The following is a 57,671-nucleotide window of genomic DNA, read 5'->3' as shown; positions in this document are numbered from 1 at the left end:
GTTTTAATGGTAACTCAGGTCTCAAAGGTGACATTTCAACCAATGGACAGAAACTAACGGACGAAATTTCGTTTCTTAGCCTTATAAAACAAGAGTTTTTACCCGTCAGAGAAGCGGAGAAAAACTTTATGTTCGAACCGACAGAGGCCAACAAAGCCGACTTTCTCGCTAAATTTGCTAAATTCGAAGCCCGCGTCGACAATTTTGGCTTAAAAGAACGATTTAACGATCAAATTCAAGCATACATCAATTCCGTCAACACTTTTGATCAGGCCAATAATAAACTCAAAAAACTCCAAGCAGGTTATGAAAAAAGCAGCACATTGCTTAATGATTCAAGACTGAATGCCGCAAAATTCCTTCAAAATGCGGTTTCTGACGCTCGCGATAAAGCCGACGCCAGCTCACAACAAGCTGTCGTACTGTTAATTATTGTCAGTATTGGTGTGGCCGTTTCATCGGGATTACTTCTACTTGGCATTGGTCGCAGTGTGAACAAAACGCTGAATCAAATCATTAGAGATCTAGCCAAAGTCAAAAGCGGGGACCTTACCGCTCAATTACCCATCAATACAAAACGCAATGACGAATTTGATTCACTTTGTGGCTCAGTGAATGAAATGACGGATGGCCTTGGCTCCGTTATTGGCGACGTTGTCGGTACTTCCGCAGAAGTAGCGACCATGATAACCGAGCTCAATGAATCCATTCAAAACATTGCAGGCAGCAACCGCTCCGTCAGTGAACAAACCAATTCCTTGGCCGCAGCAACGGAAGAAATCTCTACCACAATCCACAGTATTTCCAATACCACTGAGGAACTCAGTGCTCAATCTAAAAATACTTACGACTCTGCTAAGATAGGGGCCAATACAATCAAATCGACTATATCGAATTTGGCCAACACCATTTCGATTGTCAATGACACGAGTGCCCAGCTGAACGAACTTGGAAAGCTCTCCAAAGACATCGACAATGTCATTGGCATGATCAATGACTTGGCTAACCAAACGAACTTACTTGCTCTGAATGCCGCTATTGAAGCCGCACGAGCAGGCGAAGCAGGACGAGGCTTCTCGGTGGTAGCAGATGAAGTACGCTCCTTGGCAGAAAAAACAGTTGAAGCAACGTCCAGCATTACAGATATCGTTAGCACCATCCAAAGCTCCACACAATCGGCCATTGCCACTATGGAAAGTGGTCAAGAAAGCCTACATGCTATTGAAGAGCTAAGTGGAAAAGCCGAAGTCGCTATCCAAGAGATTGAAAAAAATGCTCAAACCAGCTCCCATTCTTCTGTTGATATGGCGCAATCCATTCAAGAAGTGGCAAAAACAGCCGTACACATGAGTGAGGAAATGGATCGTATTGCCCAACAATTACAACGCGACAACAGTTACATCGTTAATATTGAAGGTAACACACGAGAAATTCATGATCATGTTGCTAGCTTAGACAGTAAAACTCGCGTTTTCACGACAAAGAAAAGCGGTTGAATATGTCCCAATCCAATAGCAGAACCGTCAAACGCCTAAAAAATACATACCTAAAACAGTAGTGCACACATAAAAAAGCCGATCATCAGATCGGCTTTTTGCTATCTAAACCTCTACAACGCTAGCATCAAGGATTCAATCACAAAGCGGCGTATTCTTTTTCCCAACGCTTTGCTTCTTTTTTAGAGGGGCCACCCAGCACATTGACCGCAGTCCGCATACGAGCTCGAGAAATATCTGAGCCAAGAATATCCATAGAATCAAACACTGAAACCGACGCCGTCGTGCCTGAAATAGCCACAAATATGGGCGCAAAGAAATCCTTCGGTTTAATATCCATGGCTTGAGCGAGTACTTTCAGTTCATTAAAAATGGCATCTTTATTCCAAGTCTTTAATGCTTCTAGTTTCCACAAAGCAAACTGCATCGCTTTACGTAATGTCTCTTCTTCCATTTTGACCGACACAAAGTCTTCTTTCGTAATGGGCAGCATACCTTTCAAAAAGAAGCCAGCAACATCGGCCACATCAGAGAAAGTTTCCACTCGAGGGATAATCAAGGGTAAGATCTTCATTAAATACTCAGGATTTAATGCCCATTCAACGTACTTTTGAGCAAAAGTCTCTGGCGTAAGGTCTTCACGAATCCATACGCCATTTAGCCAGCTCAATTTTTCAACGTCAAAAACGGGGCCACCTAGAGAGACACGCTGAATATCAAAGTGTTCAATCATATCGTCTAGAGAGAATTTTTCGCGTTCATCCGGCATAGACCACCCCATACGACCAAGGTAGTTAATGACCGCTTCCGCCATATAGCCCATGCGTTGATAATACAAAATACTGGTTGGGTTTTTACGCTTTGATAATTTCGACTTATCAGGGTTACGCAACAATGGCATATGACAAAGTGTCGGCATTTCCCAACCAAAGTATTGATATAACAAAATATGCTTAGGTGCAGAGTTAATCCACTCTTCCCCACGAATCACATGGGTGATCTTCATTAAGTGATCATCTACAACGTTCGCTAAGTGGTAAGTCGGCATTCCGTCTGCTTTTAACAGCACTTGCATATCAACTTGAGCCCAATCAATCTCTATTGAGCCACGCAACATGTCTTGTACAACGCAGGTTCCCTCTTCTGGGATCTTCATGCGAACAACATAAGGCACACCAGCCGCTAACTTTTCCTGAACCTCTTCTTCACTCAACAATAGCGCACGGCCATCGTATTTTTGCATTAAACCTTGTTCTTTTTGTTCGGCGCGCATTTGCTCCAGCTCCTCTGCTGTTTCAAATGCATAAAAAGCATGGCCCTTTTTAACTAACTCATGGGCGTATTGACCGTAAATATCACCACGTTCACTCTGGCGATAAGGACCATATGGACCGCCTATATCAGGCCCTTCCGACCAATCAAGGCCTAACCAACGTAATGCGTCTAAGATCATCTTCTCAGATTCAGGCGTACTACGTACTTGGTCAGTATCTTCAATACGTAAAATAAACTTACCACCCATTTTTTTGGCAAAGGCCATATTAAACAAAGCAATATAAGCCGTACCTACATGAGGGTCACCAGTTGGTGAAGGCGCAATACGTGTTCTTACCTCAGACATAATGATCTCTTTTATCCGGTTCGTGAAAAATGCGACCATTATAATCCCCTTAAGTCCAAGGAGTAAGGGTGATTTAATATCTTTTATGATCAGAGGTTTGATAGCGGCAAAACATCCCTTCTATCTGCATAATCTACTGTCTGCTGTACACATAAAAGAGAGCGACCAAACTTCACGTCGGAGAACCCAAATCAAGGCAAATAGGCTAACTGAGAAAGGCGAACACCGATATTAACATCCACTCTTAATGCCACAAGCTGACGTGACAGTAGGCATTGCTCATACCCTCCAGAAAGAAGGCTTTGAGTACGTGCAGGGTAATCCACTAAGTTGTTGTAGATTTCTTCAATAGTTCTATGCTTTTCCATTACAGAGAGAGCCGTTTTTGGACCAATACCTTTTACTCCCGGTACCCGATTGGTCGTATCTCCAACCAATGCCCAATAATCCGTCAACATAGATGGCTCGACACCATATTTACCAGGTACCCAAACCTTGTCATAACCCAACTTAGCGAAGTAATCGTATTGCAAAATAAACTCGTTATCTAATAACTGTGTAAAGCCTTTATCCGTCGAAACAATATAGGATTTCACCTCTTGCTTAGCAGACTTAAATGCAAGAGTCGCAATGACATCGTCCGCTTCCCAACCTGCCAAACGAAGACAATGGATGCCGTTATATCGAAACACCTTAGCGAACCCATTGAGAGAATCGAGTAAGGCATCATCCATTGGTACACGCCCCAACTTATACTCTGGATAAAGTTTGTGACGCCATGTTTTTCCGCTGGAGTCAAACACAACAACGGCATGAGTTGGAGCAAACTGCTGCATCAACTTCATCAAAGCATCAATACTAATACTTTGCGTTCTCTCTATACGCCTAACCATATCTTGCTCAGACTCAAGTGCAGCATACAGGCGTCGAATTAGGTTTAAACCATCGACAATCAATAATCGCTTTTCCACGCCAAACCCTTTATCTTATTCACAAATTCGTTACTATTTACGAGGGCAAGATTAGCACGCTCTGCATTTGAGCACGACCTCTTACCTAATACGCCCATGAACCATATAAGCAATCAAGAAGGAACTTATGAAGAAGCAAGTCATTGTTTTAGGTATCACTTCACTATTGACGCTAGGAACAACCAACGCCATTTCGGAGCCTCTAAGAGCGGTCATTGGTCTTAATAACAGCCAAGTGACAGAAAACACACGAACCTCATCGGACCTATCCCTTAACCCAATTTCGGGATCATTGCTCCCTTTGGATAAGAACTTTCACCCTCTTATTCAATCCATTCAATCAAACTTTCCAAATTGGTCTAAAGCACTTGGTCAAACCGTACAGGTAGACAGCAAACAACGTGACTTGTCTTACTCTGGTAAGCTGACGAAGATAAATGCCAGCCACCTAACCTTTACGTTAGACATAGACGGTCACAAAACCCAACTGCCTATTAATGATTTTTACCTCATTCCACAACAGAAAAACCCTAGCGACTCAAGCACCCCAGGCGCTAAGAAGGACAGTTACCGAGGTAAAATAAGCTATCAGTCTAATCAACTAAGCTGGTCACCAAAGCGAGTTTTGATCATCAATAAAGATCACATTTCCATTATTAATATGGCAAACATTGAAAACCGCTCAACCAATACGATCACCCTTAAAAACAGCCTGCTGCATTACGCCCATTCAAAAACGCCTTTATTTAAAACTGAGCGCAATACCACCTTAATGATGAATGCCAGCACTGATAGACACGTGGATTATTCAGACAGCGAAGTCACTTATCCGATTAAGGAGATAACTCTACCGCCTAACACTCATTTACTTACACAAATTAGCAAAGAAACCGTTAGTATCGATAAAAGCATCAGTGAAGCAACTGTTTATAGCGCTTCAGTAGCAGACACAACAGAGCTACAATTTCAAAACAGCTTGACGTTTACACTTAAGCAAGCAAGCTTACCTGGTAGCTACCAAACCTATTGGCAACGAGACGGCCTTTTGATTCCAAGTGATAGTGTCTCTATTCCGTTAGCACGAGCTAAACAAACACTTCACATCACCACCAACAACAATCTTGATATGACGGGCCAGCTGACGCTGGTTCACGCCTCGTCAAGAAAACTACCAGCCACCCAAAAGTGGAAGCTCACCCTTAAAAATCATTCCAATGAGCCTAGGTCATTTTTATTAACACAGCACACACGAGGAGTTATTAACAGCGTGGAAGATGAAAGCCCATCAGCCGGAGAGATTAAAAAACACAGTGCTAACAGTGTTCAATTGACCGGAACCTTAACAGCAAATGAATCCAAAACGATTTTTTATACTGTTAAGATAAACGAATGAAAACCTAAACTGAAACGAACAGAAGTCTATATACCCACAAAGCCCACACAATATCGCATATTGACCGATTAATTGTGGTATCACTTAGTGATATGGTAATGGGTAATAATAGATATACTATTTCGCCCACTGCCATCTTATGGTTGCTTAGGGTAATATAACTGTATTTCATACTACGAGCCTACTAAAATCCATGAAAAAGCATATTATTACATCTCTGATTACCGTTGCCACTTTGAGCAGTACCGCTTCTCATGCAGAAGGTCTGTATGACGTGTACAAACTTGCTCTTAATCACGATCCAGGCCTTCGCGCCGCTGAAGCCACCTACCGAGCAGATAAAGAACAAGTTACTGTCACTAAAGGTAACCTCTATCCCAATATCAAGGCGACAGGCAGCCTTGGGTACGCTAAAACCCACCCACCTGCTGGCAGTACAGTTGACACTCGGTCAAACAGCGTCGGATTAGACTTAAGCTACCCAATCTACTCACCAGCCCTTAGCTATGGCGTTAAAAACACTGAACTTGGTTACCAAAGCGCCGGCGTGAGTTATGACAACACCAAGGAAAACTTGGTATTAACAACAATGACAGAGTTTTTCAATCTATTGATCGCGCAGGCCACTCTTGAAACAACCGAAGCGCAAGTAAAAAGTACCAAAAGCCAGCTTGATCAAACCCAAAAGCAATATGATGTAGGCTTAAAATCCATTACCGATCTGCAAGACGCTAAAGCAAGCTACGATGCGGTTCAAGTACAAGAACTGACAGCCAGATCAGATGTCGCTTATGCACAAAAAGCCTTACTACAACGTACAGGCAAAGTTATTACCGATATTCCTGAGCTATCTAAGGACTACCCAATCAAACTGGACCCTAACGTCACAGTTGACCAACTGATCCAAAAGGCGATTAAAAACAACAAAGAGCTCCACATCTTAGATATTGCTGTTGAAAAAGCACAAAACAATATTGACCTGAAAAAAGCCAGTGGTCGTACGCCCGTAGTGAGTCTAGTCGGCTCCATTTCACGTAGCGACGCAAACAACGACCCAGAAATGGCTCAATCACCGAATGGTGCCACTAATAAGTCTTCTGTAGGCTTACAAGTCAGTATCCCTCTTTACTCAGGTGGTGCCATCAATGCCTCTGTACGCCAAGCGTCAGAACAGGCCAATGCCGCCATCGAAAATCGAGCTAGCCAACTACAGGGTATTGAACTGAATATCCGCAATACCTTCTTAAAACTACAGACCTCAGTGGCCCAAGTAAAAGCACAACAACAGCTTATTAAATCTCGTCGCAGTGCTTTAGAGGCCAGCAGAGCGGGCTATGAAGTAGGGACTCGTAACCTTGTTGAACTACTACAAGCACAATCCAACTTATACACCGCGATCAGTGATTATCAAAAATACCGTTACAACTTCGTAATCCAAAAATTGAAGTTAGATGAAGCTGTGGGTGATCTGAACGAAAGCAAAATTGTTTCGCTTGATAAATGGTTAGTAGAAGACCCCTCTAGTCTCAAATAGACATCAGCAAACGTTTACTAAATAAACAAAAAAAACGCCGCAAAATTATTTCTGCGGCGTTTTTTATACATTATGGCTTAGTGGGTCAAATCGCTTATTTAGCAATCAACTCTTTACGACCAGTAAAGCGAGCCAATACTTTATATAATCCATAAGCATCATGACTGCCCGCTAATTCACGAATCGAATGCATACCGAACGTAGGTAATCCGATGTCTAAGGTTGGCACACCGATTTCTCCCGACGTAATAGGTCCAATGGTACTCCCACAGGCCATATCACTACGAACAACAAAACTTTGTACCTCAAAGCCCTCTTCAGCAGCAATATCGCGATAAATACTAGCGGTTTCACTATTTGTCGCATAACGCTGATTACTATTCACCTTGATAACAGCACCATGATTAATGCTTGGGGCATGATTGCCATCATGCTTGCTAGCATAATTAGGATGCAATGCATGGGCATTGTCCGCCGAAATCATCATAGAACGTTGAATAGACTGCACAAAATGCTCTGAGGTTGGTGACAAACGGCGCAGCACATCTTCTAAGAAGGGGCCATTTGCACCACAAGCCGATAGGCTACCCACCTCCTCATGATCCGTACAAACAAGCAAACTCGGACAAGCCTCTTGAGAATCCAACAAGGCTTTCATGCCGACAAAACAGCTCAATAAATTATCCAAGCGTGCGGAACAGATAAACTCTTTATGCAATCCCACCAAAGCTGGTGGCTGCGTATCGTATAAACTCAGTTCAAAGTCTAAAATTGACGCAACATCAGACTTCGGGTGCTGCTGCTCAATCTGCTGGGCCAACAAAATGTGAAAATCCAACTCTTGATCAACACCACTTAAAATTGGCAAAAGCTCTTCTTGAGGATTCACTTTAAACCCTTCATTGGCTTGACGATTAAGGTGAATGGCCAAATTAGGCACCACAGCAATTGGCTCTTTGAAATCAATCAGACGGCTGACAATATCGCCACCGTTGGTTTTAAAAGTAACGCGGCCAGCAAGCGATAAATCTCGATCTAACCAGGTATGCAACAAAGCACCGCCGTACACTTCTACACCTAACTGATGATAACCATGACGTTTAACATGGGCATTGGGTTTCAACTTCAAACATGGACTGTCTGTATGGGCCCCTATCATACGCCAACCAGTTCGGTTAACATTCTGATGTGGCATAGTAAACGCGATCAGAGAAGATTCGTTACGAGTAACGAAGTATTTTCCACCCACATCGATAGACCAATCGTCTTGCTCAAACAGTTCAATAAAACCATTTTCAAGCAACACTTGCCTCATACTATCAGTAGCATGAAAAGGAGTGGGAGAGGAGTGAAGGAAAGATAACAGTGACTGATTAAAACTAGAATGTTGCATAATTTCTCTAAAGGACAATACCTTAAAAAAAGTGACTTTATTAGCGGATAGGCTAGCCTTACTGCTCCGTGTCTAATATGATTTTAATCAATGACGTAAAACAGACTAAGAGAACCCACACCGGATGAATTATAAACGCCTTTTGTCTTGCCTATTAACAGCTTTTCTCTTTGTGTCGGTGCAAGCTTCTGCTAATACAGAACTGAAGCCTTTACCAGTATACAACGAAGTAGCAAAGCAACTGTTTAACAAACTTGAAACCGAGCACTATAGTAAACCGATAATCGACAATCGAATCTCGGAAATGGCCTTCAAGTATTATATTGATGATTTGGATCCATCAAAAAGCTTTTTCCTAGAAAGCGACATCAAGACGCTATCTCGCTATAAAGACAGCTTTGATGACGCGCTACGCGAAGGCAACACACAAGTCGCTTACACGATTTACAACCTATACCAAAAACGTGTCGATAGCCGTCTTAACTATCTAGAAAAACACATTCCAGACATGGTTAAGCACTTTAACTATACCAAAAACGACACTCTCCCAAACGACCCTGATAAACGTAAATGGGCAAAAACCGAAAAAGAATTGGATACTTATTGGTACAAACGTATCAAGAATAGCGCCTTGACACTAAAAATGAATGGTGATGATAACAATAAAATCATCAAAACCTTAACTCGCCGTTATAAAAATCAAATCCACCACCTTGATCAGACAGACTCAACAGACGTCTTTCAAATTTTCGCTAACGCGATTACCGCCACTCTTGACCCACACACAAGCTATTTTGCACCACGTGCTTCTGAGACCTTCAACATCAATATGAGCCTGTCCTTAGACGGTATTGGTGCGGTTCTTCAAGCCGATGATGACAACACCAAAATTGTTCGTCTGATTCCTGGTGGCCCAGCGGCTAAACAAACCAAACTGGCGCCGAACGATAAGATCATTGCCGTTGGCCAAGAAGGTAAACCCATGGTTGACGTGGTTGGTATGCGCCTTGACGATGTAGTAGACATGATCCGAGGCCCTAAAGGCACTAAAGTAAGATTGGAAATCATCCCAAGCAAAGGCAGCCAGACCAGCAAAATCGTTACCATTGTCCGTGAGAAAGTCAAGCTGGAAGACCAGTCTGCCAAAAAAGATATCATTGATGTCAAACGCAACGGAAAAACCTATAAAATAGGTATTATTCACCTTCCAACCTTCTATTCAGATTTTGCAGCCATCCAAGCCGGTGACAAAAACTATAAGAGCTCAACCCGTGACACGAAAAAGCTTATTGAAGAATTGAAGAAAGAAGGCATTGTCGGGTTAATTTTGGATCTACGTAACAATGGTGGCGGTTCTCTACAAGAAGCCGTTGGCATCGCAGGACTATTCATTCCAGCAGGCCCTATTGTTCAGATCCGTGACAAAAACGGCCACGTCACCGCACTGGGAGATACCGATGGTAAAATCGCTTACGGTGGTCCAATGGCTGTTTTGACAAACCGCATGAGCGCATCAGCATCCGAAATTGTAACGGGCGCACTAAAAGATTATGGACGAGCCCTCATTATTGGTAGCCGCACTTTTGGTAAAGGTACCGTCCAAGTCCTACAAGACATGGATAAAGGCCAACTAAAAGTGACACAGGCTAAATTCTACCGTGTGTCTGGCGAGAGTACGCAACACCGAGGAGTGATTCCTGATATCGCCTTCCCTTCGTTGATTGACACCAAAAAAATTGGTGAAAGTGCGCTGAAAAACCCACTACCTTGGGATAAAATTCACGCTACTCGATACCCAACTTACTGGGATATGGCGGCCTATGACCCACTTCTAGAAAAACGTCATGAAGAGCGAATCAAGCATGATCCAGACTTTATTGCTCTTGAGGATCAGATCAAAGCGTATAAAGAACAGGAAAAACGCTACAAAGTCATTTCTTTGAATGAGAAAACACGTAAGGCAGAAGAAGCCGCGATTAAAAAACAGGATCTAAACATCGAAAACACACGTCGTAAAGCCTTGGGCTTAAAGCCTGTGAAATCCCTCGACGATATCGATCCCAAAAAAGACAAACGCGACCCTTATGCGCAAGAAGCGTCTAATATCTTGCTGGACTTTATTGCCATCAATCAACAAGCGGCAAAAGAAGCTAAGGCAAAGCAAGCGAGCAGTAACTAACATTACTCGCAAATTCAACGTTTAAACTTAGTAAGAAATGGCTCATTAAAGGCAGTCTGGTTATCTAGGCTGCCTTTTTAGTAGTAACATACTTCGTATACTTCATGAGCAACACGCTCGCATCTCCTAGCAAGCACTTTTGCCTTAAATGACAAATTAAAAGATAATAGCAACCCAATGTTTAAGTCCGGTGTTTTCGTCTTTGCGTCAACCGCTAAGCAATCATATACACTGCAATAACCCAAGAATGAATGAAGTAGAACCATGGCAAAAGCGTCATCTGATCGTAATACCATTGATTTATTCGGTTCTTCACGGGGACGCCCGAGAAAGCAACCTCTAAACCGAAAAGATCAATTAAAAATAAATAAGCGTATTCAAAGAGAAAAGGAGAAAGCACTAGGGTTCAAACGCTTGGAGCTGGTCATTGATCAAGACACCATCGACAAACTGGATCAATTGTGTGAATTAAATGATGTAAAGCGCGCAGAATGGCTTACGATGCAGATTGCTTTATCTTTTTCTAAAGCAAAACTCAGTAAAGCCAAAAATAATAAAGAAAAAAAGAGCAAAACCAATAAAACAGCGACACCCAACGAACAAGTTATACAGCAAACCGCTGAATAACTTTTACGTTACTTTTTTATGCATAGCAGCGGATTCAGCCTCACTGTTTGCTATACTCCATCGCCCACTAAACAAGACGAAAACAACTGACGATCCATGGCCAAGCTGTATTTTTACTATTCTGCGATGAACGCAGGCAAATCAACCATTCTCTTGCAATCTGCGCACAACTACCAAGAGCGAGGAATGCAAGTCATGTTATTAACCGCCGCCATCGATGACCGCTACGAACAAGGTCAAATTGCGTCGCGCATCGGTATTCAAGCCGACGCAGCAGTGTTCAATCAAAAGTCTGATTTATGGTCTCAGATCCAACAGACTCACCAAGAGCGGCCATTGAGTTGCGTATTAATCGACGAGGCTCAGTTTCTCAGTAAGCAACAGGTTCAGGCACTCAGCGATGTGGTCGATGAACTCAATATTCCTGTACTCGCATTTGGAATTCGCACTGATTTTAAAGGTGAACTGTTCGAAGGCAGCCAAGCCCTCCTCGCTTGGTCAGATAAACTGATTGAATTAAAAACTGTTTGCCATTGCGGCAGCAAAGCCACCATGGTGATTCGTCTTGATGCACAAGGCATCCCAGTAAAAGAAGGCGCCCAAGTAGAAATTGGCGGCAATGACCGCTATCTTTCTGTGTGCCGTAAACATTTTAAAGAAGCCGTGAGAGACTAAACTATGTGGTTCAAAAACGCCCAAATATTTCAGCTAAAAGACACAGAATCACTGGATACCAATGAGCTTATCGACAAAATCCCTGAATTTCCGTTAAAAGAATGCGGATCACAAGAAGAGTTCTCCTTCGGTTGGTTACCGTTGATTCGCAACAGTGAGCAATGGAGCCTAATCAGTGATCGTTGCGTATTGTTCCGTGCCGGTAAGGAAGAGAAAGTCCTACCCTCTGCGGTGGTGCGTGAAGAGCTGGAAGCCAAAGTCGCTGAGATTGAATTAATTGAAGGTCGTAAAGTCGGTCGTAAAGAAAAGTCCGATATGAAAGACGAACTGGTTTTTACCCTTCGTCCCAAGGCCTTTTCTAAACGCACAGACATTTGGGCTTACATTGATTTACAAGCTAAAATTCTAGTTCTCAACAGCACTAACGCCAGCATGACCGAGCAGCTTTTTAAACACTTGCAAACCACCTTGGGCAGTTTCCCAATGACACCACTGCAAGCACAAGTATCGCCAGCCTCCTTAATGACAGATTGGCTGACAAAAAATGAGGTTCCAGCCAGTCTGGAAACAGGCGATGAGTGCGAGATTCAAGACGGTTCAGAAGACAAAGCCACTATTCGTTTTAAAGCCTTAGAACCCCTTTCTGAAGATGTGACTCGCCATCTTGAGAGTGGCATGGCCGTTAAAAGCCTCGCTCTGCGCTGGTCAGATAAATTAAGTTTTGTGCTTCATGAAGACTTAACACTGCGTAAGATAAAATTCGACGACGCCTTGAAAGAAGCCGCATTCAATGACTCCCAAGGCGGCGGATTATCAGACATGGATGCAAACTTTTCACTTATGTCATTGACCATGAGAGAGTTTTTTGATTCATTTTGCTTATGGTTTGAAATTCCGCGAGACTAGACGATTATTGACCTGCCCAACCTTTTCCACAGATTTCGTGGATAAGGTTGGGGAGAACATTCGCCAAGCTAGACATCATGGCTATTTGCAAAAAAAATGCATCAAATCGCCATACTGTTCACCATGGAGTGGTACTCACTAGACCTATTTTTCAACCGACTTACATGGATAATCTATGTCAGAATTATTGCAAGAACAGAGCATTGCTAAGCGAGTCACTCTCATCGGTGCCATCTGGGATTGCCTGCTTGGCATCGCCAAAATCATCGCTGGATACTTCTCACAATCACAAGCCTTAATCGCCGATGGCATTCACTCTTTATCCGACTTAGTCACTGATGTGTTTGTCTATTTTGCTTCATCTAATGCACGCCAAGGTCCAGACGAAAATCATCCATACGGCCATCTACGCTTTGAAACCGTTACCACTGTCTTTCTTGGCATCGTACTGATCGTCGTGGCGTTTGGCATTGGCTACGAATCCATCAGCTCGCACACTCAAGCCGAATTTACTTGGTATGGATTAGCGGCGCTGCTTGCCACAATCATCATTAAAGAGGTCATCTTTCACTACACCAAAAGCGCAGGTGAAAAGATTCAAAGCAAATTGCTGATTGCTAATGCGTGGCACAGTCGCAGTGATGCCCTATCATCCGTAGCGGTATTAATCGGTTTAATTGGCGTATATTTCGGCTATGCTTGGGCCGACATGGTGGCTTCCATCGTTGTGGCGTTACTGATCGGTAAAATGGCCGTAGAAATGATTTGGGAAAACCTCGCGGAATTAGTGGACACGGCCCCAGACCCTAAACTCATTGCGCAAATAAAAGACACAGCAAATAGCTTAAAAAACGTCATGGCACCGCACGATGTGCGAGCTCGCTCCATGGCAGGTAAAATTTATTTGGACATGCACATTCATGTACCAAGCTACGCCAGTGTCAGTGAAGGCCATTACCTTGGGGATTTAGTTGCTTACACCATCCAAAAGGCCCACCCTCAAGTAGCGGATGTTATGGTGCATATCGATACAGACGATAAAGTTCAAACAGACAGTTTTCAAAATACCGACAATAAAAAACCACCTCACTTAAATTTGCCTGCTCGTCACCAAATTATGGCAGACTTAGGTTTTTTACTGCGCCAACATACAGACTATTTAGATATCGAGCATACTAAGCTGCATTATCTGTCCGACGGTCTAGACATTGAACTGATTGGCTTACTTGATAAGGTTCCAGAAGGACGTCAACTCCATCACCTTAGCCAAGCTATTTATCTAGACATGAAATCAGCACCTTATGGCAACAAAGTGACGGTATTATGGCAATCACCTGAAATGGACAAGGTTTAGAATAAAACCAGCAAAACCCACCTTGCTCGTGCCGCCACGAGCAAGTTCTACTCAACCCTATTTGTCCCTTTCAACTTCAGATTCATCAGTCAAACTATTATGGTACTCTGCTTGCTCAGTAGCGCCACCCTCTATAGATGACAATCCCTCTTCATCACCATAGACATCCCCATCGTGCTCTTCTACGGACAAAACACCTCCTTTATTAAGATGTCCTTCTGGCAAAGATTTGGTTGTTTTCGCCCCCATCTGTTTTAACTTCTCTGCACGAGCTAACAAATTACCACGTCCCAGTGTGAGTTTCTTCAACGCCGAATCATGGCTGCGATTTAGCGCATCAATTTTACCGCCGATATCGTCCATATCCTGAACAAAACCGACAAACTTGTCATACATTGCCCCCGCTTGACGAGCAATTTCAATGGCATTTTGACTTTGTTTTTCGTTGCGCCAAATATTTTGAATAGTACGAAGTGTGGCCAACAAGTTGGATGGTCCGACGATAATAATATTATGCTCAAACGCCTCACTGAATAGGCCGTTATCACCTTGTAACGCTAGACCAAAAGCCGCCTCAATTGGAATAAACAACAAGACGAAATCCAGTGAGGTGATACCTGGCAGCTCGTGATACGCCTTGGCACTCAACTCCTTCATATGGCGACGTACGGCATCCATATGCTGTTTCAAGGCTCGATTACGCTCCTCCTCGGTTTCTGCTTCCATATAGGCCAAATAACTGACCAATACCATCTTCGAATCCACGACAATTTGCTTACCTTCAGGCAAATAAATCACCACATCAGGCTGTAAACGTCGCCCTGCCTCCGACTGAAGGGAGACTTGGATCTCATATTCTCGGCCTTTCTCAAGACCAGACTTTTCTAAGATACGCTCAAGAATCACCTCTCCCCAGCCACCTTGCAACTTGTTCTGCCCTTTTAAGGCAGACGTCAAACTGACCGCATCATCGCTAATTTTCTGATTCAGTTGTTGCAAGCTTTTTATTTCTTTCACCAATGAAAAACGCTCCCGCGCCTCTTCTTGATAACTCTTATCCACACTCTCTTGAAACTTTTGAATCTGCGAGCCCAAAGGCTGCAATAACGACCCTAGTTGACGCTCATTTTCCTTCGCTAAATGTTGTCCCTGCTGCATCATGATCTCGTGCGCCAACTGCTTAAACTCCGTCTCATTTTGACGCTTTTGCTCACGATAGAAGGACTCTTTTTCCTGCCATACCGTCTGCGCTGCGGCAAACTGCTGCTCTAAAGTCAGAGATTCTTTCTCTAAATAATGAATATGATCCTTAGATTGTTCTAAAAGTCGCACTAATTCATCATTTTGTTGCTGCATTTTTGCTTGAGTGAGGTGCCACTGACGACGCATAGCCTGTACAATGTAGCCAGCAACACAAGAAACCAACAGGGCACCAACGCAAAAGCCCGATAACACCAAAACGGATTGCCAAAGCCAATCTGACATAGAAAATTAAACCCACTATTTTTATAGAGAAAACAAGAATTAAGCCAGTTTACATGGATTACTACTTAAGCCCAACACACACACAACGCTTTGATCTTGAAATTAAAAATAGCCAGTTTATTACCACGGTCAGCCGAACCAAAGGTCGTGAAGCGGCGAAAACCTTTCTTGATGAAATACGCCAGCGCTACCCAGATGCCAACCATCACTGTTGGGCATTTGTTGCAGGAGCTCCAAACAACGTACACCTGTGGGATCAAAGCGACGATGGCGAGCCTAAAGGCACAGCGGGCAAACCCATGTTAAACGTCTTACAACACTCCAGTTTTGGTGAAACCACCGTTGTCGTCACCCGCTATTTTGGCGGTATCAAGTTGGGCGCGGGTGGCCTTGTGAGAGCGTATAGCCAAGCCGTACAAGAAGCGCTCACCCAAACAGAACACGAACACATTTATCCGCGATCCGCTGTACAATTAGTTATCTCCTACCCTTTACTGGGCAAGGTTGAATACTGGTTAGAACAAAGTGATATTGAGATAAACAATAAAATATTTAGTGACAATATTGTCATGGACCTCGCCGTTATTGAACGAACTTGGCCTGAACAAAAGCAAACGCTGACGGATTTATGCCAAGGCAGCCTAACATTAATCGAATCGGACAAAGAGTAACTATGTATCAAATTGGACAACGATGGAGTAGCCGTAACGAACCTGATCTAGGCGTCGGCATGATCATAGAAAGACAAAGCAAATCCTTTGTATTGCATTTTCCCGATGCGGAAACAGATCGCCAATACTCAAATGACCAAACCAGCCTTGTGCGCCGCACCTTAACTCCAGGGGACCAACTTTCTTATCAGGATGAAACATTCACGATATTGGAAGTAGAAGAGATCGACGGACTGGTGGAGTATCGTATCAGCGACGACGATGACTGGTTAGAAGAATCCGTTATCCAATTCCCACGTAACGACAAAAACGAGCTGGATTACATCCTGTCTCTATCACCAGCTCGCCGCATGTGGTTCGACCTACGCCGCCATACGCTGGAGCACCAAGCCGACAACGCCGCCTCTCCTGTACGTGGTTTAATGGGCTTAAAAGCCGAGTTGCTACCACACCAGATCTACCTAGCACACGATATTGCCAATCGTCCAAAAGCACGCGCTTTGTTGTGTGATGAAGTGGGTATGGGGAAAACCCTAGAGGCCGGGTTAATTTTACATCAACGCTTATTAAATGGCCTTTGCAAACGCGCCTTAATTTTGACCCCCACCAACTTACAACACCAATGGTTGGTCGAAATGCTGCGCCGTTTTCATCAGCCTTTTAGTTTGATCAGTGAAGCCGTCTATGAAGACTTTATGGAAGGCGATGACAATCCATTTGAGCAGCAACCCTTTGTTATCGCCCCAATTGATTGGGCTAGCCAGCATCCACATGCGACACAACACATGCTGGAAGCAGAATGGGATATGGTGATTGTCGACGAAGCTCACCACTTGGCTTGGCACCCAGAAACACCCAGTATTAGCTACCAAGTGGTTGCTCGTCTCGCGGCAAAAACGGAGTCCCTACTACTACTAAGCGCTACGCCTGAGCAAACTGGTGAGCGTGAACACTTTTCTCGTTTGCAGTTATTGGACGCAGATCGCTACCATAATTTTGAGCAGTACCAAGCTCAGCAAAAAGAGTTTAAACAAGCAGCCGAGCTGGCTGAGATGTTGTTACCTCTAACGGAAGAAGAAAACAGTGACCTGTCGATAGACTGGGACAACGCCTTCGCCCCCTATTTAGATCAGGTTAAATCGAAAGAGTGGTTTGCTAATCTAGATCAAAGTAGTGAAGCCCGTATGAACGGAGCACAAGAAGCCATTAGCTGGCTGATTGACCGTCATGGTACTGGCCGCGAAATGTTCCGCAACACAAGGGCAGCTGTGGGCGGCTTTCCAAACCGTTACCTGCACACTTATCCGCTCGAAAACAACGACCACTTTGCTTCTGCCAACCACCATGTTCAGCCCGAAACGGATGTGCAAGACGGACTCTGGGAACTCGACCCACGCTGGGTTTGGCTAAAAGAATTCCTAGAATGTCAGGCCGATAAAATACTGGTGATTTGTCACACCGCTGATATGGCCCAATGGCTAAATGATCAACTCACCTTTGCTGGCTTCCAAAGTGCCGATTTCCACGAGCAGATGCCACTAATCCACCGTGATCGCGCAGCGGCGTACTTTGCCGACGAAGAAGGGGCACAAATTCTTGTCTGTTCAGAAATTGGATCTGAAGGGCGTAACTTCCAGTTTAGCCATCACATCGTCATGTACGATCTGCCAGAACACCCCGACTTGTTAGAACAGCGAATTGGCCGCTTGGATCGTCTTGGACAACTTCATGACGTACAAATCCATGTCCCTTACCTGTCCAATAGCGTTCAGGAACGCCTATTCCATTGGTTCCATAACGCTCTTAATGCTTTTTGTCGCACAACCAGTGCGGGCGATAAAGTAGAAGAAGCCTTCCGTGAAACGCTGCACGCTTACCTACGAGGAGAAGACGACGATCTCAGCTTACTGGACGAAGCCAAGGTCTACCATGAAGCGCTATTACAGCAAATGGAAGAAGGTCGTAATCGCCTATTAGAAATGAGCTCGTGTCGCCCAGAACAAGCTCGTGCTTTGATCCAACAGATCAACGAGCAAGCAATTCACGGCCTGCATCACTATATTGAAGATGTCACCCATGCCTTTAATATTCATGCGGAATGCATCAACAGTGACCCAGATGAAAGCGCTTGGTTTATTCGCCCCTCCACCGACATGATGCTAGAAGCTCTACCAGGCATCGAAGAGGAAGGCAAAATGCTCATGTTAAACCGTCGTCAAGCAAGCCAGCGTGAAGATGTCGCCTTTGCCACCTGGGAGCATCCTCTAATCACCATGCTAATGGATGAAGTACAAGGCTTTGATTCTGGCAAACTGACGTCTGCCATCTTACCTATCGCCGCCCTACCAGAAGGCACGGTGTTGGTAGAAAGTATGTTCGTCATTGAAGCAACAGCTCATCCACGCCTGAAACTCGCGCAATCGCTCCCCATGACACCTATGTGGCAATTGTCCGATTCTAATGGAAAATTCCTGCATCAACAGTTTACTGCGGATAAATGGGCAGAAAAACTCAAAGGCGTCCCCAATCGTGTCGCCGAACAATGGGTAGCAGCGCTTCGTTCCAACCTGATTGAAGTGCTACAGGCTCATCAGCTCAATGCACAAGATCAGGCTCGCCCTATTGTTCAAGCTGCGAAAGTGTCTTACCAACACCGCTGCCAAAATGAAATCGAGCGCTTGAGCGAGCTAAAAGCCTTTAATGATGCCATCACAGAAGACGACATCCAGCGTCTTGAAACGAATATGCAAGAAGGTTTGACTCGTATCGACGAGCATCAAATCCGCTTGGATGCTATTCGTATCATCTTGACCACCAAACCGGAATAATCGTCTGTGTTAGAGATACTCTACGAAGACGATTGGTTCGCCGTCATCAACAAACCTGCTAACTGCTTATCTGTGCCCGGTCGGGGCCCAGATAAGCTAGACTCTATATTACATAGAGCCGAGTTGCAGTTTGGCGAAGCCTTCGCCATTCACCGCTTAGACGAAGCCACTTCTGGCTTAATTCTGGTCGCTAAAACTCACGAATGCCAAAAGCGAATGTACGCCCACTTTCGCGAACGGGACGTTAAAAAGGAATACCGCGCTATGCTGCGCGGTCATCTTCTTGGTGAACGAGGCGAAGTACGCAAACCACTACGCTGCGATTGGCCCAACCGCCCCAGACAAATTGTCTGTACCGACGAATGGAGCAAAGACTCCATTACCTATTGGGAAAAAATCGCCTATGAAGACAACACGACTCGTGTTCGACTCGTGCCTTTTACCGGCCGTTCTCACCAATTGCGCGTCCATATGCAAAGCCTAGGGCATTCGATCATCGGCGACGAATTCTACGACCCAGAGTATGCAAATGACCCTCGCTTGTTATTACATGCTTATCGCTTAGAATTTCGACATCCGTTTACCAAGGCTTGGGTAGCCTTTGTGGCGCCTTGTCCTTTTTAAATTTGATGACTAACCTCCTCTCAATGGTTTTGAGCGACTAGCTTATTTCGCTCTGCTGAGCGGGTAACTTTTATCCAGAGCCATAAAAGCAACCAAAAGGTCTCTTATCGGGCTTTCGCCCAAACGTCTTCTTCATTTTGTTTAATACTGGTTTAGCAAGACGATTTTTATCGTAAGGCATAGATTGGTTTTTTGGATATGTGAGAAGGTATTTTTTACCGACGCTGAAACTCCATAAAGTCGCGCAACTTCGTTTCGTCGAACTGGCTTATTTGGGATCTCAAAGCTAGAAAGTAAAGTATTAATTCTTAGGAGGAATTAAGGTCTATTCGAGGTGATTTTGCGGTAGTTGTGACTGGCCTAAAACGGCAACAACTAAAATGAAACCACTCTCCTTGATGAAATAAGCATTGTGTTTACCAATAGGGAAATAAAAGCCATTGAGGTATATCTCGTCACAGCTTCTGCCTAATCCAGGGTTATCCGCTAACATCTGAAAAGCAGATAAGAGGGTTTCTCTATATTTTTCCCACTGCGATTCGGAAAAATTATCGATAGTATAGTGTTTAATTTTACGTAGGTGTTGTTGAGCCAAGTTACTCAGTTTGTATTCTTTGCTCTGCATATCAATAATTATAGCGCACTTAAAAAGCTTTGACCGTCAACGACATTGCCTTTAGCCAAGTCTTCTTTGGCAGATTCAAAGCAATGTTTTAGGTATTCCGACTTCATCGCTTCAAGCTCTTCATAGTCTCTGATAGACATTACAACTACAGCATCTTTGTTGTTCTTGCTAATCTTCACGGGCCCTCGTTGAGCACTCATAAGTAACTCCCCAAAATTTCGTTTAGCGTCATTTGCTGTTAATGTGTTCATGTTCAATTCTCATATTTGGAAGTACAATAGAATTATAGTCTTTCGAGCGAATAGATCAATATGATTAAATCGTGCGATTTAAACAAAAACGCGACAAATCATTTAAAACGCTTTATAGCGGAATTAGACACCCGAGTCAGCTGAAGCTGTATGTTCTCAGGATTAAGTAAAACTAAAGAGAAAGCCATGTTTTCACTAGAAGTAGAAAAAGGATTAGAGTTAGCGCTTGTTCACCCCAAGTTCGCTAAAGCGTATCTACGGATAGTCACCCAGCAACGTGGCTATCTTGGGCAGTGGTTGGCATGGCCACCTCATGCGCACAGTGAGGATTTTTTTCTCACCTTTATTAAGCAAGCTCTTCACGATTACGCAGATGGTAAGTCGTTAAGCTGTGCTATGTTGTTTGAAGGCGAAGTGGTCGGCAATATTAGTTTCAATACAATTGACCATAGTCTCAAACGGGTGGAGATCGGCTATTGGCTCAGTAAGGATTATCAGAAAAAAGGCATTGTCACGAAGTCGGTTGCTAAGCTGATTGAGTTGGCTTTTACCGATCTTGATATGGAGAAAGTGCAGATTTCCGCAGCAGAGGACAATCAGTCAAGCCGATCTGTTTGTGAGCGTTTAGGCTTTACGCTTGAAGGCATTATCACTCGAGAAGAGAATCTCAATGGTAAAGTGGTAGATCATGCCGTCTATGGTTTAAGCCGAGCCAGCTGGCTTACGGATCATGACAACTAGAGCACTCCATTTGGCTGATGGTGACGACAAGTTCGCCCCAACAGCCAATGATAATTGCCTTAAGTTTTCACCATTTTAATTCGCCTTAGCAGGTTGTTTTACCGCCTTTTCAGACACTTCCACCATTGGGAGCGTTTTATTTTCGTCCCCTGTTAACCATAAAATAGCACTGCGTTTTTTATCGCTACGCGGATGCCCTATCAATAAAAGACGGTAAGGGGTGCTTGAAGGCAATCCCATATAACGAATAGGGCCTTGAATGGAGCCCGTTCGATCAAGGATCAAGTAGTCATATTGGCGGTCTTTCCCCTCGAGAATGCGTTGTGCTCGGGCTTTATCTACCATAGGTACAGACCAATCGTCATATAAATAAAAGATAGACGACATGGTCTCTGAAAAGCCAATGCCAGCAGTGCGCCCCCTTTTATCCTGCGGAATTTGCTTCACAAAGGTATTAAGGTCATGCCTCATATCTTTAGCGATGTCTACGGCGATAAACACATGATGAAAAATGGCAATAAAAAATAAAGATGAAATTAATGATAACTTAATCCAGGCAGGCCACTGAGTAACTTCGACTTTTATCATTAAAATAATAGCAAATAGCACCCACAGCGCCGTCACCTGCCAACTGGAAAGCCACAACATAAGAGCTTGTGGAACGTTATCACTTGGTAAGTATTTAGCCCATAAAGGCGTCATAGCAAATACAGCGATAATGACAATCATCATTACCAAAAAGGCACGTCGATACCAGTCGAACCATCTACCTTTTAGTGTCATTAACGCAGAAGCTATCATTAAGGCAAACAACGGCATTAAAGGCGCAAGATACATGGGTCTCTTGGTTGCCGAATAGGACAAAATAAAAACGGCGAAGCAAAACCAAAAGAGAAAAAAGCCATCAAGCCAATTCACTTGGTGCCGGGTCACAGCTCTTTTCATCGAAGAGGCTAAACCAATAATAAAGAAGATAGACCAAGGTAATGTATATTCTATAATACTGCTAACGTAATAAAATGGTTTACCCTCATGGTTATGACCTAAGGTTTTCGTCGAAGAACCGGTTAAGCGCCCTATCTGATTATCCCAAAACCAAGCATGCCAAAGTGCTGGAGACGCTTGTTTATAAAAAGGATACACCCAAGCAGCGATCACTAAACACATTATGATGAACCCCATCATATGGAAGAACAACACACGTCCCCATGTTACATTTTGATGGGCACCTCGCTGCCTTAGATAGACGTAGCGAATAAAAAGTACCAGCCAAGCAGGCCCAATACATAGGATAATGGCAATAGGACCTTTGCTTAAAAATGCCAATCCCGTTAATGCCCCTGCCAGTAACACATAACGCAATTGAAAACGCAGGTAAGCTTCTGCAAAGGCCCAAATAGCGGCAATAGAGGTAAACATCATCATGGCATCCACTCGCAGCCAATGAAAGTTCAGCAAAAAACCTTCACTGGAAGCCAACACCCCAAGGGTTAGCCAAGCATACTCTTTCCCTTTAAGGAGCCATGCTAAGCGAAACGTGATCGCCAAAGAGGCCAAACACAGCACCCCCAGCCCTAATCGAGCCGCCAACAAGGCATCTAACCCAGTAAGATGCATCAGTGACACACAATAGATAAAAAACAATGGCGGCTTTTCCACAAAAGGAATACCCGCAAAATGCGGAATGATCAGATTACCAGAAAGGTACATATCCTTAATAATAGCAACCACTCTGGGCTCATCTGGCGTCCAGACGGTGTGGTTGAACAATCCGCTAAATACAACAAAAATGATGCTAAGCAGCAAAAAGACCTTCCAAGAATCTTTGCTATTCCATTCCATTAAGGTGTTACGGCGCACACTTATCTCCGGTAAATCGATGTATATAACCAAACAGCAAGTTAAAAAATCATGAAAATATAAAACTAAATTGAAAATACTTTTAAATTATTCCAACTCATCTAAACAAAGACTTTTTCTATTTAAGGAGTACTGACCATTGGTGTTTGACAAAATAAGAGTCATCACCCTTAAATAGCGATAAGTCTCTAATGGATCATTTATCCTTTTGCTCCATTAGCAAATCAAGGATCCATTGCGGATCATCTAGAGGTAGGTCGTGGCCTGCTTGAGGATGTTCTATCAGTGGCACTTTCCAACGTTCTGCAATTCGGCGTGAGGCACTGCTATTTACCAAATGATCATAGGAACTGGCAAGTAATAAAAGTTTTTTGTGGTGCGTCAAATGGGCTATCTCAAAATTCGCTGCCGCCCAAAGCTGACGAATAAGGTTGAAAAATCCTGGGGAGGCTGCTTTTGCCCACTCACACCATTGTCGCTCCAAGGCTTGTGGGTTTGATTGCATATTGGTTGTTAATAAACGAACTTGATGCTCTTGTTGTGCTTTAGAAATCAGTCCAGATAACAGCAAACGCAGCATGGCACTTAAGCGCATTCGTTGCCAAGGCAAACTACACCCTTTCATGCTGGTGTTGATCACACAAGCAAATGAGATGTCTTCTGGGAAACGATTCAACCAGTCAAGGGCAACCATGCCCCCCATGGATAAGCCGATTAACGCTATTGGACCTGCGACAGCCTGTTCTTTTAACCATAACCGATAATAGTTAGTCGCTTGGACAATGCTGGTAGGGCTTTTCAAGTGCGCTAATGATCCATTTCCTGGTAAATCCGGTGTCAAAATTCGATGTTCAGGAAACCTTTGTTGCAATAGACTAGGAAACGTTCCCCAGTGACGCCGATCTCGTCCTAAGCCGCGCAACAAAAGCCAGTTCACGCTATTGCTCTTTAACCTCTGTTCAGTCATTTTGATACCAATGCTTTAAGGCGACTTTATGCATCCGTTGGCGCTGCGACTCTTTGGGCAACCATTGCTCCCTATTGGCACTGGCACGCCAAAGAATCTCAATAAGATAGAGGTTTTCTCGCAACACTCGTTTTACTCGGTGGGGTTTAATCGGGTGAAACATTCCTAAAAAGGAGCGCAATTGCAATGGATTTTTCTTTACCCAACGCCAAGATCCCAGCTCCAGAGTAAGCGGTAACAACGTCTGCTGACGAGAGTTTGCTTTAAGATACAAATAATCCCATAGATCACCATGACAAAGATAATGGTGGGACTGAGGTTCAAGCAAATAACGATGATTCGGATGGCTATGCTTTAACAATTTTTTCAACGCATAATAATCCGCAATATGAGGCACAGGCTGTCGAGTACCAGCCATAGGAAACCAAAGACGATCTTGTGTTCCGAAGCCTGAATGCACATCCAAGGCCATCACAATGGGACTTTGCTCACAAAGACGCTCAACTAGATCACATAAGGCTTGGGCTTCCATTTCTAACGGCTTCCCTAAACCGCCACGAAACCAAGGTAAATGACGAGTCAATCTTTGTCCGCCAAAAGGCCAAGTTATAGAGTCAAATGCATCAATTGGTGCATTTCTCATCAAATCCACCCCATTGACATTACCACGGTGCTGACGAGCCATTCCCACAGGATTTAATACCGGCAAGCAAACAAAACGTACATTATCCAGCACCATCTGTAATTGTTGATCCCAAATCAATCGATGCAATAAAGAATTGAGATAGGCAAGTACCACTTGCGAGCCAATACGTTCAACACCATGCACCCCACCCACCAGCAGAAAAGTAGGCACATTGGGACGATCACTACCAAGAAATACAGCATCCACGGGATACTGCTCGGAGCCATCAGAAAGCTGAGCCAGTGTTTCACGACGTACGCCAGGAATATCCAAGCGCAACAAACGTTGTAGTTCTGCCAATTCAGATAACGTACTTTGCATACCTGCCTACTTCCAACTGACTCTAGTAGACAGTAAAAGAGAATCATGGCAGTTATATGACAATAGAAAATAATACTTTTTCGGTAGGGCCCCCTTGCAGCAGCGCAAAGAATCAATACCTTCTCATCTTTCAACCCAAGATCAGGAATCTTTTATTTTCTCGCGATAAAAAGGCTCTCCATCATCTAAAAGCTCTCCTCTTCGCGCTTTCTTCACCACAGCAATATGACGCTTTCTATAATCCACAAACTCTTTAAAATAAGATGACCTCAATAAAAAGCAAGCAAAAGCAGAGAGCACTGATACACTTATTTGAAACCAAAAAAATTCATCATTTTTATCAAAAAAAATTTTAATCAGAGAAGCGATAGCAATAAGAGTATGAGATAAAAACAAAATCACACTAGCCTTAAAGCTACCAAAAAACATAAAATAACTAAAAAAAAATAGAAAAACAGAAACGAACATTGAAATAGCAAAAATATAGTCTATTGACACATAATGGATAAATGAAACGCTCGTCACCGATATCGAGTAAATACCGATATAGAATATAAGATTAAAAACAAAAAACTGCCCCCATGAAGGAAACAATGCTGTATAATCACGGTCGCTCATAAGTTTTCTCCAGAAACAACTCCTATTGCTAGTTGATTAGCTAAGTTTGGCTTAGATGCAGTACTTTTAAAAGAAGTTCCTACACTAAATGCATTAGAAACAGCGTCTTTAATATTTCGAATCACATCGGCTCTAAAGACAGAGTTGCTAAAGGCTTCTGGATATCGACCAGCACGGATCATACGCTTTAAGGCGATATTATTAACATGGGGATTTTTCAAGCGTAATATTTCCTCGGTAAGATGAACTCTATCCTCTCGCTTTAACCCTTTTAAAATATCCATATAGCTGTGACCTAAACGTTTTAGTGATCGAATATGTCTAAAAATTTGTACTGAGCTCGCTGCCGTGCCCGCTAAAGAAATAATATTTAAGGCAGAAATAGTTTCTTGATACCATTCATTTTGATCTAGCATGTCCAGTAAGTCTCCGTACCCAACACCTGCAGTTAGTGCTCTATTTGCACTATTTACACACAACGCGGTTCCTGCAATCGTCCCCGCAGCAACCGTCATGGAGATAATGCCAGTGGATCCTCCCGATATAGGGGCAGCAGCAGCGGTTGCACCAACCACAATCCAACCAATCACAATGGGGCCACACGCTTCTATTGCACTATACAACTCTTTGTGAAACTGTTCCTCTCGGGCCTTGGCATTGGCTTCTCTTAGGTAAGAGGCAAATTGACTAGGCGCAACGGACGATACAGGCTCCCTCAAAATCACATACATTTTTTTGTGTATATGGCGGTTGTTTTTTGCGGGCCTTAGCTTAGTGACATTATCATCTGAGTCTACAAAGCACACACCAGCACCACGAATGGCAGGCATTTTATCGATTTCAGTAAATAACGTAGAGAGTACTGAACTAATGTAACGTTTTACTTGGTCATTGTATTTCATTAATGACACTTGACGTTGTATAGATTTGACTTGATATTGATTGAGTCCAAAAATGTTATAATCCATTACTCATTCCTTTATTTAAATAGCAATCCTCTTAACACACGAAATACGAACGCTGGTTGGCCACCGTCTTTTTCGCCATTGGGGCTAAATTATACAAATGCTTGCGCCGATGTCGACCCTATACCCACCTTTCCCAAACCCAATGAGCTGCTTGATGTACTAGACTATGCCGCCGTGCCACCTTCTCTTCTTGTCGGTCGTAACCGCCGCCAATAACACAAGCGACGGGCAAGTTTTGTTTAATACACGTTTGGATAACGTATTTATCCCGCTCTAGAATGCCCTCGTCCGTCATATTGATATGCCCTAACCGATCATCTTGATGCACGTCGACACCTGCATCGTAGAAGATAAAATCAGGCTGATGTTCGGCAAGCGCCTTTGGCAAGGTTTCCCTTAAAATGGACAAATACAAGTCATCGTCAGCCCCTTTAGGAATGGCTATATTAACGCCATCAGTTTGCTTAAGAGTGGGGTAATTTTCTTCACAGTGCCAAGAAATTGGCACAATATCGGTTCGGTCTTTAAAGAAGGCGATGGTGCCATCTCCTTGGTGTACATCGCAGTCTAAAATTAACACCTTTTTTGCCTTGCCTGAATTCACTAACGCTAATGCTGCAACAGCTAAGTCATTAAAAATACAGAAGCCCGCACCACGTGCAGGCTGAGCATGGTGTGTTCCACCTGCCAGATGGCACGCCAAGCCATGCTCTAATGCTAACTCGCTGGTTAAGAGAGTACCGGAAACAGCACGCAATGTTCGTTCAACCAGCCATTCGGACCAAGGTAAGCCGATGTCTTTCTCTTCTTGCTTGGAGAGCTTCCCCCGAATAAAGCGTTGTACATAACCTTTGTCGTGGGCCTGCATTAAGGTCGTTAAGGATAATGGTGAGGGTTGATACTCATTTTCTTGCGTGAGAATACCTTGCGTCCTTAACCTTTCTGCCAAGAGCCGAAATTTATGCATAGGAAAACGGTGCCCAGCCGGAAAAGGAATGCTGTAATGGGGATGAAAAACAAGTGGAAGTTGTGCAGCCATAGTCTTAATAATCCATAATAGATAAGACTATGGTAGCAATTTTTGGTGGGATTAAAAAAAGCGTCGTAACAATTATTTTTTCCGCGCCACCAGCACCTTGCGAATAGCTGCATTAAAAGAATCTACAATATGGGGAGGGAAACCTTTGCCACTTTCAAAATTCACCTTTTGAATGGCTCGCATGGAACTCTTTCGGTATTCTTCGCCCGATTTCCCCCAAACAACATCAATAAACATCACCGCCACAGCCAAAATAAACGCCCCTTGCGGAATCATCGAACCGACAATTTGCTCAGGAAACCCTGAGCCATCAAAGCGTTCTTTGTGGGCTATCACCATGGAAACCGCCTCATCCCAGCCTTCATGTTTACTTAATAATTGAGCCCCTACCATAGGATGATTCCATTCAGCTTGCTTGCGCGCTTCTTCATCATCTTTGCAATTCAGGATCACCGCCATTCCCATATTATGCATATAAGCTGCTGCACTTAATTGAGCTGGGTCTTCCTGTTTTTTGCATTCAAGGTTGATCAGCTGACAAAGCTTTAAGATGCGTTCACTGCGTTCAGGAGAATAGCCTAACAAACGATTTAACTTGGAACTGAACACCTTAAACTGCTCGATATCGGATTCTTGCGCTTTAGTGTATTCCACTTTGACTAAGAGATCGGCCGTTCGAGCAGGAGTCACCGCCGCCTCGGACTCCCTTTTTTCCGTTGATATATCATCCAGTAAAACCTTTGCCAAGGAAGGTCGCTGTTCATCGTCTTCACAGGCATAAAGCGTGTCCAAACCATTTTGCAATACATTTAACGTGGCCGTTTCAGCACCATGGAATTTATAAAGCTGCATCAGCAAATTGCCGATTTGTTCAATCACAACATTAATCAATTCACCAAGGTGATAATGGTACTGAATATACCCGCCTCGCATACCATCAACGATTTCTTCAAGACGATGCAATGCCCCCACAAGTGGATCTAAAAAACACACAGAGCAGTTGCCCTTCATGCTATGCAGAGAACGAAACAAATTATCTAACTTATCAAAGGAGAAGCCATCATCTTCGATACTATTGACAATTTCTTCTATTTCTTGCTGTGCCTCCTGATAGCACTCGAGAAGGTCATCCTTGAGTTCTTTTTCCAGTGCGGAAAAATCTTTACAGGCGAATTGACTCATATATCCTCATCCATATGAAGAGCATGACAACCCAATGCATTGAGAGATAAGCAACTCATTGAGGGCATTGGGTAAATTTTCTTTAATTGTAGATACAATTTTATAAATCATATACTAAGAGTATGTATCATTATGCAAACGGAGAATAATATGCCTAATTACTGGCTCATGAAGTCTGAACCCGATGCTTTTTCCATTGATGACTTAGCACAACAAGGTCCCTCACCCTGGGATGGTGTTCGTAATTATCAAGCCCGCAATTTCATGCAAAACATGCAAATGGGTGACCTCATCTTTTTTTACCACTCAAGCTGTAAACCAGCTGGCATTGCTGGCGTGGCGAAAGTGGCACGCGAAGCCTACCCGGATCACACAAGTTGGGATCCAACCAGCCATTATTATGATCCTAAATCCTCCCCAGATCATCCTCGCTGGTTCATGGTGGATATTGAACTGGTCGAAAAATGGTCAAACGTCTTACCCCTTAGCACCCTAAAACAAGACCCAGAGCTTAGCGACATGTTACTTATTAAAAAAGGCAACCGCTTATCTGTCATGCCGATTAAGCCAAACGAATGGCAACGCATCAACACCCATTTAAAACCAAATAATAAACCAAGATGATCAAAGGAAATAAGGACTATTTTCAGTTTAATGGGTTCGAATGTTCAACACCCCTGTGATTCGGAAGCAAAGCCAAATATAATAGTGCCAAAGTCGATAGACGAATAATTTTTTAGGTTTATAAGTGACATGGCAAAAAAACTCTTTATCCAAACTCACGGCTGTCAAATGAACGAATACGATTCCTCTCGTATGGCAGATTTACTGGGCGAAAGCCATGAGATGGAACTCACGGACAATGCGGAAGAAGCGGATGTGCTTCTTTTGAACACCTGCTCTATTCGAGAAAAGGCGCAAGACAAGGTGTATCACCAACTTGGTCGCTGGAAAAAGCTCAAGCAGAAAAACCCCGATTTAGTCATTGGTGTGGGCGGATGCGTTGCGAGCCAAGAAGGCGATGCCATTCGTAAGCGGGCCAAACATGTTGATATGATTTTCGGGCCCCAGACACTGCATAAACTACCAGAAATGGTGAATTCAGCGGGTAAGCATATCCCCATTACGGATGTAACCTTCCCCGAAATTGAGAAATTCGACCACTTGCCCGCTCCGCGAGTAGAAGGAGCAGAAGCCTTTGTGTCCGTCATGGAAGGGTGCAGTAAGTACTGTACTTTCTGCGTGGTACCTTATACCCGTGGGGAAGAAGTCAGTCGTCCATTCGACAGCATTTTGAAAGAAGTCATACAGCTTGCAGAGCAAGGTGTACGCGAAATCCATCTATTAGGGCAAAACGTCAACGCTTACCGTGGCGAAACCGTAGAAGGTGACGAAGCAGATCTTGCCGACATTATTCACGCTGTGGCACAAATCGATGGCATTGAACGCATTCGTTTTACCACCTCTCATCCGGTAGAGTTTACCGATAGTTTAATCGAAGCTTTCCGAACAGAGCCCAAGCTGGTTAGCCATCTTCACTTACCGGTACAAAGTGGTGCCGACAACATCCTTAGTGCCATGAAACGCGGTCATGATCGCCAATATTACATTGATAAAATCAATCGCATTAAGGACGCGCGACCAGGCATCAGCCTGTCCTCGGACTTTATTATTGGCTTCCCAGGTGAAACCGACGAAGATTTTGTCGATACCATGAACTTAATTCAGGAAATCGGCTTTGATCACTCATTCAGTTTTGTTTATAGCCAGCGCCCAGGTACGCCGGCAGCAAGTCTGGAAGACGACACACCAGAAGCATTGAAAAAAGAGCGTTTAGCCATATTACAACGTCGTATCAGTCAACAAGCGTTTGACATCAGTTTAGCGATGGTTGGTGAGGTTCAGCGCATTTTGATCAGTGGTTATTCACCCCGTGATCCTGGACAGCTTCAAGGCCGCACTGAAAACAATCGCATTGTTAACTTCCGTGCTTCCGATCCTCAATTGATCGGTAAATTTGCAGACGTGGTGATCACAGATGCTTATTCAAACTCCCTACTAGGTGAGTTGATCAGCTCTGAACTTGACACCGATTTTGTCCTTCACTAAGTAAGGTAACTCTTGGAAACGACACAGACAACTCAACAAATACGCCTTGCACCAGCCGAAGCCGATGCTTTGGCTGTCTTATGTGGGCAACTAGACGAAAACATCAAACTGATTGAAAAGCGTCTTGATGTCACCATTCGCTACCGTGGTGATCTGTTTGATATTTCAGGCGAAAGCTCTGACAATGTCGCCGCCACAAAAATCCTACTGGAAAACTTGTATCGTGAAGCGCGGGCACAAGGGGTTCTTTCAGCCGAAACCATTCACTTGTATTTGCAGGAATCGGCCATTGAGTCTTTGAGCAAAAACTCAAAAGATAACGGTGATCAATTGGTCATCAAAACACGCAAAGCTTTTATCAAACCCAAAGGTAAAAACCAACAAAGCTATGTAAAAGAGGTGCGTAAAAACGACATCAACTTTGGTATTGGTCCCGCCGGGACGGGAAAAACCTATTTGGCTGTTGCTTGTGCCGTCGAAGCGCTAGAAGCAGATCGCGTCGAACGCATTATGTTAGTTCGTCCAGCGGTTGAAGCGGGTGAGAAATTAGGCTTTTTACCTGGGGATTTATCACAAAAGATCGACCCTTACCTACGCCCTTTATACGATGCACTTTATGAAATGCTGGGCTTTGAACTGGTCGACAAACTGATAGAGAAAAACGTTATCGAGATCGCCCCGCTGGCATTTATGCGTGGCCGGACTCTAAATAATGCTTTCATTATTTTGGATGAAAGCCAAAACACCACCCGCGAACAGATGAAAATGTTCCTGACGCGCATTGGCTTTGGCTCCACAGCGGTGATCACAGGGGACACATCTCAAGTGGACTTACCTCGTGGTACATCGTCTGGTTTGGCTCATGCCATGCACGTTTTACGTGGCGTCAACGGCATTAGTTTAACGCACTTTGCGGCCTCCGATGTGGTTCGTCATCCGCTGGTTCAACGCATTGTTGAAGCGTATGAGCGTTTTGATACAGAAGAGGAAGAAGCGAAAAAGGCACGAACTGAAGCCCGCTTACAAGCACAGTCTGAACAGACGGCGCTTGCAAATGACTCAACATCTAAGAACGAAGCCAGTCCCTCCCACTCAGCCACCAATCAAGGTAACAAAAGCTAATGGCCCACTTGGAATTAGATTTACAAATCGCCTGCGAAGCAACAGACAATGTGCCAAGTAGCGATGAGTTCAAACAATGGGTAACCACGGCCTTACCGTTATCTGGTGATGAATACGAAGTCACTATCCGTCTAGTTGATGAAGAAGAAAGCCAAGCACTTAATAACGAATACCGAGGAAAGGACAAACCAACTAATGTCTTGTCTTTTCCTTTTGATGCGCCCATGGAACTTGATATTCCCTTATTAGGTGATTTAGTCATCTGCGCACAAGTTGTTGAGCGTGAAGCCATTGAACAAGAAAAACCCTTATTGCATCATTGGGCCCATATGACCATACACGGCATATTGCATTTACGTGGCTATGATCATATAAATGACGATGAAGCAGAAGAAATGGAAGCCTTAGAAACTCAGTTATTGGCTTCTCTTAATATTCCAGATCCATATTTGATAAAAGAGTGAGTTCATAACCCCATGAGCGAAGACCGATCGAGTAGCACCAACGATCAACAGAAATCTTGGTTTGAGCGTTTAACGCAAGCATTTAACGATGAGCCCCGCAGCAGAGAAGACATCATCAAACTGCTGGAGGCGGCGGTTAAATCAGACATCATTGATCGTGATGCCTTCACGATTGTTGAAGGTGCATTAGAGGTGTCTGAGGTACAGGCTAGAGATATTATGATACCGCCTTCCCAGATGGTGGTGATCAGATCAGAAGATGATCCAAAGACCTCGATTCGTAAAGTCATTGATTCTTCACATTCACGTTTCCCTGTGGTCGGTGAAGAGCCAGATGAAATATTGGGTGTGCTGCTAGCAAAAGACCTGCTGCCACTCCTTTTTAAAGATGAAGACATTGTTATGGACGATATTTTGTCCTGCCTTCGTCCCGCTAATTTCATTCCTGAAAGCAAGCGCCTCAATGTGCTACTCAACGACTTCAGAACTAAGCGCTATCACATGGCATTGGTTTTAGACGAATATGGTAGTGTATCGGGCTTGGTTACCATTGAAGACGTTCTCGAACAAATCGTTGGTGAAATTGAAGATGAAACAGACCGGGAAGAAAACGAAGACATTCAAACAACAGACGAAGACGATGTCTTCTTAGTACCGGCTTTATGTCCAGTTGAAGATTTTAATGAATATTTTAAAGCTAGTTTTAGCGAAGAAGAATTCGACACCATTGGCGGCATTTTGGTACAACAATTTGGTCATGTTCCTGTACGCGGTGAGGAAATCATCTTTGGCGGCATGAATTTTTACGTCTTAAAATCCGATGGGCGACGCGTTAAAACCATCAAAGTTTCACGATTGAATACAGAAGCGACAGAGTAGTATGCCCCACTCCCACCCCAAATCAGCCACAAGCAAGCAGGCGGGGTGGAAACGCCCTTTTCTTACTAAATTACCTTCACCCGTTGCGCTATGCATAGGTTTCTTGGCAGGCGCACTGGGTGTTACAAGCTTTTCACCCTTTAATTTTTGGCCCAGCTATTTTATCACCATTGTGGTCTTCTGCTGGCTGGTTTTAACCAGTGATAACGCAAAAAGCGCCGCATGGCGAGGAACCGCTGTCGGACTAGGCTTTTTTGGCTGCGGCGTCTCTTGGGTATTTGTGAGTATCGATACCTATGGGCATGTAGGTAATACTATTTCGGCTCTCATTACCTTTGGTTTTGTGTTCATTCTTACTCTGTTTTGGACTCTATCCTCTTGGGTCACTTGGCGACTGGTTAAGATATTTACCCGTATCCCACCCGGACTTATTTTTGCCACCAGTTTATTGGCGTTCGAGTATGCACGAAGCACATTTTTTACCGGCTTTCCTTGGTTGCTGCCAGGTTACTCGATCCAAACATCTTGGCTTTACGAACTACTCCCCATTGGCGGCATATGGTTAACCAGCGCCATTGTTGTCTTAACATCCAGTATCGTTACCAGCTGCACCCTCAGCCGTCACAACCATGCCGTTATGATCGCCATCGTTCTCCTAGCCTGGCTTGGCGCAGCCTATCTTCAGTATTTCCCTGAACAATGGGTGAAACAAACAGGACAGTTCAAAGCCACACTGGTACAAGGCAATGTCAAACAGAGTGAGAAATGGCAAGCAACGACAGCCCGCTCATCCTTAGAATATTATGAATCAGCAACCGTACAGCATTTAGACAGCGATTTAGTGGTTTGGCCAGAAACCGCGATAACGTATCTCTATCAGCAAATTCGACCGCATTTAAGCCAATTAAACAAATTACTAATCGAAACGAATACCACCTTAGTCACCGGAGTCCCCTCTTTCGATAAAGAAAAAAATACCTATTATAACGCCATGTGGGCATTGGGTGACGGAAAAGGTCTTTACTACAAACGCCATCTCGTTCCCTTTGGCGAGTACATTCCCTTCTCATCCATCATCGGTCCGGTGCTTGATATTTTTGGCATGCCTATGTCGACTTTTTCACCAGGCGGGGCACATCAAGGCCTCATACACGTTGGCAAATGGAAAGCCGCTCCGTTTATTTGTTATGAGATCGTCTATACAGATCAAGTACGTGACTTAGCCGCCAAAAGTGACTTTTTAATCAACATCAGTAATGATGGCTGGTTTGGCGCTTCTATCGGCCCATGGCAACACTTGCAAATAGCCCAGTTTAGAGCAAAAGAAACAGGGCGATATTTAGTTCGCGCGACGAACACAGGGCTCACCGTGGTGGTAAATGAAAATGGAAAAATCACCGACGAAGCGCCGCAATTTAAGCGTACCACCATGACGACAACGGTAAAAACCTTTAGTGGATCAACACCCTATGTCAAATGGGGAGAATGGCCCGTTGTACTATTAATGATCCTCTGCTTGGTATTATCCTACGGTATAAATCGAGGCTCTAAGCCGTCGGATAAGCGATAAATAGCCAAACGAAAAAAGCCACGTTATTTAATATCGCGTGGCTTTTTTCATTATGCTGCCCACCCCTCTTAACAAAACACAGGAATTAGAACATCAGAGCAATACGAGTATAGAGAGCCTCCCCTGCTCTAGTCGTCTTTTTCTTGATGAGTCGACATCAAACCGTAATGGCACACTTCACAGGGTTCCAGAGTGCCGTCTTCTGCTTTGATGTTATCGTGCCCACATGCCATACAGTGATAAACACCCGCTTTAGCTTCTTGGCCAGCGACATGACATTCTTCTAAAGGGACAGGATTATTATTGGCATGGTTAATCAGCCATAATAATGCAGCATCTTCTTTTGCATCCAACTCTTTGGTCAGTTCTTCCCCTTCTTCTAGAACCAAATGCCAATTGGCATCAATCCAAGCTTCGGTGTATCCCATTTTATCGTGCCAGTAAGCTTTCATTAGAGATACGTCGTCTAGAAACCAATCCTTCGCCCCTTTTAAAATTTGGCGCGCTTCTTCGACAAGATCGGTGTTGTTTTGTTCATTTATCGGATCTTTTTTCATTGATTTCATAACTCCTCTTCTATGTGCCTTCTCATTAGAGCCTCATCTCTATAAAATAGCGAATATTCTTAGTTTCTGTTGGGCTCTACACAAGTTTCCTGTCGATTCAGCTATGTTTCCTCACTTGGGTGGCTTTTTGTGTAGTTCAATCCAACCTAACGCCTATTATGGGATCATTAAACATCATGCAAGAACAATACAATCCTCAGCAGATTGAACAAGCAGCTCAATTATTTTGGGATGAAAACAAAGTATTTAAAGCCGTAGCAGACGCCAGCAAAGAAAAATTTTACTGCCTCTCTATGTTCCCTTACCCAAGTGGCCGTTTACACATGGGGCATGTGCGTAACTATACCATTGGTGATGTAATTTCCCGTTACCAGCGTATGCAAGGCAAAAATGTCATGCAACCCATGGGCTGGGATGCCTTTGGCTTACCAGCAGAAAACGCCGCCATCAAAAATAAAACGGCCCCCGCAAAATGGACCCATGAAAACATTGCTTATATGAAAGGCCAGTTAAAAGAATTAGGCTTTGCTTATGACTGGGACCGTGAAATTGCCACTTGCACCCCCGAATACTACAAATGGGAACAATGGTTCTTTACTCAATTAGTCGAAAAAGGCTTAGCTTACAAAAAAACCTCTGCGGTTAACTGGTGTCCTAATGACCAAACCGTGTTAGCGAACGAACAAGTAGAAGACGGCGGCTGCTGGCGCTGTGGCACGACCGTTGAGAAAAAAGAAATCCCTCAATGGTTCATCCGCATCACGGCCTATGCAGAAGAATTGCTTAACGATCTTGATCAACTTGATGGCTGGCCCGAAAAAGTGAAAGCCATGCAGCGTAACTGGATTGGCCGCTCTGAAGGCTTAGAATTCAGCTTCTCAGTCGCTGACAAAGAGGAGCGTCTATCTGTTTACACCACGCGCCCTGATACCATTATGGGAGTCACTTACGTTGCCGTTGCCACGCAACATCCTCTGTCTTTGGAAGCCGCCCAAAACAATGCCAAGCTTGCTGAATTTATCGAGGAAAGCAAGAAAATGTCGACCACCGAAGCGGACATGGCAATGGTTGACAAAAAAGGCATCGACACTGGTTTCAAAGCCATTCACCCCATTACAGGGGACGCTGTCCCTATTTATGCGGCTAACTTCGTGTTGATGGATTACGGCTCCGGTGCGGTGATGTCGGTTCCTGCTCACGACCAGCGTGATTTTGAATTCGCGAAAAAGTATTCACTGCCCATCAAACAAGTGGTGAAACCTGCAGGTGATGAAAGCATCGATCTAGAAAAAGAAGCCTTCACCGAAAAGGGAATACTCTGCAACTCTGGTGAGTTTGATGGACTGTCTTTTAAAGACGCCTTCGACACCATTTCTGCGTGGATGGTTAATCGCAACTTGGGCGAAATAAAAGTCAATTACCGCCTAAGAGACTGGGGCGTCAGCCGCCAACGTTACTGGGGCACCCCAATTCCAACGATCAATTTAAAAGATGGCTCCGTCGTACCCGTTCCAAAAGATCAACTACCCGTTGAATTGCCCACGGACGTCATTATGGACGGCGTCAATTCCCCCATCAAAAACAACCCAGGCTTCTCTGCTATTACTTACAACGGAGAAGAGGCAGAACGTGAAACTGATACCTTTGATACCTTCATGGAATCCTCTTGGTACTTTGCACGTTACTGTTGTCCAGACGCAACGGATACCATGCTAACCGAAGAAGCAAACTACTGGCTTCCTGTTGACCAATACGTGGGGGGCGTTGAACACGCTATTCTTCACCTTTTGTACTCACGTTTTTTCCACAAACTGTTACGTGATGCGGGTCTTGTTAACTCTGACGAACCGTTCAAACGCCTATTAACCCAAGGGATGGTGAACAAAGACGGTACGAAAATGTCTAAATCCAAGGGCAACACCGTTGACCCTCAGGAAATGATTGAGCGTTATGGCGCAGATACGGTTCGCTTATTCGTCATGTTTACTGCACCACCAGAACAATCTCTTGAGTGGAATGATGCGGGTGTCGATGGTGCCTCTCGCTTCCTACGTCGACTTTGGTCTTTAGCGTATCGTCATACAGAAGCCGGCGCACCTAGTGAGCTAATGATTGATGAGTTAAATGGTGAGCAAAAGTCGCTACGTCGTAAAACGCACGAGACCATCCAAAAAGTGACCGATGATATTGAGCGTCGTCAAACCTTCAACACCGCCATTGCTGCAGTAATGGAGCTGTGTAATGAAATCAGCAAGTTTGAAGACCAATCCCCCCTTGGTTTGGCTGTTGAACGAGAAGCACTAGAGGCAGCAATACTGCTTCTATCACCGATCGTGCCGCATATCGCCCATCAATTGTGGATCGAGCTTGGCCATGCGGATAACGTTGTTAATACCCCTTGGCCCGTCCTTGATGAAGCAGCACTTGTGAAAGATGAATTAACCATTGTGGTTCAAGTACTAGGTAAAAAACGTGCGGAACTGATTGTTTCCGCTAATGCTGACAACAAGACCATTGAAGACGCCGCACTTGCTCATCCGAACGTGACGAAATTCCTCGAAGGAAAAACCGTCCGTAAAGTGATCGTCGTGCCAGGTCGTTTGGTCAATATCGTCGCGAACTAACATACTCAATGAGGGATGGCCTAGCGGCCTCCCTAATTTCCTTTTATCGCCTTAGAGATCATGGATATGATAATACCATTGAATAAAACAACTCGCTTTTTGTTACTCATTGTCCTGTCGTTTAGTGTCGTCGCTTGTGGTTTCCATCTACGTGGACAAGTCGCTATTCCCGAAGCTCTAAAACGACTAGTATTAACCTCTGACTCAGGCTCCCCAGCCTTTGACACCGCATTGCGTATTGCTTTAACGCGAGCAGGTATCAAAGTTGTAGACCCCAAAAATGCGGGCGATGATGTACTTGAGTTAAAAGTTAATCACCTTAAAACATCCGATACAGTACTTGCACGCAATGGTTCAAACGATGTGACTCAGGTACAACGTGAATTAAGTGGTGTTTACTTTATTCGCCAAAAAGATGGTAAATCCATCTATGGTCCTCGCAACTTTAGTACGACCAAGATACTGTCGAACCAAAATGCGGAAGAAAGCACAAAAGCGGCTTATAACCAAACAGAAATGGAAACGATGGCAAATGATCTTGCCAATCAGTTGATTTCTGACCTTGCTTACGCACCCGTTAAATAGCGGCCTTATAACGCATTGATAATAAGATTGCTATGAAAGTTAGAGCAGATCAACTGCCACAACAGCTCAACAAAACCCTCGCCCCCATTTATATTATCTCTGGGGACGAGGTGTTATTGTGCCAAGAAGCCGCTGACAGTGTGCGCAAAGCGGTATTCAACAATGGCATTAACGAACGTTTACGCTATGTAGCAGATGCTCAATTTGATTGGCAAGATGTGATTAATGAAAACCAAAGTTTGTCGCTTTTCTCTAATCAGCGATTGTTTGATATTCAAATCGACAAAATGGGGGAAAAGCATACCAAGGCACTGGCACAATTATCACAGTCATTAAGTGATGATAATGTTATCTTACTGACCTTACCTAAAATAGATACTCGCTCACAAAAAGCGAAATGGTTTTCTCAGCTTGAGAGCAAAGGCGTCTTTGTTCAAATCTGGCCAATCGATGCTAATCGCTTACCGGCTTGGGTCCAACAACGAGCCCAAGCTCTTGATCTCTCACTAAGTCGAGATGCGGCCAGCATGATTTGTGAACGCGGCGAAGGTAACTTACTCGCTCTTTCACAAGAACTGGAAAAACTGGCATTGCTACATGGTGCAGGCAGTAAAATTGATGCAGAAAAAGTCGCTGAATCGGTAGCTGACAGCAGTCGCTATTCCATTTACGATTTAAGTGATCGATTACTGATGGGCAAAACCAAAGAAGCCATGCATTGCTTAAACCAGTTAGTAGGAGAAGGAGTAGAATCCAGCATTATTCTCTGGCTGTTTAACCGAGAAGTGCAAACACTTAGCTCGCTTTTTAAAGCCATGCAATCGTCCAGCCTAAGACAAGCCTGTCAGTCCCAAAAAATTTGGGATAAGCGAATCCCCTTTTATGAAAGTGCTCTAAACCGACATAACCACATCACTCTTCCCTACTTGCAAAACTATCTGGCATTGATGGACAAGCGCATCAAAGGGCTAGAAGGGCCCGACATAGAAACAGGCTTTCGCAATCTCGTGATGATGTTTTGTGGCTTCAAACCCGTGGCCACAGAGCTGGATTTGCCAGTCCACTAAAATAATGCCATAGCAAAAAGTCAGACCCTCCCTACTCTCTTCTAAGCCTGCCCTCGCTGCTGACGACTGACACTAATGAAGATAGCCAATACGGCTGCGACAGCAGCAACCCAGAGACTTACTTGGATACCTTGATCCTCTAATAAAGTATTACTTCCTGATTGTCCATAAAAGGATAAAACCACGCCAACCAGAGCGGCCCCCAAACACTGCCCAAACGTTCGAACAATCGCCAATACACCCGAGGCATAGCCACTTTTCTCTCTGGAAACGTTCGACAGCATCTCTCGATTATTAGGACTCTGAAAACAACCAAAACCAATACCACACAACAAACTGCGCAAACAAATATCCCATACAGAAGGCTGATCAGGCAGTAATGCGAGCAGTATAACTCCCAAAGCAAATAAACAGGAGCCTATAACCGAGATGACAGCAGCGGAATAACGGTCTGACAGTTTGCCAGCATTTGATGCGGCTAAAATAATGCCTATGGGCCAAGGCGTAAAAAGCAGTGCCGAGTCAAACACACTGTATCCATAAACGGTTTGGAATAAAAATGGCAATGCAATAAACACGATCCCTTGACTGATAAAAGACGCTAAAGACGTCAAGGCTGCAAGCGAAAATCGCATAGACAAAAAGATCTCCAGAGGCAACAACGGCTTGGGAGCAACACGCTGCCGTTTAATAAATAGCCACCCAGCCACAATCGCCGCCACACCATACGTTGTCGCGATGATCAGCGTTTCAGAATAAAGGGCACCGTGACTGAGTTGAGAGAAGGTATTCGCCGTCATAATCAACGCCCCTAACATCACAGCGGATAACACCCCACCAAGAATATCAAACGGTTCACGACGGATACTGTCAATACGAGGAACCGCCCGCAACGTAAACATAACCGCCATGATACCCAATGGAATGTTGATGGCAAATAACCATTGCCACCCCAAAGTCGACAACAAGGTTCCACCAAAAATGGGGGCCACCGCCGTAATAGAGCCTATCAACAAAGCATTCAAGCCTAATATTCGCCCCAATAATCGATTAGGAAAAACGGAACGTAAAATCGCTGGTGAAATGCTCAACGTAGCGGCACCGCCAATGCCTTGCAATAAACGCATTAAAATAAGCATTTCGAGAGACGATGACAAAGCACAACCTAAAGACGCCAAGGTAAAAACCACCAAGCCAATAGTGAACTGCAGGCGAAAACCAATGCGTGTCGCCAGGGCTGAAAATATCGCCAACGTCATGGCAGCCGTTAACAAATAACCATTAGACACCCATACTGCGTGACTCGCTGACACTCCCAGCGTTTGAGCGATTTTGGGCAACGCTATGTTTACCATGGAGCCATCAAAGACGGCCATGGTCGTTGCTGTCATCGTGGCCACCATTGCTAAACGACGTTCGGATCCTACCAATCCATCGTCACCTGGCTCATCGAAAAATAATATCATGTAATAAAGATACCTCTTACGTAATAAAGACTCTTTGACATAGAGAACTCGCAAAGTATAGGCTTGCTGTTAACATGGCGGAAGGCGCATCAATGATACTTATAAACTGCACATAACGCCTTATCTATTACCAATCAAATTATCAACTAGGTAATTACACTGTATGGCTGAACCAGACCTAAATCTGTTAGTTGCACTTGATGCCCTACTGACGGAAGAGAGTGTTGCAGGTGCCGCAAGACGGCTTAAACTAAGCGCTTCAGCAATGAGCCGAACCCTGAACAGACTTCGAGTTGTCACGAAAGACCCATTACTAGTAAGAGCCGGACGTCATATGGTATTAACCCCCTATGCGCAAGGGATACGAAATCGCACACGCGATACAGTCTTCGAAGCTCGTAATATACTCAATCCCCTTTCATCCCCCCTCAATTTATCGACATTGAAGCGAACCTTTACCATTCGAGCGAATGATGGCTTTATCGAAGCGTTTGCCGCATCACTTATCTCGGCAGTCGCCATATCCGCACCACTCGTTCGCTTACGCTTTGCCTCCAAATCAGAGAAAAACGTCAAATATCTTAGAGAGGGGCAAGCGGATCTTGAAATAGGAGTACTTGACGACACAATGGGGCCAGAAATCCGCTTACAAGCCCTGTTTAGAGACAGATTTAGTGGTGTAGTCAGAAAAAACCACCCACTCCACAAAACAGACAGCATAACACCTGAACAATATGTATCTTACGGCCATGTCATTGCTTCCCGTCGTGGACTGACAAAAGGCCCTGTGGACAACGCCTTGACGGCATTAGGCCTAGAACGACATATAGCGGCTATTGTTCCAAGCTTTCCCGCCGTTCTTACAGTCATACAGACTTCTGACTTAGTTGGACTAGTACCAGACTCATTTTTAAACAATCACAAAAAGCTGAATGGCCATGAAATGAGCGCTTTTCATACCTTTGAACTCCCGGTAAAAACGGACACTATCACCATATCGCAAATGTGGCACCCTCGGTTAGATAAAGATCTCGCTCATCGTTGGTTACGCACATTAGTACTGGATGTTTGTCAGCAGAAAATGCCAAATTAACCTGTCAATTAAGCCATTACCGAGATGGCAAACCGAGTCTCTGAGATAGATAAAGAAGTCAGCGTGATTGAACGCCTTAAATTAGCCAATAATTTATCGTTCATCATCTAGCCCTGCCGCCTGACATCCATAGAAAAAAACACGACCTTTTGTTGATAAGCCTTTTTTTCTCTCGTCAGGCTGGTACTATCTCGGCGAGCCTTTCTACCTTCCATTTAGCGCCAGGTTATACCTTGATGAATAACACCACTAGCATTGAAGAAATGAGCGTTTGGACAACACCAATATTTAGTGCCCAACTGCCTGACCATGAATTTCTAAAAGACGCCCTTCTTGATATCGTCTATCAACAAAAAGCTGCCCAGTCCACGGCCATCGAAAGCCTGATCGCACCATCGGCAAAACATGCTCTTCACGAAAGCACACTGGACTTCTTAGAGATACAAGACGCCACCATTATGGAGGTCAAACGCACCTTAGAAGAGCTGATTTTAGAGGTGGCCAGTAGCTTAAACCAAGCTTATTGGCCCGAACACACTCAAGCAGAAGCCCATATTATTGAGTCTTGGTATCATGTAACACAAATGGGCGGTTATCATGACACACATTCTCATCCAAACTGTTCTTGGTGCGGAATTTACTATTTAGAACCAGGTGAGGCAGCTGTGAAAGGCAAAGGAGGAGTCAACCGTTTTTACGATCCAAGAGTCAATGCCGAACACTATTCTGACCCAGGCACGGCCTATTTATCGAATCAAGGGGTATGGGATTTCTTACCAACAGAAGGACAAGTGGTGGTTTTTCCGTCTTATTTAAAACACTCGGCCCTACCCTATTTTGGAGAGAAAGACCGAGTAGTCATCGCATTTAACAGTGCTATTGATCTGTATTAATTGCAATGGTACTTAGGTAGTCGCCTTCACCCTTGTGCTTCTATAATCACTCATCAGGAGCACAAGTGTAGGTTTGTACCAAGCCATTTTTTCCCCAAGACTCCAAGCGTACATCAAACCCCCATAATCGCCTAAAGTGCTTAATCACCTCAACGGTGTCATCATTGAGAGGTCGGTCACCGTCCATAACATGACGCAACACCAAGCTACGATCACCGTTAATATTCACTTTTTGCACCTGAATATTGGGCTCACGGTAACTCAGGTTATATTGCTGTGATAAACGCTCCCTGAGTTTTTGAAAGCCTTCGCCGTTGTGAATCTCTTTAATTTCAACAAAAGGATCTAGCACATCGTTTTCCATGCCAAAAAAACGGAAGTCTCGCATCAACTTAGGCGACAAATATTGCAGGATAAAACTTTCATCTTTGAAATTACGCATAGCGAAATCCAGCACTTCTACCCAAGGCTTACCAACAATATCAGGAAACCATTCTCTGTCTTCTTCAGTTGGGTTCTCACACATGCGCTTGATGTCTGAATACATTGCAAAACCCAGAGCATAAGGGTTAATCCCTGAATAATAGGGTGAGTCAAAGCTTGGTTGATACACCACATTTGTATGGGATTGCAAAAATTCTAAAATAAACCCATCGTTCACTTTACCCTTATCATACAAGGTGTTCATTAAGGTATAGTGCCAAAATGATGCCCACCCTTCATTCATCACTTGCGTTTGGCGTTGAGGGTAAAAATACTGTGCCATTTTACGCACTATACGGATCAGCTCTCGCTGCCAAGGACGCAATAATGGCGCATGTTTCTCTAAGAAATAGAGTAAATTCTCCTGCGGTTCCGAAGGAAAAACGCGTTCTTTCTTGGCCGCTTCTTCATCCTTTTCAGTTATAGGAATCGTCCGCCATAAGTCATTTACCTGCTGCTGAAGAATTTGCTCGCGCTCATCTTGACGAAATTGTTCTTCTTGAGCAGAAAGCGGCACAGGACGCTTATAACGATCCACCCCAAAGTTCATCAAAGCATGACAAGAATCCAGCGTTAATTCGACTTCCTCCACACCGTATTTCTCTTCGCACTCTTGTACGTATTTCTTGGCGAAAACCAGATAGTCAATAATCGCCGTCGCATCCGTCCATGTTTTGAATAAATAATTGCCTTTAAAGAAGGAGTTGTGGCCATAACAAGCATGGGCAATAACCAATGCCTGCATCATCATATTGTTCTCTTCCATCAAATAAGCAATACATGGAGAAGAGTTAATGACAATCTCATAAGCCAAGCCCATGCGGCCACGCTTATAATTTTGTTCCACTTCTAGAAATTGCTTTCCGTAGGACCAGTGATGATAACCCAAAGGCATACCAACAGACGCATAGGCATCCATCATCTGTTCAGAACTGATGATCTCAATTTGATTTGGGTAAGTATCTAACCCATATTCTCTGGCAATTTTGCCAATCTCTTCATCGTATTTTTGAATCAACTCGAATGACCATTCAGGTCCTTCGGACAGAAACTGACGCTTTTTCTTACTGGCCACTTGACTCATGTTGCCTCCTTTGGAACAAGTCCCGGAAAACAGGATAAATATCGCCAACATCTGTGATATGCCGCATCGAAAAGTATTTTGGATGGGCAGCCTGAACCTGCTCGTAGGAATACCACAGACTTTGGTGATCGCGAGGAGTAATCTCAATGTAGGTAAAATATTGAACCTTATCGACAATCTCTTCTTCAAGGATCTTCCGACAGATCATTGAATCATCATCCCAGTTATCACCATCAGAGGCCTGTGCCGCGTAAATATTCCAAGAATCAGACGGGTAACGTTCCTCAATAATTTTATTCATTAGCTTTAAGGCACTGGAAACAATAGTTCCTCCAGTCTCCCGTGAATAGAAGAACTCTTCTTCTGACACTTCTTTAGCACTGGTATGGTGACGAATGAAAATAACATCGATTTTTTCGTAGTTACGACGCAAGAATAAATACAGCAAAATAAAAAACCGCTTTGCGATATTTTTGGTCTCTTGTGTCATAGAACCCGATACATCCATTACACAAAACATAACCGCCTGTGAACTGGGTTTTGGCTCCTTCACATGGTGGTTATAACGCAAATCATATGTATCTAAAAAAGGTGTACTGCTAATTTTCTGCTCTAGTAACGCCTTCTGTTCTTCTAACTCAGCAAGACGATGATCATCTCTAAGCACCGAATCTTGAGCCAATAAATGTGCTATTTCCGCTTCGACCTCTTTAAGCTGACGTCGCGGCCCACCACTCATCACCATACGGCGTGCATAGGCATGGCGCATAGAGCGCACGATATTTAATTTAGAGGGTGTGCCATCACTTACCACACCAGCATGGCGTAAGCTAAATTCCTTAATTTCTTTCAGTTCTTTTTTGAGTAGGTTAGGCAGCGCAAGATCTTCAAAAACATAATCGAGAAACTCTTCTTGAGAAATCTGAAACACAAAATCGTCTTCCCCTTCTCCAGAATCACTCGCATCGCCATTGCCAGAACCGCTACCTGATCCACCTTTCGGTTTGGGTATGCGATCCCCGGTTATAAATTCCTTATTACCAGGGTGGACAATGGAGCCAGTTCCACCCTGCCCATGCCCAAAACTGGGCTCATGAATGTCTTTTTGAGGTATGGTAATTCGTTCACCACGATCTAAGTCTTTGATGCTCCTTTCATTGACCGCTTCTTCAACGGCTTTTCGAATATGCTCACGATAGCGACGTAAAAATCGCTGGCGATTCACGCTGCTCTTATGTTTACCGTTTAGGCGGCGGTCAATTATGTATGACATACCCACCTCCTTTTACTGATCAGACAAAACAACCTAGTCTTACTCATAGACGCTTACTCCAATACGCTATTGAGACTTACGCACTCGTAAGTACCACTCAGACAGCAAGCGAACTTGTTTTTCGGTATAGCCACGCTCCACCATGCGTTTTACAAATTCATTGTGCTTCTTCTTATCCTCACTGGACGATTTCGCACTGAAAGAGATAACAGGAAGCAAATCTTCAGTGTTAGAGAACATTTTTCGCTCAATTACCACACGAAGTTTTTCATAGCTTAACCAACTAGGATTTTTACCATTATTGTTAGCTTTCGCACGCAGCACGAAATTCACCACCTCATTACGGAAGTCTTTAGGGTTGCTGATTCCGGCGGGTTTTTCGATTTTTTCCAACTCATCGTTGATAGAAGAGCGATCCAAAATATCTCCCGTTTCAGGGTCACGATACTCTTGATCTTGAATCCAAAAATCCGCGTAGGTCACATAACGATCAAAGATATTCTGTCCATATTCAGAGTACGACTCTAAATATGCTGTCTGAATTTCTTTTCCGATAAATTCCACGTAACGAGGCGCTAAATACTCTTTTAAAATTCGTAGGTATCGATCGTGACGATCTTGATCAAACTGTTCTTGCTCAATTTGTTGTTCCAGCACATACATAAGATGTACAGGGTTAGCTGCGACTTCTGTTGGATCAAAGTTAAACACCCGCGATAAGATCTTAAAGGCAAAGCGCGTTGATAAACCGTCCATGCCTTCATTCACGCCTGCGGCATCTTTATACTCTTGAAGTGACTTCGCTTTTGGATCCACATCTTTTAGCGATTCCCCATCATAAATGCGCATTTTTGAGAACAAACTGGAGTTTTCTGGCTCTTTCAAGCGAGATAAGACGGAAAATTGGGCGAGCATTTTTAGAGTATCTGGCGCACAAGGCGCGTGGTTCAATGAGCTGTGCTCTAACAGCTTCTGATAAATAGAAATTTCTTCTGTCACACGAGTACAATAAGGCACTTTCACGGTGTAAACACGGTCAATAAAAGCTTCATTGGTTTTGTTGTTTTTGAACGTTTGCCACTCTGATTCGTTTGAGTGAGCTAGAATCAGCCCATCAAATGGAATACCGCCAAGCCCCTCGGTTCCATTGTAGTTCCCCTCTTGAGTCGCGGTTAACAACGGATGCAACACTTTGATTGGCGCTTTGAACATTTCCACAAATTCCATGATACCTCGGTTACCCCGACATAAGCCGCCGGAATAACTGTAGGCATCCGCATCATTCTGCTCAAAGAATTCAAGCTTACGAATATCCACCTTACCCACCAAAGCGGAAATATCTTGGTTATTTTCATCACCCGGCTCGGTTTTCGAAATCGCCACTTGATTGAGGGCTGACGGGTAGACTTTAACCACACGAAAGTCTTCAATATTTCCATTGAACTCCTTCAAACGCTTGGCAGCCCAAGGCGACATAGCAGTTTTCAGGTAACGTTTTGGAATACCGTATTCTTCTTCCAAAATGTCGCCATCTTCGGCGATATCAAATAAGGATAAAGGAGACTCAAAAACAGGTGACCCTTTAATCGCGTAAAACGGTACAGATTGCATCAACTCTTTGAGTTTTTCCGCCAAGGACGATTTACCGCCACCAACAGGTCCTAGGAGATAAAGAACTTGTTTCGATTCCTCCAAACCTTGGGAGGCATGGGTTAAAAAAGCTACAATTCTTTCGATAGCCTCTTCCATGCCATAAAAGTGCTCAAACGATGGATAGCGTTTGATTAATTTATTCGAAAAAATACGACTCATCCGTGTGTCTTTAGAAGTATCTATAACCTCTGGATCACCAATGGCCATAAGTAAGCGCTCTGCTGGGGACGCATAAGCAGACTTATCTTGTTTACATAAAGTTAGATACTCATCGAGAGACATTTCTTCGTCTTTTTGAGCGTCATAGCGAGATTGGACATGATCAAAAATACTCATTACAGCATCCTCTCAAAATCAGTGTGGCTAGGCTTTTAGCAAAAATGACCCATAGATTTTTTAGCAAATTCACCAGAAAAATTTATCAGGTTCACTCTTTATATTTAGCATAGTCTGGCAGGTACTCAAGCCTGCCAACGTAAAATAAAAAAGCCAAGAGCACATACAATATGCTCAACAAAACAACAAATTAGAAGAATAAGTGACTGAAAAGTAAGCGCTTTAAGGAGTGTATCTACCCTCCTTGTAAACAAGAAAAATTCACATTTAGATACAAAAATACTCTTTTTCTGATCAAAAAACACTCACTCTTTATAGATATCTTATTCATTAAGAGAAAAAATAGGAAACCTCCTCTTCCGCCTTGTGTTACCAATAATTACCACAAGTTCTTCATAAGGCATTCACAATCGATTGATATATGTAGTAATTTAGGTGGTGATTTACCAACGAGGTACATTACCTAAGTACAATAGCGAAGAAAGACACAGACAGCTTACTCGTCTCGACAATAGCGCCAGCATTGTTCTATCACCTATTCAGGTATACGAGACGCAGAAAACCTCTTCAACTCTTTCTTAAGCCTTTTCAACGTCATCAACAGGTAATCATATGATTTTTGATTTTCAGCAAACGAATCCATTCGACCGTTACCACCTCATGACACAGACTGTCACGCCTAGACCCATTGCCTGGATCTTGACAAAGAATGAAAACCAAACTTATAACTTGGCCCCCTTTTCTTTTTTCTCCATTATCTCTCCTGATCCTGCTTTATTGGTTGTGTCCATCGGTAACAAGTCCAATAACGAGCAGAAAGATACCAAGCGCAACCTCATTCGCGAACAGGAATGTGTCTTGCATATTCCAAGTTTGGAACAGATTCATGCACTCAACGACAGCGCAGCCACTTTGGAATACGGAGTATCTGAACTGGACAATGCAGACCTAAACCTAACGTCTTTCGCACCATCGTTGCCACGTTTAAAAGAAGCTAAAGTGGCTATGTACTGTCGCTTATTCGAATTGCAGAATGTTGGAAACTCTTCCTTTAGTGCATGCTACCTAGAGGTTCTCAATCTGCATGTGGATGATGAGATTATCAAACAAGAAGGCGACCGAAACATTATCGATAACGCACAACTCAACCCAATTAGCCGGCTGGGTGGAAGTGATTATGCAGTTCTTGGAAAAACACTGACGATCAAACGCCCCAATTAAGGGCATACAGAATCGAGGTTATAAAATGGATGCCATAATAAAACACGTAAATGCCCTTCCTTTTATGGAAAACGTGGACGATGAGTTACGACAATCATTAATAGAATTAGTTAGCATCAAAACACTCGATGCAGGTGAAGTACTCGCGAAGCAGTTTGAAATAGGTCAATACTTATACTTTTTACTGGACGGTGAAGTCGCCATCTCGATTCCCTTACGAGAACAAGGAAAAGCCTACAACGTGGGGCTGATCAACAGTTTATTTGCGCCTATTGGTTGGTCTGCGTTCCGTCACCCTTCTCGTTATGCAACCACCTTTACCGCGACCAAGTCAACAAGCTTACTTGCGTGGCCAATTGTCGATTTACAAAAATACCTAGATGCCAATTTAGACTTTGCCAATCACTTCTTACAGTGTGTTTATGAAGAGTCTTTACCCGTTCTGACAACCATTCAAAACCAGACTCGCCCCTTCTTTTCCAATGAGTCTCTAGCGTTTGAAGCCACTCGACCACTATTGAACCCAGATATTCAAATACAGTCACTAAAAGACTCCATTGAATTACTCAATTACGCTCAATTCTGCCAAACCTTTACCCAAGCAGAGATCCATGCCTTAGCCAAACAAGCATCCATCCTTCTCGCTCATCAAGGCGATATTATCAGCCAACAGGATCAAATTCCCGACGGGCTGTATTTTCTGGTGAAAGGCAAAGCGATCATGAGCTACCAGACAGACAGTGGCGAACTCATCACCACACGCTCCATTTCTCGCGCTGGTACAGTCTTGTCTTGGTGTACTCCAAACAGTCGGTTACGTAATCGGGCCTCTATTATCTCTTCACGAGATAGCAGTATTTTGTTCATTCCAAAAGAAGCGCTAGCGAGCTTGTTTAAAGAGTCGCCCAAATTTGCCATCAAGTACCGGTACCGGTTAATTTGGTTGATTAGCACACACTTACTCTCTGCCCGTATGCGCTATTTATCGCAAATATCGAATGACGAAGCATTAGCAGTTAATAATGTCATTGAACAGAATGCGGCTATTCTTCCCGTCAGCTCACCTCTTTACAAAGTGGCTGAATTGCTGAAAAGTGTGATCACAACAGACGAAGCATTCGGTATATTGTATAAATGCCTCCACTTTGGCGCTCCCCTAGAGCGTACTATTTCAGGTATGTGTTTAGACATACTAAAAGACTTACAACGGGAAAATGCTTTCTATCGTCACTTACAAACAACCTATGACACCATCAATAGCCTGCCTAAAGACACTCCAGCACTCGATGCAAGACGATTCGGTACTGAGCAATTTAAGCAAGCTTTCAAGCAAGTACCCTACGTAATTAAAGGACTAGAAAATTTACCCAAAAAAGCAGGCAGCCTTTTTATCTATAATCACCTTTTAGGCTCGCAAACCAATCGTCTGCCTAATGGCTTTCGATTCTCTGTCGACGCACAATTCATCAGCGCCATGATCATCGATAAAGAATACGGTATTTCTGGGCAACGAGTTATTCGCCGCAGTGCGGAAAGTGAATATTGGCGTGATGACTACTACGAACGTTTTGACAATATTTTTGTGAGTAGTTGGGAAAACCTAGGTAAGAACCCGGCCGAACATGACGCTTTTATCAAAGAGTCTCAAGAGACTCTGCGCCAAAACTTCCCACTGATGATATCACCAGAAGGCATGAGTTACTCGACACAAGAGTCGCCGGGCAAATTCCTGCCTTATGCGTTCGAACTGGCCAGCTCAATGGGCCAAAATGAACCATGGATCGTTCCTATCGTCGTAGCAAACTTTGATCAAAGGGCGGATCATAATCTCTATACTGTTGTTATCAAACCAGCCTTTAAACTATCCGACCGAGTTAATTCAGACGACCCTAGTGCTTTACAGGCTTTCTTAGCGAGCTACCAAGAAGAATATCGTGGGTATGTGGCCGAAGCGGTTGAGCTAGCACATGAAATTCGACAGTACCCTATATTGAGTGGCCGAAACGGCTATCGCTCAAATGTCATGAGCTTAAATCAGCTGGATGTAGAATTCGAATCCGATGTTCGAGAACTAGAATTTCGTCTTGCTAGCCGCCACAGCAAAGAACGTCCAGTTGCCTTTTATGGCTCTTCCACTATGCGCTTATGGGAAGACATTGATGACAAATTAGCCCATAAAGACGCGATCAATCTTGGCTTTGGTGGCGCCACCCTCGAAGCGTGTGTTTATTACTTTGAGCGTATTGTACTGCCATATAATCCGCGCTCTTTAGTCGTTTATGCCGGAGACAACGACATTGGAAATCATAAAGACAGTAATAAAGTCATTGAACTCTACATCGACCTTCTACAAAAAATTGATCAGCACTTACCCGGCATTCCTGTGACCTTAATCAGCATAAAATGCAGTCCAGCACGATCAGGTATGCGAAAAACCATCGAAGCAGCTAATCTTCAAATTGAACGTTTAGCCAAAACTCGCCCCAATACACAATATATTGATCTATTCTCAGGTCTAATAGATAAAAATGATGCCATTAAGGACAACCTCTTTGAAGGAGACAAACTACACTTAAACAAAAAAGGCTATGATATTTGGTTAAAAAGCTTATTAGAGTTAGAAGAGTTTATTTTTCCTTAATAGCGCTCAATGCCCATAATGATAGAGAACGGAGGTTATTGTCATCTCTCTATCATTACTGGGTGACACATTGGTAGACATTTCACAATTTGTGACTCGTCGTAAGTAATGTATTTTGAATGGATGTAGAGAAACATGACTGACAATAAATTTCGTCTAGTAACAAGAAGTGACTTCGATGGATTGGTCTGCGCCGTTTTACTGAAATACCTTGATATCATCGATGATATTGTATTTGTGCATCCCAAAGATATGCAAGATGGCAAAATTGATATCGGCCCCAAAGACATAACAACTAATCTTCCGTATGTCCCAGGTTGTCATCTCGCCTTTGACCATCATTTGAGCGAAACTGTTCGTAATAAGGGCAATATAACAAATCATATCATTAACCCTGAGGCCCCTTCTGCTGCTCGTGTTGTCTATGATTACTACGGTGGAGCCAGTAAATTCCTCAATATCTCCAGTGAAATGATGGACGCTGTCGACAAAGGCGACTCCGCCCAGTTTAGCAAGGAAGAAATTCTCACCCCTAAACGCTGGGTCTTGTTAAACTTCATTATGGATGCTCGAACAGGCTTAGGGCGCTTTCGAAACTTTCGCATTTCAAACTATCAACTCATGATGAAGTTGATTGACTACTGCCGTAATCACTCAATTGATGAGATCCTCGCTTTAGAAGATGTGCAAGAGCGAGTCACGATTTACCACGAACATGACGAACTGGCTAAAAAACAAATCAAGCGATGCGCAACCGTCCACGACAATCTTGTGGTATTAGACCTTATGAGTGAAGATTTAATATACGCGACAAACCGCTTTATTATTTACGCTCTGTTTCCTGAATGTAACATTTCTATTCATAAAATGTGGGGGCTTAAAAAGCAAAATACAGTGTTTGCCGTTGGCAAGTCTATTCTCGACCGCTCCTCGCAAACAAATATTGGCGAATTATGTTTACGTTATGGCGGTGGCGGTCACTTAAACGCAGGCACCTGCCAGGTAACGAATGATCAAGCAGAACGGGTACTGGACGAGTTAATTGAATCTATTAATCAAGATGGCTAAAGCAAGGTGCAAATAAGTCCTCATGATGAGGACTTATTTCTCAAATATTTAGTCTCGGATTCGCTATAAAAGCGCAGTAAATAACTAACGTAAAAAGATACTTAACCCCAAACCCATTAATAAACACCCCATAATGCGATCTACCCATACTCTATTACGTTTTAACCAACGTAATAGAGGGCCACCTGCCAGCAACAAGGCAACTAATAAATACCAAACCGTATCGATGGCAAACACCATGCCCCAAAGTTGCATTTTTAAAACCGCCCCCATATTGCTGTTAATATACTGGCTGAACAAAGCAAGAAAAAATAATGCCGCTTTTGGGTTCATCAAAGCAATAGCCAACCCATCACGAGCCGATTGCCAATAGGATACACTTGTAACAACGCGCTGCTCTTGGCTGCCCTGGCCCGCAAAGCGCAAAGCCTTAATTCCTAGCCAGGCAAGATATAAACCACCAAGCATTGCTATAACATGAAAAGCAGAGGGGTAATGAAGCATTAAAATGGCCAAACCCTGCATGGTAAACAGCGCCCACAAACCAATGCCAAAACCATGGGCAAGTGCGGCAACCGCACCGTGGTAGGAAGACTGGGAAAGTGTCACCCTAAGAATAACCGCCAAACTCGGGCCAGGTGAAATCGCTCCCATCACACAAATTGTCGCAAGGGAAAAAAAAGTAGAGGTATCCATATTGTTATTATTTATCCTGTATCAGGAAGCAAAACATAAGAAGGATTTTAACACTATGATAACATGGGAGCTTCTTCTAAACGATGCTTCAAAATATGCGTCATGCACGCGACAGTTAATGGTCTTGAGAAATAAAATCCTTGCAGATACTGACAGCCAAACTCACGCAATAAATCCCATTGTGCCTTGGTTTCAATACCTTCCGCCACCACTTCCATCGACATACTATTGGCCAAAGCGATGATGGCTTTAGCAACATCACGATCATAAAAATCTGTGGTTATGCCATTGATAAAGCTACGATCTATTTTTAAGGTATTAGCATTCAACTTCTTCAAATACCCAAGGGACGTGTAGCCAGAACCAAAGTCATCTACTGATGACTTCACTCCCATTTCCAATAAACTGTTTAAAGACAAGGTGGCTTGATCTGGGTTCGCCATAATAGCGGTTTCAGTCAGCTCAATTTCAATATAATTCGCAAGGTACGGATACGCTGCTAATATCTCGGCAAACAGCACAACCAATTCATGACGACTAGCGTGGGTGGCAGAAACATTGATCGAAACGGGTAACAACTCAAAGCCTGCTGACCGCCATTCAGCCTGTTGATGTGCGACCGCACGAATCACCCACCGATCCAGCTCGATAATCAAATTAGTTTCTTCGGCAATAGAAATAAATTGATCAGGGTAAAGCAGTCCCAGTTTCGGGTGCTGCCATCGCACCAGAGCCTCTAGGCCACAGTGTTGCCCTGTCTCCGCCTCAACTTTTGGCTGATAATGAAGCTCCAACTCCCCATTCTCTATCCCTTCGCGAAGCTCAGATTCCAAACGCATTCTTTCCGGTGTAACGTCTGTGAGATATTCACTTTGCCAGAAACGATAACACCCTTTACCAGCACTTTTCGCCTTATACAGAGAAATATCCGCGTAACGCATGGCGGTCACCATATCAGAAGTATGTTTGGGTAACTCGACAACACCCAAACTGGCACCGACATAGACGGGGTTATCGTCAATCATAAAAACACTAGACAAAGCACTAACTATTTTTTCGCAGCGTTGAGCAACCCCATCATAATTCACATAACCCGACAGAATTAATACAAACTCATCGCCGCCCTGACGAGCAATCATCAAAGCATCAGGAACACTTTCCCGAAGCCGCTCACCAACCAAGGTCAATAAGGCATCGCCAGCATGATGGCCTAGCGAATCATTCACATATTTAAAACGATCTAAATCTAAGTAAATCAACGCTAATGGCTCTTTCGTAAAAGCCATTGCACGCAATTTTTGGCTTAAAAAACGCTCAAACTGGAGACGGTTAGGTAGCCTAGTTTGGGAATCAAAATACGCAATTTGATGAAGCTTTTCTTGTGTCTTTTTCGATTCCGTAATGTCATTAACAATCGCGATAAAATTGACAATTTTGCCATGGCTATTTTTATATGCCTCAAGAGATAACCATAATATTTTGTCTGATAGATCTGAACTTGAGAAGTACACTTCTCCTGACCAGCTACCGTGCTCTATTACATAGCTCCACATACCTGAAATCGACATATTGGCCGTCCAAGCACTCTTCAGACGTGACATTATGCCAGATGCGAACTCATTGCGTTCTAAATGGAAAATTTCACAAGCCACATCATTAAAGTCAATAATATTACGCTGACGATCCAATAGGATATTGCCTTGCAAAGAAGATTGAAAAAAGCGTGATGACAACTTTATCTGTTCAGAAGTATGGTAGCTATCGGAAACGTCCTGTAACACTCCCAATAAACAAGTACAAGAGTCACTCTGCTTAAAGCCACCACGAATCACAACATGACGTTCTTCTTCATCCGCTAAATAAAAGGTTGTCTCGATTTTAAAAGACTGCTTATTAGATGCTGCATCACTAAATAGCTGCATGATCTTAACTTTATCTTGAGAAGGCACTAAGCTGAAAAACGTATTAGCAGAAATTCGCGTCTTATCACATGATATGTCAAGCAAGGTCAATAATTCTGCGGACAAACGAAACTCTTGACGATCAATATCGTATGTCCACGCCCCCATTTTGGCTAATCGGTGGGCTAACCTCAAATCATGAGCAGAGGCTTCTAAGGCTTTCTTATCAAGCTTACGCTCAGTAATATCTGTCATCATCCACAAGCGGCTAATATGATTACCAGGCTGTTCTCTAATACGGCATTCATACTCTATATAGCGGCCATCTTTTAGGCGAATTTCTCCAACTGAGTCTTGATCATTACGAATAATGGCATTAAAAATGCTGTAAAAAGTATCGAGGTCATCAAACGCTGGCTGCATGAATTGCTGCAAGCTGGATGGGGTAATTTCATAGCCATAAGAAGCAGGCAAACGCCACATACTGGCAAATAATTGATTATAGCGAATACAGCTCTCATCGTTCTGCACAATGATGAGCATGGCATCTTTTGCCGCGTGGAAAGTAGCATCAAACAGCTCTTGACTCATATGAAGGTAATCGCGACCTTGATATAACTCATTGGAAGCAAGCTCTAAAGAACGCTCTAATAACTGCACTTGCTGTTGCTGTTGCTGCATTGCTTGAGAAAGCTCTTCAATGAAAGAAGCAACATCAGAATCTAATGTGCGCCCTTTCAAATGTCGTTCCATCAGTGTATGAAGCATATCCTGCATAGTTTTCTCACACAATTAACCACCGACCAGACACACCTTTTGGGTATTTGGCTCCATGGAAGTCGGAAGTTTTTTTATTTGGGAATATGTTAACAAGGCCATACTAATTAATAGCTTGGACGAATATTAACCGATTGCTGGGGTAATTACTAACAAGTTTCAGCGCTTTTTGACTATTGACCTTTATAAATAAAACAGTCAGCATAAGGCAGCATTAATAAAAACAGACTCATAACATGATATTTTTGTTCTTAACTCCTGCAAAAAAACGCAACGGCGATAAACGTAAGGTGAAACCACCTTGTGTAGCTGGCGTGTGGATTTAAGAAAACATTTCCCCGGCAGCTTCATCGCTGACGGGCACATACACTCCTCAGCGGCAGGCCTCCGGTTACTTTAGCCAAATATAAATAACAACCATTGAGGTAATAGTATGTTTCATGGTGCCATCACTGCATTAATCACCCCATTTCGTGACGGACAGCTTGATGAAGTCGCATTGCGTAATATTGTTCGCTGGCAAATAGATCAAGGCATCAACGGGCTGGTTCCAGTTGGTACCACAGGGGAATCCCCAACTCTAAGCGAAGCGGAACATAAACGTGTTATTGAAATCACGGTGGAAGAAACTAATAAAGCAGTCCCTATTCTCGCAGGAGCAGGCTCGAACAATCCGGTGGAAGCGGTTACTTACTCAGAATATGCTTATCGAGCGGGTGCCGATGCCACTTTACATGTCGCAGGTTACTATAATCGCCCAAATCAAGTTGGCCTGTATCAACACTACAAACATGTCCATGACAACACCCAACTCCCGATCATCATCTATAACATTCCACCTAGAAGCATTGTCGGCGTAGAGGTCAATACGCTTGCCCAGTTAGCCGAGATGCCTCGCATCATCGGCGTCAAAGACTCCACTGGGGACCTCACTCGTCCTATTCGTGAACGCGCGCTCATCCATAAACCCTTTTGCTTCTTAAGTGGCGATGATGTTAACAGCGTCGCCTACAACGTTGGCGGAGGAAATGGCTGTATTTCAGTTTCGTCCAACGTTGCGCCAAAACAAATAGTCGAACTGCAACA

47 protein-coding genes (2 of these 47 cut by a window edge) are annotated in these 57,671 nt (G+C 43.7%); 27 read left to right on the top strand and 20 right to left on the bottom strand.

What is annotated here, in order from left to right:
• A protein-coding gene (locus MSP8886_RS10480) for a methyl-accepting chemotaxis protein (protein ID WP_067016162.1) crosses the window boundary here: on the top strand, nt 1-1,496 show its 3' portion. The gene continues 400 nt to the left of window position 1, outside the view; only the last 1,496 of its 1,896 coding nucleotides appear in the window; the start codon falls outside the window, past its left edge; the stop codon is at nt 1,494-1,496.
• A 139-nt stretch (nt 1,497-1,635) separates the two neighbouring features.
• On the opposite strand, the gene gltX is transcribed toward MSP8886_RS10480, so the two are convergent.
• Both gltX and xni read right to left on the bottom strand, forming a co-directional pair.
• Nucleotides 1,636-3,117: a glutamate--tRNA ligase gene (gltX, locus tag MSP8886_RS10475; protein ID WP_067016160.1), complete on the bottom strand. Its 1,482-nt coding sequence runs from the start codon at nt 3,115-3,117 to the stop codon at nt 1,636-1,638.
• A gap of 191 nt (nt 3,118-3,308) precedes the next feature.
• On the bottom strand, nt 3,309-4,088 hold the full coding sequence (gene xni, locus MSP8886_RS10470) for a flap endonuclease Xni (protein WP_067016158.1): 780 nt from the start codon (nt 4,086-4,088) through the stop codon (nt 3,309-3,311).
• A 127-nt stretch (nt 4,089-4,215) separates the two neighbouring features.
• Between xni and MSP8886_RS10465 the strand changes: the two genes are divergently transcribed.
• A complete protein-coding gene (locus MSP8886_RS10465) occupies nt 4,216-5,481 on the top strand; it encodes a hypothetical protein (RefSeq protein WP_067016155.1) in 1,266 nt (421 codons plus the stop codon).
• Between the two features lie 193 nt (nt 5,482-5,674).
• Nucleotides 5,675-7,015: a TolC family outer membrane protein gene (locus tag MSP8886_RS10460; RefSeq protein WP_067016152.1), complete on the top strand. Its 1,341-nt coding sequence runs from the start codon at nt 5,675-5,677 to the stop codon at nt 7,013-7,015.
• Nucleotides 7,016-7,109: 94 nt separating this feature from the next.
• Here the strand turns inward: MSP8886_RS10460 and MSP8886_RS10455 are convergent, their stop codons facing one another.
• A complete protein-coding gene (locus MSP8886_RS10455) occupies nt 7,110-8,408 on the bottom strand; it encodes a M18 family aminopeptidase (RefSeq protein WP_067016147.1) in 1,299 nt (432 codons plus the stop codon).
• Nucleotides 8,409-8,532: 124 nt separating this feature from the next.
• Here MSP8886_RS10455 and MSP8886_RS10450 point away from each other — a divergent pair, with 124 nt between their 5' ends.
• The 5 genes from MSP8886_RS10450 to MSP8886_RS10430 all read left to right on the top strand — a co-directional run bounded on the left by MSP8886_RS10450 (nt 8,533) and on the right by MSP8886_RS10430 (nt 14,149).
• Entirely contained in the window at nt 8,533-10,587 is a 2,055-nt protein-coding gene (locus MSP8886_RS10450; RefSeq protein WP_067016146.1) for a carboxy terminal-processing peptidase, read from the top strand.
• A gap of 264 nt (nt 10,588-10,851) precedes the next feature.
• Nucleotides 10,852-11,214, top strand: coding sequence for a LexA regulated protein (gene ybfE / locus MSP8886_RS10445; RefSeq protein ID WP_067016144.1), 363 nt, complete (start codon nt 10,852-10,854; stop codon nt 11,212-11,214).
• Nucleotides 11,215-11,310: 96 nt separating this feature from the next.
• Entirely contained in the window at nt 11,311-11,889 is a 579-nt protein-coding gene (locus MSP8886_RS10440) for a thymidine kinase (protein WP_067016140.1), read from the top strand.
• A gap of 3 nt (nt 11,890-11,892) precedes the next feature.
• Nucleotides 11,893-12,795, top strand: coding sequence for a recombination-associated protein RdgC (locus MSP8886_RS10435; protein WP_067016137.1), 903 nt, complete (start codon nt 11,893-11,895; stop codon nt 12,793-12,795).
• A 175-nt stretch (nt 12,796-12,970) separates the two neighbouring features.
• A complete protein-coding gene (locus MSP8886_RS10430; protein ID WP_067016134.1) occupies nt 12,971-14,149 on the top strand; it encodes a cation diffusion facilitator family transporter in 1,179 nt (392 codons plus the stop codon).
• 57 nt (nt 14,150-14,206) lie between these two features.
• On the opposite strand, the gene MSP8886_RS10425 is transcribed toward MSP8886_RS10430, so the two are convergent.
• A complete protein-coding gene (locus MSP8886_RS10425) occupies nt 14,207-15,634 on the bottom strand; it encodes a DNA recombination protein RmuC (protein WP_083200906.1) in 1,428 nt (475 codons plus the stop codon).
• Nucleotides 15,635-15,687: 53 nt separating this feature from the next.
• Between MSP8886_RS10425 and MSP8886_RS10420 the strand changes: the two genes are divergently transcribed.
• The 3 genes from MSP8886_RS10420 to MSP8886_RS10410 are packed head-to-tail and all read left to right on the top strand — an operon-like array spanning nt 15,688 to nt 19,757.
• Nucleotides 15,688-16,305 carry a YigZ family protein gene (locus tag MSP8886_RS10420; protein ID WP_067016131.1) on the top strand — a complete coding sequence of 206 codons (618 nt, stop codon included), beginning with the start codon at nt 15,688-15,690 and terminating at the stop codon, nt 16,303-16,305.
• Between the two features lie 2 nt (nt 16,306-16,307).
• A complete protein-coding gene (rapA, locus tag MSP8886_RS10415; RefSeq protein WP_067016128.1) occupies nt 16,308-19,133 on the top strand; it encodes an RNA polymerase-associated protein RapA in 2,826 nt (941 codons plus the stop codon).
• A gap of 6 nt (nt 19,134-19,139) precedes the next feature.
• Nucleotides 19,140-19,757, top strand: a complete 618-nt coding sequence (locus MSP8886_RS10410; RefSeq protein ID WP_067016126.1) for an RluA family pseudouridine synthase — start codon at nt 19,140-19,142, stop codon at nt 19,755-19,757.
• Nucleotides 19,758-20,082: 325 nt separating this feature from the next.
• Here the strand turns inward: MSP8886_RS10410 and MSP8886_RS10405 are convergent, their stop codons facing one another.
• Together MSP8886_RS10405 and MSP8886_RS10400 are read right to left on the bottom strand one after the other, a co-directional pair.
• The gene (locus tag MSP8886_RS10405; RefSeq protein WP_067016123.1) at nt 20,083-20,382 is read right to left on the bottom strand and encodes a type II toxin-antitoxin system RelE/ParE family toxin; all 300 of its coding nucleotides are present in this window, start codon (nt 20,380-20,382) and stop codon (nt 20,083-20,085) included.
• A gap of 8 nt (nt 20,383-20,390) precedes the next feature.
• Nucleotides 20,391-20,633 (bottom strand): type II toxin-antitoxin system Phd/YefM family antitoxin, encoded by a 243-nt coding sequence (locus MSP8886_RS10400; protein WP_067016120.1) that lies wholly within the window; start codon nt 20,631-20,633, stop codon nt 20,391-20,393.
• Between the two features lie 186 nt (nt 20,634-20,819).
• Here MSP8886_RS10400 and MSP8886_RS10395 point away from each other — a divergent pair, with 186 nt between their 5' ends.
• The gene (locus MSP8886_RS10395; RefSeq protein WP_067016117.1) at nt 20,820-21,374 is read left to right on the top strand and encodes a GNAT family N-acetyltransferase; all 555 of its coding nucleotides are present in this window, start codon (nt 20,820-20,822) and stop codon (nt 21,372-21,374) included.
• Between the two features lie 75 nt (nt 21,375-21,449).
• Here the strand turns inward: MSP8886_RS10395 and MSP8886_RS10390 are convergent, their stop codons facing one another.
• The 7 genes from MSP8886_RS10390 to MSP8886_RS10360 form a co-directional block, all read right to left on the bottom strand.
• Nucleotides 21,450-23,234, bottom strand: a complete 1,785-nt coding sequence (locus tag MSP8886_RS10390; protein WP_067016114.1) for an ArnT family glycosyltransferase — start codon at nt 23,232-23,234, stop codon at nt 21,450-21,452.
• Between the two features lie 196 nt (nt 23,235-23,430).
• Nucleotides 23,431-24,171, bottom strand: coding sequence for an alpha/beta fold hydrolase (locus MSP8886_RS10385; RefSeq protein WP_175365299.1), 741 nt, complete (start codon nt 24,169-24,171; stop codon nt 23,431-23,433).
• A 22-nt stretch (nt 24,172-24,193) separates the two neighbouring features.
• Entirely contained in the window at nt 24,194-25,207 is a 1,014-nt protein-coding gene (locus tag MSP8886_RS10380) for a DUF2817 domain-containing protein (RefSeq protein ID WP_067016108.1), read from the bottom strand.
• A gap of 141 nt (nt 25,208-25,348) precedes the next feature.
• Entirely contained in the window at nt 25,349-25,825 is a 477-nt protein-coding gene (locus MSP8886_RS10375; RefSeq protein ID WP_067016105.1) for a hypothetical protein, read from the bottom strand.
• Nucleotides 25,822-26,793 carry a hypothetical protein gene (locus MSP8886_RS10370; RefSeq protein ID WP_067016102.1) on the bottom strand — a complete coding sequence of 324 codons (972 nt, stop codon included), beginning with the start codon at nt 26,791-26,793 and terminating at the stop codon, nt 25,822-25,824. Before MSP8886_RS10370 ends, MSP8886_RS10375 begins: the two co-directional genes overlap by 4 nt.
• 118 nt (nt 26,794-26,911) lie before the next feature.
• The gene (locus MSP8886_RS10365; protein WP_067016097.1) at nt 26,912-27,832 is read right to left on the bottom strand and encodes a histone deacetylase family protein; all 921 of its coding nucleotides are present in this window, start codon (nt 27,830-27,832) and stop codon (nt 26,912-26,914) included.
• 72 nt (nt 27,833-27,904) lie between these two features.
• A complete protein-coding gene (locus tag MSP8886_RS10360) occupies nt 27,905-29,014 on the bottom strand; it encodes an HD domain-containing phosphohydrolase (RefSeq protein WP_067016094.1) in 1,110 nt (369 codons plus the stop codon).
• Between the two features lie 150 nt (nt 29,015-29,164).
• On the opposite strand from MSP8886_RS10360, the gene MSP8886_RS10355 reads away from it, so the two are divergent.
• The 6 genes from MSP8886_RS10355 (at nt 29,165) to lnt (ending at nt 35,158) form a co-directional block, all read left to right on the top strand.
• Nucleotides 29,165-29,638: an EVE domain-containing protein gene (locus tag MSP8886_RS10355; RefSeq protein WP_067016614.1), complete on the top strand. Its 474-nt coding sequence runs from the start codon at nt 29,165-29,167 to the stop codon at nt 29,636-29,638.
• A gap of 129 nt (nt 29,639-29,767) precedes the next feature.
• Entirely contained in the window at nt 29,768-31,123 is a 1,356-nt protein-coding gene (miaB, locus tag MSP8886_RS10350; protein WP_067016091.1) for a tRNA (N6-isopentenyl adenosine(37)-C2)-methylthiotransferase MiaB, read from the top strand.
• A gap of 12 nt (nt 31,124-31,135) precedes the next feature.
• Nucleotides 31,136-32,245: a PhoH family protein gene (locus tag MSP8886_RS10345; RefSeq protein WP_083200905.1), complete on the top strand. Its 1,110-nt coding sequence runs from the start codon at nt 31,136-31,138 to the stop codon at nt 32,243-32,245.
• Nucleotides 32,245-32,709: an rRNA maturation RNase YbeY gene (gene ybeY, locus MSP8886_RS10340; protein WP_067016088.1), complete on the top strand. Its 465-nt coding sequence runs from the start codon at nt 32,245-32,247 to the stop codon at nt 32,707-32,709. The genes MSP8886_RS10345 and ybeY overlap by 1 nt, the downstream gene beginning before the upstream one ends.
• Nucleotides 32,710-32,721: 12 nt before the next feature.
• Nucleotides 32,722-33,588 carry a CorC family transporter gene (locus tag MSP8886_RS10335; RefSeq protein ID WP_067016085.1) on the top strand — a complete coding sequence of 289 codons (867 nt, stop codon included), beginning with the start codon at nt 32,722-32,724 and terminating at the stop codon, nt 33,586-33,588.
• Nucleotide 33,589: 1 nt separating this feature from the next.
• On the top strand, nt 33,590-35,158 hold the full coding sequence (gene lnt / locus MSP8886_RS10330) for an apolipoprotein N-acyltransferase (RefSeq protein WP_067016082.1): 1,569 nt from the start codon (nt 33,590-33,592) through the stop codon (nt 35,156-35,158).
• A gap of 128 nt (nt 35,159-35,286) precedes the next feature.
• Here lnt and MSP8886_RS10325 read toward each other — a convergent pair whose 3' ends face one another.
• Nucleotides 35,287-35,724: a hypothetical protein gene (locus MSP8886_RS10325; protein WP_139063128.1), complete on the bottom strand. Its 438-nt coding sequence runs from the start codon at nt 35,722-35,724 to the stop codon at nt 35,287-35,289.
• Between the two features lie 176 nt (nt 35,725-35,900).
• On the opposite strand from MSP8886_RS10325, the gene leuS reads away from it, so the two are divergent.
• From leuS to holA, 3 genes are all read left to right on the top strand, one after another.
• Complete coding sequence (gene leuS, locus MSP8886_RS10320) at nt 35,901-38,348, top strand: leucine--tRNA ligase (RefSeq protein WP_067016076.1); 2,448 nt, start codon at nt 35,901-35,903, stop codon at nt 38,346-38,348.
• Nucleotides 38,349-38,414: 66 nt separating this feature from the next.
• Nucleotides 38,415-38,933 carry an LPS-assembly lipoprotein LptE gene (locus MSP8886_RS10315; RefSeq protein WP_067016073.1) on the top strand — a complete coding sequence of 173 codons (519 nt, stop codon included), beginning with the start codon at nt 38,415-38,417 and terminating at the stop codon, nt 38,931-38,933.
• Nucleotides 38,934-38,965: 32 nt separating this feature from the next.
• The gene (gene holA / locus MSP8886_RS10310) at nt 38,966-40,000 is read left to right on the top strand and encodes a DNA polymerase III subunit delta (RefSeq protein WP_067016070.1); all 1,035 of its coding nucleotides are present in this window, start codon (nt 38,966-38,968) and stop codon (nt 39,998-40,000) included.
• 41 nt (nt 40,001-40,041) lie between these two features.
• On the opposite strand, the gene MSP8886_RS10305 is transcribed toward holA, so the two are convergent.
• Nucleotides 40,042-41,466 (bottom strand): MFS transporter, encoded by a 1,425-nt coding sequence (locus MSP8886_RS10305; RefSeq protein ID WP_067016067.1) that lies wholly within the window; start codon nt 41,464-41,466, stop codon nt 40,042-40,044.
• Nucleotides 41,467-41,629: 163 nt separating this feature from the next.
• Here MSP8886_RS10305 and MSP8886_RS10300 point away from each other — a divergent pair, with 163 nt between their 5' ends.
• A complete protein-coding gene (locus MSP8886_RS10300) occupies nt 41,630-42,559 on the top strand; it encodes a LysR family transcriptional regulator (protein ID WP_067016064.1) in 930 nt (309 codons plus the stop codon).
• A gap of 236 nt (nt 42,560-42,795) precedes the next feature.
• Nucleotides 42,796-43,452, top strand: a complete 657-nt coding sequence (locus MSP8886_RS10295; RefSeq protein WP_067016061.1) for a TIGR02466 family protein — start codon at nt 42,796-42,798, stop codon at nt 43,450-43,452.
• A 46-nt stretch (nt 43,453-43,498) separates the two neighbouring features.
• Here MSP8886_RS10295 and MSP8886_RS10290 read toward each other — a convergent pair whose 3' ends face one another.
• The 3 genes from MSP8886_RS10290 to MSP8886_RS10280 form a co-directional block, all read right to left on the bottom strand.
• Nucleotides 43,499-45,019, bottom strand: coding sequence for a SpoVR family protein (locus MSP8886_RS10290; RefSeq protein ID WP_067016058.1), 1,521 nt, complete (start codon nt 45,017-45,019; stop codon nt 43,499-43,501).
• A complete protein-coding gene (locus tag MSP8886_RS10285; RefSeq protein ID WP_067016055.1) occupies nt 45,000-46,292 on the bottom strand; it encodes a YeaH/YhbH family protein in 1,293 nt (430 codons plus the stop codon). The genes MSP8886_RS10290 and MSP8886_RS10285 overlap by 20 nt, the downstream gene beginning before the upstream one ends.
• A gap of 66 nt (nt 46,293-46,358) precedes the next feature.
• The gene (locus MSP8886_RS10280; RefSeq protein ID WP_067016052.1) at nt 46,359-48,281 is read right to left on the bottom strand and encodes a PrkA family serine protein kinase; all 1,923 of its coding nucleotides are present in this window, start codon (nt 48,279-48,281) and stop codon (nt 46,359-46,361) included.
• Between the two features lie 612 nt (nt 48,282-48,893).
• Between MSP8886_RS10280 and MSP8886_RS10275 the strand changes: the two genes are divergently transcribed.
• The 3 genes from MSP8886_RS10275 to MSP8886_RS10265 all read left to right on the top strand — a co-directional run bounded on the left by MSP8886_RS10275 (nt 48,894) and on the right by MSP8886_RS10265 (nt 53,211).
• Nucleotides 48,894-49,502, top strand: coding sequence for a flavin reductase family protein (locus MSP8886_RS10275; RefSeq protein ID WP_067016049.1), 609 nt, complete (start codon nt 48,894-48,896; stop codon nt 49,500-49,502).
• Nucleotides 49,503-49,527: 25 nt separating this feature from the next.
• Nucleotides 49,528-52,143 carry a GDSL-type esterase/lipase family protein gene (locus MSP8886_RS10270; RefSeq protein WP_067016046.1) on the top strand — a complete coding sequence of 872 codons (2,616 nt, stop codon included), beginning with the start codon at nt 49,528-49,530 and terminating at the stop codon, nt 52,141-52,143.
• Between the two features lie 135 nt (nt 52,144-52,278).
• Entirely contained in the window at nt 52,279-53,211 is a 933-nt protein-coding gene (locus MSP8886_RS10265) for a DHH family phosphoesterase (RefSeq protein ID WP_067016043.1), read from the top strand.
• An 84-nt stretch (nt 53,212-53,295) separates the two neighbouring features.
• On the opposite strand, the gene MSP8886_RS10260 is transcribed toward MSP8886_RS10265, so the two are convergent.
• Together MSP8886_RS10260 and MSP8886_RS10255 are read right to left on the bottom strand one after the other, a co-directional pair.
• Nucleotides 53,296-53,907, bottom strand: a complete 612-nt coding sequence (locus MSP8886_RS10260; RefSeq protein ID WP_067016041.1) for a LysE family translocator — start codon at nt 53,905-53,907, stop codon at nt 53,296-53,298.
• Between the two features lie 53 nt (nt 53,908-53,960).
• Nucleotides 53,961-56,585 (bottom strand): EAL domain-containing protein, encoded by a 2,625-nt coding sequence (locus MSP8886_RS10255; protein WP_067016038.1) that lies wholly within the window; start codon nt 56,583-56,585, stop codon nt 53,961-53,963.
• Between the two features lie 433 nt (nt 56,586-57,018).
• Between MSP8886_RS10255 and dapA the strand changes: the two genes are divergently transcribed.
• Nucleotides 57,019-57,671, top strand: partial view of a 4-hydroxy-tetrahydrodipicolinate synthase gene (gene dapA, locus MSP8886_RS10250; protein ID WP_067016035.1) — the 5' portion only. The gene runs 220 nt beyond the window's last position; only the first 653 of its 873 coding nucleotides appear in the window; its start codon is at nt 57,019-57,021; its stop codon lies beyond the right edge, outside the window.

The organism is Marinomonas spartinae, assembly GCF_900089775.1.
GTDB classification, from domain to species: domain Bacteria; phylum Pseudomonadota; class Gammaproteobacteria; order Pseudomonadales; family Marinomonadaceae; genus Marinomonas; species Marinomonas spartinae.
Note: the sequence above shows the minus strand (reverse complement) of the source record. Positions and strands in the feature narration are given on the sequence as shown.

Coding starts and splice junctions, on each gene's coding strand:
- gltX (WP_067016160.1), bottom strand. CDS start 3,117: ATGTCTGAGGTAAGAACACGTATTGCGCCTTCACCAACTGGTGACCCT.
- MSP8886_RS10465 (WP_067016155.1), top strand. CDS start 4,216: ATGAAGAAGCAAGTCATTGTTTTAGGTATCACTTCACTATTGACGCTA.
- MSP8886_RS10460 (WP_067016152.1), top strand. CDS start 5,675: ATGAAAAAGCATATTATTACATCTCTGATTACCGTTGCCACTTTGAGC.
- MSP8886_RS10455 (WP_067016147.1), bottom strand. CDS start 8,408: ATGCAACATTCTAGTTTTAATCAGTCACTGTTATCTTTCCTTCACTCC.
- MSP8886_RS10450 (WP_067016146.1), top strand. CDS start 8,533: ATGAATTATAAACGCCTTTTGTCTTGCCTATTAACAGCTTTTCTCTTT.
- ybfE (WP_067016144.1), top strand. CDS start 10,852: ATGGCAAAAGCGTCATCTGATCGTAATACCATTGATTTATTCGGTTCT.
- MSP8886_RS10440 (WP_067016140.1), top strand. CDS start 11,311: ATGGCCAAGCTGTATTTTTACTATTCTGCGATGAACGCAGGCAAATCA.
- MSP8886_RS10435 (WP_067016137.1), top strand. CDS start 11,893: ATGTGGTTCAAAAACGCCCAAATATTTCAGCTAAAAGACACAGAATCA.
- MSP8886_RS10430 (WP_067016134.1), top strand. CDS start 12,971: ATGTCAGAATTATTGCAAGAACAGAGCATTGCTAAGCGAGTCACTCTC.
- MSP8886_RS10425 (WP_083200906.1), bottom strand. CDS start 15,634: ATGTCAGATTGGCTTTGGCAATCCGTTTTGGTGTTATCGGGCTTTTGC.
- MSP8886_RS10420 (WP_067016131.1), top strand. CDS start 15,688: ATGGATTACTACTTAAGCCCAACACACACACAACGCTTTGATCTTGAA.
- rapA (WP_067016128.1), top strand. CDS start 16,308: ATGTATCAAATTGGACAACGATGGAGTAGCCGTAACGAACCTGATCTA.
- MSP8886_RS10405 (WP_067016123.1), bottom strand. CDS start 20,382: ATGCAGAGCAAAGAATACAAACTGAGTAACTTGGCTCAACAACACCTA.
- MSP8886_RS10400 (WP_067016120.1), bottom strand. CDS start 20,633: ATGAACACATTAACAGCAAATGACGCTAAACGAAATTTTGGGGAGTTA.
- MSP8886_RS10395 (WP_067016117.1), top strand. CDS start 20,820: ATGTTTTCACTAGAAGTAGAAAAAGGATTAGAGTTAGCGCTTGTTCAC.
- MSP8886_RS10380 (WP_067016108.1), bottom strand. CDS start 25,207: ATGCAAAGTACGTTATCTGAATTGGCAGAACTACAACGTTTGTTGCGC.
- MSP8886_RS10375 (WP_067016105.1), bottom strand. CDS start 25,825: ATGAGCGACCGTGATTATACAGCATTGTTTCCTTCATGGGGGCAGTTT.
- MSP8886_RS10370 (WP_067016102.1), bottom strand. CDS start 26,793: ATGGATTATAACATTTTTGGACTCAATCAATATCAAGTCAAATCTATA.
- MSP8886_RS10365 (WP_067016097.1), bottom strand. CDS start 27,832: ATGGCTGCACAACTTCCACTTGTTTTTCATCCCCATTACAGCATTCCT.
- MSP8886_RS10360 (WP_067016094.1), bottom strand. CDS start 29,014: ATGAGTCAATTCGCCTGTAAAGATTTTTCCGCACTGGAAAAAGAACTC.
- MSP8886_RS10355 (WP_067016614.1), top strand. CDS start 29,165: ATGCCTAATTACTGGCTCATGAAGTCTGAACCCGATGCTTTTTCCATT.
- miaB (WP_067016091.1), top strand. CDS start 29,768: ATGGCAAAAAAACTCTTTATCCAAACTCACGGCTGTCAAATGAACGAA.
- ybeY (WP_067016088.1), top strand. CDS start 32,245: ATGGCCCACTTGGAATTAGATTTACAAATCGCCTGCGAAGCAACAGAC.
- MSP8886_RS10335 (WP_067016085.1), top strand. CDS start 32,722: ATGAGCGAAGACCGATCGAGTAGCACCAACGATCAACAGAAATCTTGG.
- lnt (WP_067016082.1), top strand. CDS start 33,590: ATGCCCCACTCCCACCCCAAATCAGCCACAAGCAAGCAGGCGGGGTGG.
- MSP8886_RS10325 (WP_139063128.1), bottom strand. CDS start 35,724: ATGAAATCAATGAAAAAAGATCCGATAAATGAACAAAACAACACCGAT.
- leuS (WP_067016076.1), top strand. CDS start 35,901: ATGCAAGAACAATACAATCCTCAGCAGATTGAACAAGCAGCTCAATTA.
- MSP8886_RS10315 (WP_067016073.1), top strand. CDS start 38,415: ATGATAATACCATTGAATAAAACAACTCGCTTTTTGTTACTCATTGTC.
- holA (WP_067016070.1), top strand. CDS start 38,966: ATGAAAGTTAGAGCAGATCAACTGCCACAACAGCTCAACAAAACCCTC.
- MSP8886_RS10305 (WP_067016067.1), bottom strand. CDS start 41,466: ATGATATTATTTTTCGATGAGCCAGGTGACGATGGATTGGTAGGATCC.
- MSP8886_RS10300 (WP_067016064.1), top strand. CDS start 41,630: ATGGCTGAACCAGACCTAAATCTGTTAGTTGCACTTGATGCCCTACTG.
- MSP8886_RS10295 (WP_067016061.1), top strand. CDS start 42,796: ATGAATAACACCACTAGCATTGAAGAAATGAGCGTTTGGACAACACCA.
- MSP8886_RS10290 (WP_067016058.1), bottom strand. CDS start 45,019: ATGAGTCAAGTGGCCAGTAAGAAAAAGCGTCAGTTTCTGTCCGAAGGA.
- MSP8886_RS10285 (WP_067016055.1), bottom strand. CDS start 46,292: ATGTCATACATAATTGACCGCCGCCTAAACGGTAAACATAAGAGCAGC.
- MSP8886_RS10280 (WP_067016052.1), bottom strand. CDS start 48,281: ATGAGTATTTTTGATCATGTCCAATCTCGCTATGACGCTCAAAAAGAC.
- MSP8886_RS10275 (WP_067016049.1), top strand. CDS start 48,894: ATGATTTTTGATTTTCAGCAAACGAATCCATTCGACCGTTACCACCTC.
- MSP8886_RS10270 (WP_067016046.1), top strand. CDS start 49,528: ATGGATGCCATAATAAAACACGTAAATGCCCTTCCTTTTATGGAAAAC.
- MSP8886_RS10265 (WP_067016043.1), top strand. CDS start 52,279: ATGACTGACAATAAATTTCGTCTAGTAACAAGAAGTGACTTCGATGGA.
- MSP8886_RS10260 (WP_067016041.1), bottom strand. CDS start 53,907: ATGGATACCTCTACTTTTTTTTCCCTTGCGACAATTTGTGTGATGGGA.
- MSP8886_RS10255 (WP_067016038.1), bottom strand. CDS start 56,585: ATGCAGGATATGCTTCATACACTGATGGAACGACATTTGAAAGGGCGC.